The sequence below is a fragment of the Amycolatopsis pigmentata genome (assembly GCF_042684065.1).
GTDB lineage: Bacteria > Actinomycetota > Actinomycetes > Mycobacteriales > Pseudonocardiaceae > Amycolatopsis_E > Amycolatopsis_E pigmentata.
In genome coordinates this window covers 1-50,309 of sequence record NZ_JBHUKR010000001.1, presented here as the reverse complement: position 1 = coordinate 50,309, position 50,309 = coordinate 1, and the positions used below count along the sequence as shown (strand labels likewise).

Annotated in this window: 33 protein-coding genes; 21 read left to right on the top strand and 12 right to left on the bottom strand. The window is 69.2% G+C overall.

Features of this window, described 5'->3' with window-relative positions; genetic code table 11:
* Window positions 1–37 precede the first annotated feature (37 nt).
* The 3 genes from ACFSXZ_RS00165 to ACFSXZ_RS00155 all read left to right on the top strand — a co-directional run bounded on the left by ACFSXZ_RS00165 (window position 38) and on the right by ACFSXZ_RS00155 (window position 2,126).
* Window positions 38–319, top strand: coding sequence for a hypothetical protein (locus ACFSXZ_RS00165; RefSeq protein ID WP_378259903.1), 282 nt, complete (start codon window positions 38–40; stop codon window positions 317–319).
* 350 nt (window positions 320–669) lie between these two features.
* Entirely contained in the window at window positions 670–1,092 is a 423-nt protein-coding gene (locus tag ACFSXZ_RS00160) for a hypothetical protein (RefSeq protein ID WP_378259902.1), read from the top strand.
* Window positions 1,093–1,682: 590 nt separating this feature from the next.
* Window positions 1,683–2,126 carry a GyrI-like domain-containing protein gene (locus tag ACFSXZ_RS00155; protein ID WP_378259901.1) on the top strand — a complete coding sequence of 148 codons (444 nt, stop codon included), beginning with the start codon at window positions 1,683–1,685 and terminating at the stop codon, window positions 2,124–2,126.
* Between the two features lie 232 nt (window positions 2,127–2,358).
* Here the strand turns inward: ACFSXZ_RS00155 and ACFSXZ_RS00150 are convergent, their stop codons facing one another.
* Window positions 2,359–3,090, bottom strand: coding sequence for a TetR/AcrR family transcriptional regulator (locus ACFSXZ_RS00150; RefSeq protein ID WP_378259899.1), 732 nt, complete (start codon window positions 3,088–3,090; stop codon window positions 2,359–2,361).
* Window positions 3,091–3,183: 93 nt separating this feature from the next.
* Between ACFSXZ_RS00150 and ACFSXZ_RS00145 the strand changes: the two genes are divergently transcribed.
* From ACFSXZ_RS00145 to ACFSXZ_RS00135, 3 genes are all read left to right on the top strand, one after another.
* Window positions 3,184–4,230 carry an amidohydrolase family protein gene (locus ACFSXZ_RS00145; protein WP_378259897.1) on the top strand — a complete coding sequence of 349 codons (1,047 nt, stop codon included), beginning with the start codon at window positions 3,184–3,186 and terminating at the stop codon, window positions 4,228–4,230.
* A 640-nt stretch (window positions 4,231–4,870) separates the two neighbouring features.
* Window positions 4,871–5,590 carry an ABC transporter ATP-binding protein gene (locus tag ACFSXZ_RS00140; protein WP_378259895.1) on the top strand — a complete coding sequence of 240 codons (720 nt, stop codon included), beginning with the start codon at window positions 4,871–4,873 and terminating at the stop codon, window positions 5,588–5,590.
* A complete protein-coding gene (locus ACFSXZ_RS00135) occupies window positions 5,590–8,121 on the top strand; it encodes an ABC transporter permease (RefSeq protein ID WP_378260000.1) in 2,532 nt (843 codons plus the stop codon). Before ACFSXZ_RS00140 ends, ACFSXZ_RS00135 begins: the two co-directional genes overlap by 1 nt.
* An 88-nt stretch (window positions 8,122–8,209) precedes the next feature.
* Here ACFSXZ_RS00135 and ACFSXZ_RS00130 read toward each other — a convergent pair whose 3' ends face one another.
* Both ACFSXZ_RS00130 and ACFSXZ_RS00125 read right to left on the bottom strand, forming a co-directional pair.
* The gene (locus tag ACFSXZ_RS00130; RefSeq protein WP_378259893.1) at window positions 8,210–8,557 is read right to left on the bottom strand and encodes a hypothetical protein; all 348 of its coding nucleotides are present in this window, start codon (window positions 8,555–8,557) and stop codon (window positions 8,210–8,212) included.
* A 195-nt stretch (window positions 8,558–8,752) separates the two neighbouring features.
* The gene (locus tag ACFSXZ_RS00125) at window positions 8,753–10,033 is read right to left on the bottom strand and encodes a hypothetical protein (protein ID WP_378259891.1); all 1,281 of its coding nucleotides are present in this window, start codon (window positions 10,031–10,033) and stop codon (window positions 8,753–8,755) included.
* 140 nt (window positions 10,034–10,173) lie between these two features.
* On the opposite strand from ACFSXZ_RS00125, the gene ACFSXZ_RS00120 reads away from it, so the two are divergent.
* The 4 genes from ACFSXZ_RS00120 (at window position 10,174) to ACFSXZ_RS00105 (ending at window position 16,571) form a co-directional block, all read left to right on the top strand.
* Window positions 10,174–12,282 (top strand): fibronectin type III domain-containing protein, encoded by a 2,109-nt coding sequence (locus tag ACFSXZ_RS00120; protein ID WP_378259998.1) that lies wholly within the window; start codon window positions 10,174–10,176, stop codon window positions 12,280–12,282.
* On the top strand, window positions 12,279–13,232 hold the full coding sequence (locus ACFSXZ_RS00115; protein ID WP_378259889.1) for an AAA family ATPase: 954 nt from the start codon (window positions 12,279–12,281) through the stop codon (window positions 13,230–13,232). The genes ACFSXZ_RS00120 and ACFSXZ_RS00115 overlap by 4 nt, the downstream gene beginning before the upstream one ends.
* Before the next feature lie 23 nt (window positions 13,233–13,255).
* A complete protein-coding gene (locus ACFSXZ_RS00110) occupies window positions 13,256–14,353 on the top strand; it encodes a DUF58 domain-containing protein (RefSeq protein WP_449224263.1) in 1,098 nt (365 codons plus the stop codon).
* 73 nt (window positions 14,354–14,426) lie between these two features.
* Window positions 14,427–16,571, top strand: coding sequence for a transglutaminase TgpA family protein (locus ACFSXZ_RS00105; RefSeq protein ID WP_378259885.1), 2,145 nt, complete (start codon window positions 14,427–14,429; stop codon window positions 16,569–16,571).
* A gap of 23 nt (window positions 16,572–16,594) precedes the next feature.
* Here the strand turns inward: ACFSXZ_RS00105 and ACFSXZ_RS00100 are convergent, their stop codons facing one another.
* Entirely contained in the window at window positions 16,595–18,271 is a 1,677-nt protein-coding gene (locus tag ACFSXZ_RS00100; protein WP_378259883.1) for a serine/threonine-protein kinase, read from the bottom strand.
* 106 nt (window positions 18,272–18,377) lie between these two features.
* Between ACFSXZ_RS00100 and eccD the strand changes: the two genes are divergently transcribed.
* Together eccD and eccB are read left to right on the top strand one after the other, a co-directional pair.
* A complete protein-coding gene (gene eccD / locus ACFSXZ_RS00095) occupies window positions 18,378–19,751 on the top strand; it encodes a type VII secretion integral membrane protein EccD (RefSeq protein WP_378259881.1) in 1,374 nt (457 codons plus the stop codon).
* Window positions 19,752–19,755: 4 nt separating this feature from the next.
* A complete protein-coding gene (gene eccB, locus ACFSXZ_RS00090) occupies window positions 19,756–21,186 on the top strand; it encodes a type VII secretion protein EccB (protein ID WP_378259879.1) in 1,431 nt (476 codons plus the stop codon).
* Window positions 21,187–21,190: 4 nt separating this feature from the next.
* Here the strand turns inward: eccB and ACFSXZ_RS00085 are convergent, their stop codons facing one another.
* Genes ACFSXZ_RS00085 through ACFSXZ_RS00070 form a run of 4 tightly spaced genes read right to left on the bottom strand, consistent with a single transcriptional unit; the run spans window position 21,191 to window position 34,733 of the window.
* Window positions 21,191–22,969 (bottom strand): ADP-ribosylglycohydrolase family protein, encoded by a 1,779-nt coding sequence (locus ACFSXZ_RS00085; RefSeq protein ID WP_378259877.1) that lies wholly within the window; start codon window positions 22,967–22,969, stop codon window positions 21,191–21,193.
* Entirely contained in the window at window positions 22,969–34,017 is an 11,049-nt protein-coding gene (locus ACFSXZ_RS00080) for a WXG100-like domain-containing protein (RefSeq protein ID WP_378259875.1), read from the bottom strand. The genes ACFSXZ_RS00085 and ACFSXZ_RS00080 overlap by 1 nt, the downstream gene beginning before the upstream one ends.
* A gap of 9 nt (window positions 34,018–34,026) precedes the next feature.
* Window positions 34,027–34,380 carry a hypothetical protein gene (locus ACFSXZ_RS00075; RefSeq protein WP_378259873.1) on the bottom strand — a complete coding sequence of 118 codons (354 nt, stop codon included), beginning with the start codon at window positions 34,378–34,380 and terminating at the stop codon, window positions 34,027–34,029.
* Window positions 34,380–34,733: a YbaB/EbfC family nucleoid-associated protein gene (locus ACFSXZ_RS00070; protein WP_378259996.1), complete on the bottom strand. Its 354-nt coding sequence runs from the start codon at window positions 34,731–34,733 to the stop codon at window positions 34,380–34,382. Before ACFSXZ_RS00070 ends, ACFSXZ_RS00075 begins: the two co-directional genes overlap by 1 nt.
* A 112-nt stretch (window positions 34,734–34,845) precedes the next feature.
* Between ACFSXZ_RS00070 and mycP the strand changes: the two genes are divergently transcribed.
* Window positions 34,846–36,132, top strand: a complete 1,287-nt coding sequence (mycP, locus tag ACFSXZ_RS00065; protein WP_378259871.1) for a type VII secretion-associated serine protease mycosin — start codon at window positions 34,846–34,848, stop codon at window positions 36,130–36,132.
* A 111-nt stretch (window positions 36,133–36,243) separates the two neighbouring features.
* Here the strand turns inward: mycP and ACFSXZ_RS00060 are convergent, their stop codons facing one another.
* Together ACFSXZ_RS00060 and ACFSXZ_RS00055 are read right to left on the bottom strand one after the other, a co-directional pair.
* The gene (locus ACFSXZ_RS00060) at window positions 36,244–36,546 is read right to left on the bottom strand and encodes a hypothetical protein (RefSeq protein WP_378259869.1); all 303 of its coding nucleotides are present in this window, start codon (window positions 36,544–36,546) and stop codon (window positions 36,244–36,246) included.
* Window positions 36,547–36,579: 33 nt separating this feature from the next.
* Window positions 36,580–36,930 carry a WXG100 family type VII secretion target gene (locus ACFSXZ_RS00055; protein WP_378259867.1) on the bottom strand — a complete coding sequence of 117 codons (351 nt, stop codon included), beginning with the start codon at window positions 36,928–36,930 and terminating at the stop codon, window positions 36,580–36,582.
* A 133-nt stretch (window positions 36,931–37,063) separates the two neighbouring features.
* On the opposite strand from ACFSXZ_RS00055, the gene eccCa reads away from it, so the two are divergent.
* From eccCa to ACFSXZ_RS00025, 6 genes are all read left to right on the top strand, one after another.
* Window positions 37,064–41,029, top strand: a complete 3,966-nt coding sequence (eccCa, locus tag ACFSXZ_RS00050; protein WP_378259865.1) for a type VII secretion protein EccCa — start codon at window positions 37,064–37,066, stop codon at window positions 41,027–41,029.
* A gap of 83 nt (window positions 41,030–41,112) precedes the next feature.
* Complete coding sequence (locus ACFSXZ_RS00045) at window positions 41,113–41,496, top strand: hypothetical protein (RefSeq protein ID WP_378259863.1); 384 nt, start codon at window positions 41,113–41,115, stop codon at window positions 41,494–41,496.
* Window positions 41,497–41,506: 10 nt separating this feature from the next.
* A complete protein-coding gene (locus tag ACFSXZ_RS00040; protein WP_378259861.1) occupies window positions 41,507–42,868 on the top strand; it encodes a hypothetical protein in 1,362 nt (453 codons plus the stop codon).
* Between the two features lie 106 nt (window positions 42,869–42,974).
* Window positions 42,975–43,496, top strand: coding sequence for a hypothetical protein (locus ACFSXZ_RS00035; RefSeq protein WP_378259859.1), 522 nt, complete (start codon window positions 42,975–42,977; stop codon window positions 43,494–43,496).
* A complete protein-coding gene (locus tag ACFSXZ_RS00030; protein ID WP_378259857.1) occupies window positions 43,493–44,656 on the top strand; it encodes a hypothetical protein in 1,164 nt (387 codons plus the stop codon). Before ACFSXZ_RS00035 ends, ACFSXZ_RS00030 begins: the two co-directional genes overlap by 4 nt.
* 88 nt (window positions 44,657–44,744) lie before the next feature.
* Window positions 44,745–45,170: a hypothetical protein gene (locus ACFSXZ_RS00025; RefSeq protein ID WP_378259855.1), complete on the top strand. Its 426-nt coding sequence runs from the start codon at window positions 44,745–44,747 to the stop codon at window positions 45,168–45,170.
* Window positions 45,171–45,187: 17 nt separating this feature from the next.
* On the opposite strand, the gene ACFSXZ_RS00020 is transcribed toward ACFSXZ_RS00025, so the two are convergent.
* Window positions 45,188–46,477, bottom strand: a complete 1,290-nt coding sequence (locus ACFSXZ_RS00020) for a sensor histidine kinase (RefSeq protein ID WP_378259853.1) — start codon at window positions 46,475–46,477, stop codon at window positions 45,188–45,190.
* A gap of 34 nt (window positions 46,478–46,511) precedes the next feature.
* On the opposite strand from ACFSXZ_RS00020, the gene ACFSXZ_RS00015 reads away from it, so the two are divergent.
* Both ACFSXZ_RS00015 and ACFSXZ_RS00010 read left to right on the top strand, forming a co-directional pair.
* Window positions 46,512–47,855 carry a BTAD domain-containing putative transcriptional regulator gene (locus tag ACFSXZ_RS00015; RefSeq protein ID WP_378259851.1) on the top strand — a complete coding sequence of 448 codons (1,344 nt, stop codon included), beginning with the start codon at window positions 46,512–46,514 and terminating at the stop codon, window positions 47,853–47,855.
* The gene (locus ACFSXZ_RS00010; RefSeq protein WP_378259849.1) at window positions 47,855–49,513 is read left to right on the top strand and encodes a right-handed parallel beta-helix repeat-containing protein; all 1,659 of its coding nucleotides are present in this window, start codon (window positions 47,855–47,857) and stop codon (window positions 49,511–49,513) included. Before ACFSXZ_RS00015 ends, ACFSXZ_RS00010 begins: the two co-directional genes overlap by 1 nt.
* A gap of 32 nt (window positions 49,514–49,545) precedes the next feature.
* Here ACFSXZ_RS00010 and ACFSXZ_RS00005 read toward each other — a convergent pair whose 3' ends face one another.
* Window positions 49,546–50,208 carry a winged helix-turn-helix domain-containing protein gene (locus ACFSXZ_RS00005; RefSeq protein ID WP_378259847.1) on the bottom strand — a complete coding sequence of 221 codons (663 nt, stop codon included), beginning with the start codon at window positions 50,206–50,208 and terminating at the stop codon, window positions 49,546–49,548.
* Window positions 50,209–50,309: the final 101 nt, after the last annotated feature.

The following is a 50,309-nucleotide window of genomic DNA, read 5'->3' as shown; positions in this document are numbered from 1 at the left end:
ATTCCGCCTGTTCATGTGAGGTGGCGCTGTTCGCCGGGTGCTGGGTATCCGGGTAGCCCCGGCCGATGGCCCCTACGACGGTGACCTCGTCATCCGCCTCGCCCCTCCGGCCGATCCGCTCTCCCTGCTACCGCCCGAGCGCCTTGCGGACGTCGAGATGCTGCTGGCTTTTGACGGCTGGTGGCAGTGTGTTGGCCGGTGGTGTGGCGTGGACGACCGGTGGTCCCACATCGTCGCACCGAATACCGCCGCCGTGATGGACCTGCACGGCGACCTCCGCGCTCGGACTCAGCTTCTGCGCGAAAAGCCATCCGCGTAGTGAGCTTGCGCCCGACGCTGCCGCGTGGTCGCAGCGCCGTCATGCGGCAACGTCCGGAGTCGAGGCATTCCTGCGGTTGGCGTGCGCGATCATTCCGCTTCCGCGGACTGGTCAATCTCTCACTTTGCTAGGGGTTCGACGGACTTTGTGCCAGAGCCATTTTTTGCTGTCCGCCGACAGCACACCAAGGAGAAGGCGCCGCGCACCGGGCATGAGGTCAGCCCGCGGACGGTGCTGGGTGTGGCCGCACCACGGTCATGACCAGGCGATTCAATCGCCACCAATGAATCGCCAATGCGGAGGCGGGCATGCTTTGCCCGGTCATGCAAGACGCGATCCTGGGAGGACTCATGGGGCTCATTGCCCGGAGCATCGTGACCGCCGCGCTGGCCGCCGGCCTGTGCCTGTCGACCGCCGTGTCCGCGAACGCCTCGCCGGCCGCAACTCTTGAGTGTGGAACGATCCTCGGCTTCGGTGGTCCCTTCGGCACACAACCTGTCGGGGCGGTCTGTGTGTCGATCGGCAACGGACAGGTCAGTGGGTATGACGGCGTCTTCCCTGGTGGTACCACGGACCTATCGACCTGGATCACCCAGTGCAATGCAGCCCAAACGGTCTGCTCCATTGTGCCGGGCACGGAGGTCTTCTCCCCGATAACCCCAACGGTACCCACGACGCCCGGCGAGTTCTACGAGGCCTGCACGTCTTTCATCGTCACCAACGCTGGGAACCAAATCATCGCCGGTGGATGCAGCCCATTGGTCGCGGCCTGACTGACTTGGTTCACCGTGGGGCCGACCGCCACTGTAACCGATCTGGGGGGTGGCGATGGCCGATAACTAACAATTTCCCAAGAACGTTCCTGGCGGTTGTCAACCGTCACGCTCTAATTTCGGATGGCGCGCCAGTAAGAGCCCCGATCACAAAGTGAGGTAGGCTCAGATGCGTTTACATCTCGGTTCACGTCGTCGTCGCTTGGTCACGGTAGTGCTCGCCGCCCTCCTTGCGATGGCCGGTGCGATCAGCACCGCCCAATCCGCGAATGCGGCGGCGAACATCGACGAGTGGACGTGCAACAACACCGTTTCACAGGAATTCTCGGTGTGATCGAGGGCGATGGATGGCATATCCCGCGGGCAGTGACTGACCCCCGCGGGGCGGGGGCCTGGGGCAGCGACCCGGCCCCCGCGCGCTCAGGGTTGGCTGCCGGTGACTCGAGCCGATGGCGTTGCATGCGAGCGGATCCGGTAGGTCTTACCCTCTGTCCGCGAGGACCACGCGGGCCGCGATAGATCTCCCGGTGGTTGCGCGGTGCCGGAACGTAACCCTGGCGTTCTCTGTGGTGACCGGCGAGGATGCCCGGATGGATTACGAGGTGACTATCGCCGACGTTGTCGCGCGGCCCACCGCCGTCATCGCCGCGAGGACCACCTGGTCTGAGTTCCCGGCGGTATGGGGACAGCTTCTCGGCGAGGTGTGGGACTGTCTTCGCGCGGGCGGTATCTCCCAGGGTTGCCGCAACATCATGCTGTACCGGGACAACGTGCCCAACGTCGAGGTCGGCGTCCTGCTCGACCAACCGTGCCCGCTCACCGGACGCGTGGTCACCTCCGCGCTACCCGCAGGGTCCGCGGCGACAACCGTCCACTGTGGTCCCTTCGGGGAGGTGAGGTCGGCCCACGACGCCGTTCTCCAGTGGTGCACCCAGCACGGACACCGGCCGACCGGCACTCGCTGGGAGATTTACGGGCCGCACAACGACGATCCCGCCCAGCAATGGACCGAGGTGTACTGGCTGCTTTCGTGAGCGGCCCGAGGCGAACAACCGGCCACTCGCTTCGGCGTCATTCGACACTCGTGCTCGCCGGATTCCAACCGGCCACGCGAAAAATGCGGCACAATAATGGAACGTCGCCCACGGCCCGATCGGTCATTTACTGGCCGGGTGACTGCACTGTCATGCCGATGAGCGGAAGCCGCGGCCCGTGGTCGTCCGCCTGAGTTCCCCTGCCGGAGGTGCGTGGGCCGTGGAGGTCGGGTCAGCGGTCCTCGTGGTGGTCGGTGGTCAGGCGGTCGAGCCATTCGTCGAGCAGGTGTCGTTCTGCGCTGCTGAGCGTGGTCTGTTCGGGTAGAAGCGCACGCAGCGCCCGGGCGGCGCCGGCGGGGCCCGCGTCGCGTACGGCGGGTTCGTCGAGGGTGACGGCGGTGATCATCGCTTCGCGCAGGGTGGTCAGGAGGGCGGGGTCGCGTTGATCATTGGGGAGCGACAGCCAGGTGAGCACGGCTCCGCGGGCGGTCGCGTGGATGAGGGAGGCCGCGAGGTCCTCACCGACGCGCAGTCGGCCGCTGGTGGCGAGGCGATGGATGCGTTCGAGCAGGATCTTCATGCCCGCTCGGAAGGCGGCTGAGTCCGTGCCGCGCCTGGGTTCGCCGTACATCAGCGTGTATAGCTCGGGATTGGCGAGCCCGAACTCGACGGCGAGGTCCCAGCCCGCGCGCAGGTCCTCGACGGGATCCTCCGGACGGGCGTCGGCGTGTTTGGCCGCGAGGAAGGTGGCGTAGCCGTGCTCGGCCACGGCGTCGAGCAGCCCGTCCTTGTCGCCGAACAGGCGATAGATCGCCGGGGCCTGCACCCCGGCGGCGGCCGCGACCGCCCGGGTGGTGACTGCCTCGCGTCCCTCGTGCGCAAGGAGGTCCGCCGCCGCCTCGACGATTCGCTGCCGGGATACCGCACGCACCTCCACCTCTGCGTCCTCCGTGCCACCAACCATGTATCGAGGATAACGAAAAGTTGCTTCCATTGATGTTTCCGATGATACGGTGTGTTGGGTATCGTCGGAAACATCGGCTGGAGGAGTGCTGACATGTCCGAAAAGCTGCGCATCATCGCCCTTGAGGAACACGTGGTCCTGCCCGTCCTGCTCGACGCGTGGGCGAAGGCGGGGGTCCGGCCGCACGTCTACGGCGACGATCACCCAGTCACGCGACGGCTGTGCGATGTCGGCGACCGGCGCCTCGCCGACATGGACGAGCAGGGCATCGACGTCGCGGTGCTGTCCCTGACCACTCCCGGGGTGCAGAACCTCCCGGCGGCCGACGCCGTGCGCGTCGCGCGTGAGGCCAACGACGCGCTCGCCGAGATCGTCGCCGCCCATCCCTCGCGGTTCCAGGCATTCGCCGCCATCCCGACGTCTTCGCCCGAAGCCGCCGCCGAGGAGTTGGAGCGCGCGGTCACCCGCCTCGGTTTCCGCGGCGCGATGTTGTACGGCCGCACCGGCGACAAACTCGCCGACGCGCCGGAGTTCGACGACCTCTACGGAGCCGCCGAACGACTTCGCGTCCCGCTGCACTTTCACCCCCAGGCCCCAGTGAGGGCGATCCAGGAGGCGTACTACTCGGGCCTACCGAACGGCGTGGGGGCGGCACTGGCGACCGCCGGGCTTGGCTGGTACTACGACCTGGGTGTGCAGTATCTGCGGATGATCTTCTGCGGAGTGTTCGACCGCCATCCCGGACTGCGGGTGATCGCCGGGCATTGGGGCGAGGTCGTCCTGTTCTACCTCGACCACATCGGCTTCCTGCGGGAGATGGCCAAGCTGCAGCGGCCACTGGCCGACTACTTCCGGCAGAACTTCTGGGTGGCCGGCAGCGGCACGGTCAGCGAGCGCTACCTGCGCTGGACGGCCGAGGTCGTCGGGACCGACCGCATGCTCTACTCGACCGACTACCCATACACCTTCGGCACCCGCCCCGGCGGCTTCCCCTACCTGGACACCAGTCGCGGCGTCGCCCGATCCTTCCTCGAGAACGCGCCGTTCACCGAGCAAGAGAAGGCCGCCATCGGATCCGGCAACTGGGAACGGCTGACCGGCCACCTCACAGCCGGCCACCAGCCTCGCCAACCAGCATGACGCACACATAGCCACCGCCGGTGGCATCCCGGACTATCAGAACGCGGGACTGGACCAGCTTCGCGCTGCCGGAGGAACGCGATGCCTTGCCGCGTGCGGCAAGGTGTTGCATCTAATGCAATAAATCCCGGCGGCCACGGTGAGTCCGGAACAGTCGAACCCGCCGCTGGGTCAATATCGCCTGATGCTCCGCGGAATTCGCTACCCGGGGAGTCGGGCGGAGAGCCTTGTACCCACGCAATTCCCGCTGCCGGCTGTGCTCGAGCTTCGTATCTTCGCCCAAGTGCTGGCCCGCCACTCGGCGATCGCGTCTTCGTCCCGCTCGCAGCGCGGCACGCGGGCACCTGTGAGGTCCAGTCCATCCGATGCGGCAGGTAGGACGTGCCCCGCGGCGTGCGGGAGATATGAAAGGACCGGCCGATCAACTGGGTCACCCGGGCCAGGGCCGGCGCTGGTCCTCGTCTCGACCGTAAGCAGCCGGGTCGGCGGATTTGGTACATTTCTGGGAGTTGATGTTCGTTCGAGCCCGTCGGCAATAGCGTCCGCGTCGATGTGTTGATTTTTGGAACGGAGTAAGTTGATGGCCGAGGACCTGCTTTCGGGGTCGGATTCAACGGCTGTGTCCGCTGTCGGGACACAGATGGCCGTTTCGGCTCGGGATCTTGTGAAGGTCTACGGCAAGGGTGACGCCGTGGTGCGAGCTCTTGACGGGGTCACGGTGTCGTTCGCCGCGGGACAGTTCACCGCGATCATGGGGCCGTCGGGTTCGGGCAAGTCGACCCTGATGCACTGTCTTGCCGGTTTGGACACATTCGACTCCGGTTCTGTCCGCATTGGGCAAACGGACATCGCGCAGTTGTCGGACCGTGAGCTGACCACGCTGCGCCGGGACCGGGTCGGCTTCGTGTTCCAGGCGTTCAACTTGCTCCCCACCCTGAGCGCGGAGCAGAACATCCTGCTCGGATTGGAGCTGGCCGGGCGTAAGCCGGAAGGTTCCTGGTTTGACACCATCGTGGCTTCGCTCGGGCTGCGGAAGCGGTTGCGGCACAAGCCGAGTGAGCTGTCGGGCGGGCAGCAACAGCGGGTCGCGTGTGCGCGGGCGCTGGTGACGAAGCCTGATGTAATTTTCGCGGACGAGCCGACGGGTAACTTGGATTCTCGTTCTGGCGCTGAGGTTTTGGATTTCCTGCGGATGTCGGTGCGAGAGCTGGGACAGACGGTGATCATGGTGACGCACGACCCGGTTGCCGCGTCCTACGCCGATCACGTGGTGCTGTTGGCTGATGGTCGGCTCGCCGGTGAGGTCGCACGCCCGACCACGGACTCGGTGTTGGCCGCGCTGAAGACCCTGGGTGCGTGATGGTCAAAACTACTCTGGCGGGCATCAAGTCCCGTTTCGGTCGGCTGTTGCTGTCCTCGATCGCGATCATCATCGGGGTCGCTTTCGTCACGGGCACCCTGATCACGGGTAATGGTCTCGACCAGAGCATGCGCGAGAATTTCGCCCGTCAGACCAGGGGCGTCGACGTGCAGGTGAGTGCGGACGGCGTGGACGAAATCACCCCGGCCGTGCTCGACCAGATCCGCAAGGTACCCGGGGTCGCCGCGGCCGATGGCCGGACACAGACCAGGTTGCCGCTGATCAACAGCAAGGGCAAGGCCGTCGAGGTGACGGGGTACAGTCTGGAGGGCGACAGCCGGCTGCGCGAGTTCGACTTGCTGCAGGGGCGCTTTCCGGCCAAAGCCGACGAGATCGCCATCGACCCGTCCGCGAAGACCACCTTCAACCTCGCGGTCGGCCAGAAGATGTCGCTTCTGGGTAAGAACAACGAGCCCGTGCCGATGACCATTGTCGGCGTCTTCAGCCAGGGCACCAGTTCGGCGACCTTGTACGGGCAGTACGTAGTGCTCACCCCGGACGCGTTGCTGGCCTACGCCACCCAACCGGGGTTCTCCTCCGCGGTCGTGGCCGCGGACACCGGGGTCAACCAGGATGAGCTGGCCAAGCGGATCGCCGCCGCGGTGCCGCATACCAAGACCATGACCGGTGCCGAGTACACCAACGAGACGCTGATCTCCGCGGGCAAGGGCTCCGCCAGCGTCACGCAGTTCCTGTTGGTGTTCGCGTTGATTTCGCTGGTGGTGGCCGGGATGGTCATCTACAACACGTTCACGATTCTCATCGCGCAGCGGACCAGGGAACTCGCTCTGCTGCGGTGCGTCGGCGCGCATCGTGACCAAGTGTTTCGCAGCGTGCTGACCGAGGCGGTACTGATGGGTCTGTTCGCCTCCGCGATCGGCTTCGCCGCTGGAATCGGAACCTCGGCACTGCTGCAACGACTCGTGGCGAGTGTCGGCCCAGGTGCCGGCGGCTCCGCGGTCCGGGTCCCCATCACGCCGTCGGTGGTAGTCGCGTCGTTCGCTGTCGGTGTGGTGGTGACGGTGTTATCGGCGGTGGTGCCGGCCTGGCGGGCGACGCGGGTGGCTCCGTTGGCCGCTTTGCGCTCGTTGCCGGACGGTAAGAACGAGGTCGGGCGCACCGGCTTCCTGCGGATCGCGCTCGTGGTGCTCCTGGCTCTGATCGGCGCGGGTATCTGCGTGATCGGCATCCGCGGCAGTGGCAGCAACAACCCGGATTCGCTGGCCTTCATCGTGACGGGCCTCGGCACGATGGTGTTGTTGTCGGCGGTGATCGTGGCCGGGCCGCTGCTGGTCGGTCCGGCGAACCAGGTACTTGGCGTGATGCCACGGTGGGTGTTCGGCGTGCCGGCGAAGTTGGCCAGTGCCAACGCTGTCCGGAATCCGAAACGGACCGCGGCGACCACCGCGGCGTTGATGATCGGGGTGACCATCGTGACCATGATCACCGCGACCGCCACCAGCGCCAAGGAGACCGTCACTTCGAAGATCCAGGAGAGATACCCCGCCGACTACGCCATCGGCACGTCGACGGACGACCGCCTGCTGCCGGTCGCACTACCCCAACAGCTTCGCGCGTCACCGCAGATCGAGTCGGTGATCACGACCACGCGGACGCGGCTGACGGTCGGCTCCGACTCCGCGGACGTCACGGCGGTGGACACCGATGCGATCAACACGGCGCTGACCCCGAGCACGGTCAACGGTGACCTGAACCAGCTCACCACAACCGGCACCATCGCCATGCTCCGATCCACGGCTCAACACTTCAACGTCAAGCTCGGTGACCAGATCCCCGTCAGTTCCGACAGTGGCAAGCAGCTGCTTACCCTCGTGGCCACCTACGACATCGACGACCAGCACCCCGCTCCGCCGGTCGCGATGACCGGGGACACCCTGGCCAAGGTGGCGCCGGCGGTCACCGGGTACTCGCGGATTCTGGTCAAGGCCAAACCCGGGGTGAGCCCGCAGGACAGCCAGGCCGTCGTGGACAAGCTCACCGACCCGATTCCGGTTGCCAAGGTGGACAGCGTGGCCGCGAACAAGACCGAGGTGAGCTCCCAAGTCGACTCGATGCTGGGCATGATGTGGGCGCTGGTCGGTTTGGCCGTGGTGATCGCGTTGTTCGGTATCGCCAACACGTTGTCGTTGTCAGTGCTGGAGCGCACGCGGGAGTCCGCGCTGCTGCGGGCACTAGGACTGACCCGAGGGCAGTTGCGGTTGATGCTGCTGATCGAGGCGGCGCTGATGGGGATGTTGGGCGCGGTACTGGGTGTGGTGCTCGGCGGCGGGTTCGCCTACCTGGTGCTCCAGTCCATTAGCTCCAAGGACTTGCACATGAACGTGTCGTTGCCAGTAGGACAGCTCGTCGTGCTGGTAGTGGTCGCGGTCGTGGCCGCTTTGATCTCCGCCCTGCTGCCGGCACGCCGGGCCGCGCGTACTCCGATGGTGGCAGGGATGGCCGAAACGTAGTCCCTGAGCCACGATTCGTCCTCAGCCCGTCTGCCCGGCCAGCCCAACAGGCAGGCATCGCGGGCTGGGGCGGACCACTGTGAAGTTGTCAAACAATAAGAATCCATTGTGTTGTGTGGTATGGAGTGAGCTTGCCCGGGGATGGCGGACACGTCACGGTGGTCTGGTGACCACGGAAGGGTGTCTGGATGCCGAGGACCGGCGGAGGGGTTCTCATCGTCACCGCCCCTCCGGCGAAGAATTCCCGGTCCGAAGCGGGGAGACCAGGAGTACGGTCTCGCGCGAAGATCGCACCGACCCCAGCCAGCAGCAAGGCGACGGCGCCCGCTCCGCACAGGCTGAGCGCGAAATAGAAGAAGGGGTCTGTGCCTTTAGGCGCGGTCCGGCCGAGTCCGACAAGAACAATGATCGCGAGGAGGCTCACGCTCAACGCCATGCCGACGATCCTGCCCGCCCCGCGGAGGTCTGGTCTCACGATGTCACGTACCAATCGGATTTGGCTTGCATGGCGCCGACATCCTGGTTGCACCGCCCCAAATACCTTCACCGGACAGCGGCGCACTCATTGAGGACTGGATGTCCACCAATCTCTTGTCTCCCCTCCAGATCGAGCCGTCGAACTTGGACGTGTTCAACGGGGTTCCGGAACGCCGATGGGCAGGGTCGCGGCCAGGCCCCAGACGTGGCGGCCGTCGAGCCTTTCGGTGGCGAGGCCGTAGCGCTCGGCCAGCCGGGCAAGCGTTTGTGCGGCATGTTCCAGCACCGGCAAGTTCGTCGCCGCGACGCGCAGGGTCGCGTTCGTGCGGGTCGCGGTGACCGACCGGCTCGTGGTGACCGAGATCGTCACCGCCGCGTGTGGCGCCGCCGCGAGCAGGCCGCGCACCACCTGCGGCGCGCTCGCCGCGGAAAGGCGGGCCCAGCCGCCGAGCCGGAACGTCGCCTGCGCGATCGGCCCGCTGTGCCAGAGCCGCCACTCCTCCCTCACCCGGGCCCGGCCGGCGGTGACGTGCGCGAGCGAGGCGACCGTGCCACAGAACGCCCGCTCGTCCAACGCGATGGTGGACAAGCGGTCTCGACGGAGCCGCCGCCGCACGCGCCGCAACGCGTTGCCGAGTTCCCGTTGGAGGTCCGTGTCCTGATGCATCCCGATCGTGCGCAGAGCCTGCAGCGCGACCCACGCACGCGGCGTCTGCTGTCCGGGGCCGAGGTGGTGGATCACTTGCACGGCGAAGGCCAGGTCACGTTCGTCGGACGGCGGGAGCATCGCCTCGGCGGGCGGTAGCGGACCCGGTGTGGGTTCGAGGACCGCACTGACTCCCGCCGCGCGGCTGACCAGGAAAACCGGGTCGCCGTCAAGAACGTCTTCGGCCCCCTGTGCCTCCGGCGCGATCGACCGCAACAGCGCTCCGCCGGCGGCGCCCGGCAGGTCGTGATCATGTCGCCGCGACAGGTAACCGGACGAAACCAGCAGCCATTCGTAGACCCAGCGGCCACGAATTCGCGTCGCGGTGATCGCGACGACGACCAAAGCTCCAAACGCGACGAAACCGGTCGCGATCCACGAGTGGCCGATAGTGAGGACGAGCGCCAGTGCCGCGAGCTGCCAGCAGATGATCTGGACCACTCGGACGCCTGCCCGGCGCCGTTCCGGTGGCCGGGCAGGCGCCGGTTTCGCCGGATCGGCCGGCATTTCGCGCGGCGCGGTCGCCGGCCTGATGTCTGTCCACTGTGGACTGATTTGGGCCGCGGAGGCCGCCCGCAACGCGGCCACCGCGGCCGCGTGAGCCGCCTCACGCGAGCCCGCCGCGGCTGGGCTCGCTGTGCTGTAAGGAGTCGGCCGCGCGGCGGGAACCGCCTGTGGTGGTGCGGACAAGTGCGGCGGTGCCGCCTGGGGCGCGCCAAGATGAGTCACCGGAATCCCTCCTCGAGCCGTCCCCGTCCAGCTTGCCGGGGGAACCTGAGTTTTCGGTGACAACGTTTTCGGTGGCCGGTACGGACTTTCCGAAAATGTATCCGCCGTGTATCCGGTGCGGCTACGATCCGGACGTGACCATGGACTCGTCCGGTTCGAGACCGCGGCGCCTGCTCGGCACCGCGGTGCGCGGCCGTGCCGCGGTGGTCGTGTTGCTCGTGTCCTGCGTCGCGGTGGTGTGCATGGCCCTCACCGGCAACGTGCCGCTGCCGCCGGGCCTTCAGTTCATCCAGATCGGTCACTGGGTCTACAACACCGCGTCCCAGTCCGCCTACCATGTGGACGGTGCCACCGGTCAGGTGGACGCGCGGGCGAGCGTGCCCGGAGCCGCGCAGGGCAGCCAGGTGACGCAGGGAGATCGCTCCGGTTACGTCGTCGAACGGTCCAGGATCACTGAGTTCAGCAAGTCGACGCTCAGTGTGGAGAACAGCGCGGTGCCGCCGGCCACCGAGGAACCGGTCGTGCTGGAGGTCACCGGTGGGCCGTACCTCGTCTACCGCAATGCCGGGCAGATCGTCCGGCTGGGCGATTCGACGGCCGCCGTCGCGGCGGGCGGGCCGGTGTCCGATCCCGTCGCGACTTCCGATGGGACGGTGTGGATTCACCGCATCGACAATGGCGCGATCTGCGAGCTGCCGAAGGACGCGATCCTGCTGTCGTGTTCGGCGCGGTTGCCGCAGGGCCACGACGGAGCGCTGTCCCGTGTCGACGACCAGCCGGTCGTGATCGACACGACCGCACGCTCGTTGAGCCCCGTCGGCAAGGATGGGCTCGGCGACGCGGCCGACATCGGCGTCGAACTGCGCCCCACGGTCCAGATCGCGAACAGCACCGTCGACGGGCGGCTTGCCGTCGCCGATCCCGACCGGAGCCAGTTGCATCTCATCGACGCCTCCGGGCTGCTGAAGGACAGCCCGGTCGCCAAGCCCGTCTCGGTCGGCCTGCCCGCCGGGAGCCGGTTCGGGGGGCCGGTCGCCACGGCGCACACCGTGGTGCTGGTGGACCAGACCCGGAACGACGTGCTCACCTACGACAGCAGCGGCGCGCTGAAGAGCACGAAGAAGATTCCCGGCCCGGGTGGTGCGTCGAAGCCCGCCGCCGGTCAGGACGGGCGGATCTACGTCGACAACCCGGACGGCTCGCACGTACTGGTGGTCGACGGCAAGAACGGTTCCACCGCCGACGTGGATGTCGATGCGCAGTCCCATCGAACGCCGATCAGCGTGCCGAACCCGGGGCCGCAGCCGGAGATCCAGCAACAGGCGCCACCGCCCGCCGGCCCGCAGACCAACACCGCGTCCGCGACGGTGCCGGGCGCGCCGAGGGACGTCAGCGCGATCGTCGGCGGCGCCGGTTCGGTGAACGTGTCGTGGTCGGCCGCGCCGAGCAACGGAGCGCGAATCACCGGATACGTCGTCTCCTGGCCAGGTGGTTCGACCAGGGTCGAGGGATCGTCGGGGGGCACCACGGTGACCGGTCTGACCAGCGGAAGGTCCTACGTGATCAGCGTGGCCGCGGAGAACTCGGCGGGCCGCGGGCCCGCCGCCAGCGCCAGATCGGTCACGCTCGGCCAGGCCGCGGACGCGCCGGTCGTGACCGCGAACGCCAGTCAGGGCCAGGTGTCGGTGTCGTGGACGGCGCCCGCCCTGCACGGCGCGAACCTGGTGAACTACCAGGTGTCCGTTTCCGGTCAGGGCACTCGCTCGGTTTCCGGCACGTCCACCACGTTCACCGGGCTGACCGGCACCGTCACCGTGACCGTCCGCGCGATCACCAAGTACGACGCGGGCGCGCAGCTTACCGGCGCCCCCGGCACGCGGCAGGTCACGATCCCGGCCGGGCCGCCCACCGTGAAGATCGTCAAAGTGCACGGCCAATCGCAGGGCGGCAACCTGGTGGTCACCCTCGACGCCAACGCGAACGGCGCGGCCTCGACCTGCATGGCGACCTTCATCAGCGTCAACTCCGCCTGGGTGCCGTGCAACGGCACCACCACCATCACGTTCTCCAATGCGTTCTGGGCGGGTTCGGTGCCGGTCAAGGCGACCATCAAGAACTCGGAGGGCACCGGCACGGACAGCTGGTCGGGCGACCCGTCGGCGGGCTTCGTGTTCCTGCTCTTCCCGACCACGTTGCTGGCCGGTGCCCGCTCGAAACGTCTGTGGAAAAGCAAGAAAGGCGAGTCGTGACTCTGACGCCGAAAGCGGCCTACGACCTCATTGCCGACAACGTGCAGACCGTGCTGCGCGGCCAGGCGGACACCGTGCGGCTGGCCGTCGCGGCGCTGTTCGCCGAGGGGCACCTGCTGATCGAGGACGTGCCCGGGGTCGGGAAAACCACCCTGGCCCGGTGTATCGCGGCCAGTATCGGCGGCAAGTGGAGCCGGATCCAGTTCACACCGGACCTGCTGCCCGGCGACATCACCGGCGTGATGGTGTATCACCAGGCCGCCGAGCAGTTCCAGTTCCACCCGGGTGGGATCTTCGCGAACGTCGTGCTGGCCGACGAGATCAACCGGGGCACGCCCAAGACGCAGGCCGCGCTGCTGGAGGTGATGGCCGAGCACCGGGTGACGGTCGACTCGGTCAGCCAGGACGTGCCGCGGCCCTTTTTCGTTGTGGCGACGCAGAATCCGATCGAGATGGAGGGCACCTACCGGCTTCCGGAGGCACAGCTGGACCGCTTCCTGATGCGGCTTTCGGTCGGGTATCCCGAGCATGACGCCGAGGTGCTGGTGGTGATGGGCGACTGCGCCGGGATCACCCCGGACGAACTGCGGCCGGTGCTCGACATCGCGGCCGTGGAGCAGGTCATCGCCCAGGTACGCAAATCCCATCTGGGGCCGGAAATCGTGTCGTACGCGGTCCGGCTGGCCGCGGCGAGCCGGACGCATCCGGCGGTCCGGTACGGGGCGAGCCCCCGTGGCAGCATCGCGTTGATCCGCGCGGCGCAGGCGCTGGCCGCCACGCACGGGCGTGCGTTCGTGACGCCGGATGATGTGAAGGATGTGGCTCATCCGGTGCTCGGGCATCGTCTTGTGCTGACCCCCGAGGCGGAGCTGAACCAGCGGCAGGCCCGTGAGGTGGTGGACGAGCTGCTGGCCGACACCGCGGCGCCGATCGTCGCGAGTGGACGGTAGGCGTGCGGCTCACCCGCCGCGGCGTGACTGTTGTCGTCAGCGCGGTTTGTTGTTACCTGGCCGGGGAACTGGCCGGGTACATGCTTTTCCGGGCCGTCGCCGGGGTCGCCGTCGGGGCGGTGGTCGTGGCGGTGGTGGCGACGGTCGTCCGGCCGAAGGTGGAGATCGACCGGTCGGTGCGGCCGGACCGGATCGAGCGGGGCACCGCGGCACTCGCGACGTTGGTGGTGCGCAACGAAACGTCCCGGCGGCAGGGCGGTTTCACCGCGGATGACCGGGTGGGGGCGGAGACGCGCAAGGTCTGGGTGCGCCCGCTCGCGCCCGGCGCGGAGGCTACCTACCACTACGAGTTGCCGACGTTCCGGCGTGGGCGGCTTCAGGCAGGACCGTTGGTACTGAACCGTTTCGACCCCTTCGGCCTTGCCCGGGGCGACCGGACCGTGGGCAGTGTCGCCTTGCTGTGGGTGTATCCGCGACTGCATCCGGCGCGCCCGGTGCGTGCCGGACATCCGCGGCACCACCATGACGGGCCGGTCACCGATCCACCGTTGCGTGGTTCGGCGGACCTACGGGAAGTCCGCCAGTATGTGATCGGGGACGAGGTTCGGTATCTCCACTGGAAGGCGACGGCCCGGACCGGCCAGTTGATGGTGCGCGACTATGCCGATCCCGCGCAGCCTCGCTTCACGATGGTGCTCGATACCCGCCCTGGTGCGATGAGTGCGGCCGTGTTCGAGGAAGCCGTCGAGGTGGCGGCGTCGTTGTTGTACGCCTCGGCGATGGCGGGTCAGCATTGCCGCCTGATCACCCCGGCCGGCCTGGACACCCCGGTGGACAGCGGTTTGCGGGTGGTCCGAACGCTGCTCGACGAACTGTGTCTGGTGGCGCAGGACGCCGCCGACGACGCACCCTTGGTGCCCGTGGTCCAGGTGACCGCCGCCCGCCCGGGCGGGGTGCTGGCCATGATCACCGGCCCGGACGCCGAGGTGGGCGTGGCCGGCCGATGGCGCCCGGACATGGTCATCCGGTTGGGTGTGCCCCCATCGTCGGCGTTGGGGCGGATCGGTGCCCCGGATGCCGCCGGTGCGATGGCGGCGTGGAATGCCTTGGGGGCCAGGTGATCGGCGAACTTCGCCAGGTTGACACGCGACTGGGGGCCGTGGTCGCGGCGGCCGCGGTTGTGGGGGAGGCCGGATGAGCGACCGTTCGCCTAGCGCCGTGTCGCCGGCCGGTCCGAACCGCCCGGCGGTGGCCGGGCTGCTCGCCGCCATCGCCGTCGCGGGACTGCTCTTCGCCCCGGTGTTCGGCTTGGTGCCCCTTCTCGTCCCCGTCCTCGTGGCCGTACTCGCCGGATACGGCTGGACCGAGTTGTCCGCACGATGGCCGGGTCTGTCACCGTGGCGGCCGATTCTGGTGGCATTGACCGGTTTGCTCGGGCTGACCGAGGCGGTGTTGTTCCCGACCACGGTGGCCGGGTTGCCCACGGTGGCGACGCTGCGGGCACTGGAAAGCGGATTGACCGAGAGCTGGCTGCTCACCCTCCAGTCCACCCTGCCTGCCAGGCCGGAGGCCGAACAGCTGCTGTTCGTCCCGCTGGCGGTGCTACTCGGCGTAGTAATCGGCCTGGAACTGTTGCTGCGCTTGCGAAAACCGCTCATCTCGCTCCTGCCGAGTCTGGCCATCGCCGCTCTTTCCCAGGCATACCAAGCACTGTCCGGCGTCACCGCCCTCCTGGCCGCGGTCGCGTACCTGGCCCCGGCGGGCCTGCTGCTGTGGGCCGAGCGCACGATCCGGCCGTCCGTCCGGCCGCGGCGGCCGACCGGTGCCGGTGTCCTGCTCGCGGTGCTCACGGTGATCGCGGTCGTGGCCGGAGCCGGCGCGCTCGGCAGCCTCGACCCGGCCGGGCGTGAGCCCTACCGCCTGTCGGACAGCCACCCCGCGCCGCCACCGCAAGACCGGCTCACCAATCCGCTGGACGAGATCGGCGCGCGGTTGAGCGATCCTGGCGAAGAGGTGTTCCGCTACCGCAGCGACGCCGAGGTCGGCCGGTGGCGGCTGATCGCGCTGGCCGGATTCGACGGTGTGAACTGGACGGCGGACACGCGGTTGCGGCGCATGGGCACCCGGCTCGACGGTGTCGCGGGTGCCGCCGAGAGCACCGCGGACGTGCGGGTGCACGACCTGGCCGGGCCGTGGCTGCCGAGTCAGGCGAACCCGGTCGCCGTGGACGGCGTGGCCCCGCTGGTGGACCAGTTCGCGGGCACGCTGCTGATGGACCGGCCGGCGGCCCCGGGCTACCGGCTGACCTGGTCGGCGCCCGAGGTCGATCCCGCGCGGCTCGCCACCGCGCCGGTCGACACGCAGGCGGTCGGCGGGCTCGGAGATCTTGGTGTCGTGCCGGCGCGCATCAGCGCGCTGGCCGCCGACGCGCTGCACGGCCTGCGCCCGACTTTCCAGGCGGCGCTGCAACTCGAGCGGTACCTGAGCGAGCATTACCAGGTCGCGGTGGGAGATGACCTGCCGATCGGGCATGGATGGCCGCAGTTGCAAGAGTTTCTGCTGGACACGAAGCGCGGGACCAGTGAGCAGTTCGCAGCGGCGTACGTGGCGCTGGCGCGGATCGCCGGCATCCCGGCGCGGCTCGTGGTCGGCTACCATGGCTCGACCGAGGTCCAGGATGGCTACCACGTCGTTCGAAACCGGGATGTGGCCGCGTGGCCGGAGGTCGCGATCACGGGATTCGGCTGGGTGCCGTTGGACCCGATGCGGAACGCGGCACAGGCGGGTCAGGCGCAGTCAGGCCTCGCGAAGGCGGCCGCACAGGCTCGGGCGCAACTGCCGCCGGAGAACCAGCTACGTCCGCCTGCCGTGCCGCCGGACGGCCGGGATGACGCGGCCGGTGCGGCGACGAATGTGGGTTCGTGGCTCTGGTGGACGGCCGGTGCCGTGATCGCGGCGTTGATCGTGGCCAGGCTGGCGGGTGTTCCGCTGGCGAAGGCGGTCCGCGCGCGCCGTCGTCGAAGGCGGCACGGGGTGCTGGGCGCGTGGGCGGAGGTCCGGGACAGACTGCGCGCGCACGGTGTGCCGTACCGGATCGGCATGACGCCGCGGGACCTGGCGGATTCGGCTCACGCCATCCTGGGCGGGCGGATTCGGGAGCCGATGGGCCGGCTGGCGCAGACGCTGGATGCCGCGTTGTGGTCTGGTGCTCCGGTGCCCGACGGTGCGGCGGGGTATGCGTGGGAGGCGGTCCGGGCCGTGCGCCGGAGTCTCGCCGGGCGTCCGTTGGGCGCCCGGTTGCGGGCGGCGCTGGAGGCCCGGACCTTGCGGCGGCGCTGAATCCTTGCCCGGGCGGGTTCGGATCAGGGGTTGCAGCGGCTGCCGCGAATCGGGACCGGGTCGGTCGTGTAGATGTGCGCGCCGTCGGTGGCGCGGATCTGGAAGCAGTACCCGCGTGCCGGGTCGACGTTGACCGTCATGGTGTGGCGGCGGTTGGCGACCAACGTCATCGGGTCGAGTCGTTCGCCCGCGACGACCACGGTGAAGTCGAGGTCGCCGTCGGCGGTCCAGTTCAGCTGGATCCGCGTGCCCAGGTCGGTCGGCGGGGCCAGCACGAGATGCGCGTCCGCGGGCGTCGTCGATGCCGGGCCGGGCCAGGACGACACCGGCGCCTGCGGCATCGCCGCCGCGGGTACGCCTGGCCCGCCGGACGAGTCGTTCTGCGTGAGGATGATCGGCACGACGATGAGCCCCGCGATCGCGGCACCGAGACCCACCAGGATGGCGGGCCGCCGGCCGGTCCGTGCGTGTTTGTCCTTAGTGGACGATTCCGTCCCGCCGACGGAGTAGACGAGGGTGCGCCCGGAAGGCGCGGTGGCCGGGGTCGGCGTGATGATCGGGGCGGTCGTGGTGGCCACGGCGGGTATGGGTGCCGTCGGTGGCATCGGTTCCGTGGATCGGCTCGGTTGCGCCGGGATTTGCTGAGCTGGTTGGACCGATTGCCTGGGCTGAGCCGGCTGCTCGGGTGGGACTGGTTCCGTGGGGTCGACCGATCGCGCCGATCGCACTGGCTGTGCGGGCACGGTTTGTCGCGGGTGCTGGGCCGGCCAAGACCGCATCGCATGCCCTGACCACGGTCGCCCCGGCCACACTGGCCAAGGCTGCTGTCCCGGCCCCGCCGCGGCCCCCGGGCCGGCAGATCCCGCCACGGCCTGGCCGGCGAAGTCGTCGAACTCGACTTCTTCCCGGGACCCGGCACCGGTGACCATCCGGTACATCCGGCCCAGCGTCCTCGCCACGGCCGCCGCGTCCTGGGGGCGGTCCGCCGGGTCCTTGGCCAGCAATTGACTGACCATTTCGGACAGTCCGCTCGGGACGCCGGGCACCGCCAAGGCCGGTACCGGATCTCGCAGGACCTGAAGGATTCGCTCACCCGGCAGCCGGCCGGTTCGCTTCGGGAACGGGGGCGCGCCCGTCAACGCCGCATACAGGACCGCGCCAAGCCCGTACAAATCCGCCGCCTCGGACAACGTGTCATCGCGCAGCTTCTCCGGCGCCGCGTATTCCACGGCGTGCATCGGATCCGGCGGGAAACGTCGGCGCAGTGCCTGCCCGAAGTCACTCACGACCAGCTCGCCGGAGGCGCGATAAAGGACGTTGTGCGGTGTGACCCCACCATGCACCACGCCCGCCTCGTGCGCCCCGGCCAGTGCGGTCGCCACCGTCCAGCCGACAGCCAGCGCATACGCTGCCGGCATCGGCTTCCCCAGCAGCCCCGCCACCGACCCCCGGCACAGCTCCATCCGCACCGCGGACTGGCCTTCCGGGGCCTCGATCACCTCGTCGACCGCCAACACCGAACGTGGCGACCGCACCGTACCCAGCGCCTTCCGTTCCCGGGCCAGCGTAGTCGCGGTCTCGCGGTCGAACCCGCCCGGGAAGACCTTCACCGCGACCTCGGAGCCATTCACCCACCCTGAGTAGACCGTCGCGACCGGCCCCTCGCCGAGCAGCTTCAAGCCACTGCTCTCGATGCTCATGCCCCCATTCTCCAGCAGAACCGCCCGGCACACCCCAAGAACGTGCCGCACGGCAGGTTCCTGCCTCCAGGGCCCGGCGACCCGCCGCGGCGCCGAACCTGGTTCCATGCAGACAGTCGGCCTGATCAGGATCACGATCGCCGCTCCGAAGCGACGAATCGACATGGCATTGCCCGAGCACGCGAGCCTCGCCGAACTGCTGCCCGGCCTGCTGGCCCGCGCCGGTGAAGGCCTGGCGGACGAGGGCGTCCCCGGCGGCGGCTGGCAGTTGCGCCGGCCCGACGGGACCCCCTTCGACCTCGGCCGCACGCTCGCCGCGCACCGCGTCCGGGACGGTGAAATCCTCCACCTTGCCGGCGCACGCACCAACTGGCCCGAGCCCGAGTACGACGACATCGTCGACGCGATCGCCACCGGTGCCACCCACACCGGCCAGGCCTGGGGCCCGCGGCATACCCGGCTCGCGAGCCTGGCCGTCGGCGCCACGACGATCCTGCTCGGCTTGATCCCGATACCGTCCGCCGGGCCCCCGTGGCCCGCGGCGGCCTCGTGGGCGCTCGGCGTCGCCGGAATACTCCTGATCGCGGGGGTCGTGCTGGCTCGCGCGGTCGGCGACGCCGAAGCGGGCGCGGTCGTCGCCGCGCCCGCGTTGCCCTTCGCCTTCGCCGGCGGGGGTCTCGTGCTCGCCGGCGGCCACGCGCTGACCGACCTGTCGGCCGGGCACCTCATCCTCGCGGGCGTCGCGCTGTCGGCGGCCGCGCTGGTCGGCTATCTCGGCGTCGTCGCCGCGCAGACCCTGTTCGCCGGTGCCGCCACCGCGGGTCTGCTCGCCGTGCTCGGCGGAGTCCTCGCGGGGGCCGCGGGTCTGCCAGGCCATCAGGCCGCGGGAGTGGTTGCCGCAGCGGTGCTGGTGCTGTCCATCGGGTTCGCGCCGCTGGCGTTGCGGCTGGGCAGGGTGCCGATGCCGGTGCTGCCGCGCTCGACGAACGATCTGGTCCGGAACGATCCACAGCCACCGATCGACCGGGTCCACGCCGCGGTCGCCAGAGCGGACGGACTGCTCACCGGCATGCTCGCCGGGGCGTCCGCGGTCGTGATGTGCTCCGAGGTGCTGCTGACTCGTGACGGCGGTGGAGGCCCGATGACCCTCGTGGCGGTCCTCTCCGCCGGATTTCTCTTGAGGGCCAGGCTGTATCCGACGTTGCGGCAACGAATTCCGCTGCTCGTGGACGGCATCTTCGGTGCGGCCTGCCTGGTCGTGGGCATGGTCGGCGCGATGCCACTGGTGTCGGTGGGCGCGCTGCTGCTTGCCGTGGCGGCGGGCGTCATCGCGTCGGGAGTTCTGCTCGGCGGTCGCGCCGCGAACCCCTATCTCGGCCGGATCGCCGAGTACTCCGAGATTCTGCTGATGGCGGCGGTCGTCCCCGTGGCGTGCTGGGTGCTGGGTCTGTACGGCCTCGTGCGCGGGCTGGGGGGCTGAAGAGATGGCGTCGAAGCGTGACCAGCTCCAGGCGTACCAGTTCCTTGTCCAGCGCGCGATCTCGGCGTTGGTGACCAGGGAGACCGACCCGGAACAGCCACCGTTCCGGCGTCCGGCCGGCGCGGCGTTCGTCAGCATCGCGCTGGCCATCGTGTCGCTGGCGTGCGTCGGCGTGTACGGCATGATTGTGCCTGGCGGCAACAACTCCTGGCGTACGCAACCGGGAGTGATCGTCGAGAAGGAGACCGGAACCCAGTACGTCTACCTCAACGACAAGCTCTATCCGGTCACGAACTACGCTTCCGCCTTGCTGGTGCTCGGCGACTACCAGTCCACTGTGGAGGTTTCGCGGAACTCGCTCGCCGGGGTGCCGAGGGGGCCGCGAATCGGCATTCCGGACGCGCCGGACGCGTTGCCCGCGGCGGACAAGCTGCTGACCGGGTCGTGGTCGCTGTGCTCGATGCCCGCCAGTGACGAGTCGGGGACCGAGATCGAGCAGTCGGTGCTGATGTCGGGTGCGGAACCGGCGGGTGGCCGAGGTCTCGGCGACCAGGCGTTGCTGGTGGAGCTGGTGTCCAATGGGGACCGCTACGTGATCTGGCGCGGGTACCGGCACAAGATCAACGACTACGGCACGGTCGGAACCGGGCTCGCGTTGACCGCCGAACCGTGGGCACGGGTGGACCAGGCGTGGCTGGACGTGCTACCGGAGGGCGCCCCGATCGGGCCGGTCGCGGTGGCGCAGGCGGGGCAGCCGTCCGTGGCCGTGCCGGGGCGGACGGACATCCTGACCGGGTCGCTGCTGGTAGTCCAGACCTCAGGTGACGGGCAGCAGTATTACGTCGCCGAGCACGACGCGTTGCGGCCGATCACCGAGTTGCAGTACGAAATCCAGTTGGCGTACGCACAGGTCGCGCAGGCCGCGTATCCGGGCGGCGTGCCCAAGGCGGCTCGGCTGGCCCCCGTGCTGGCGGCGGCCGCCCGGCAACTCGATCCCGTCGCGGCCGCCGCGGACGCGGCGCCTTCGACCCGGCCATCGATCGTTCCGTTGGCGGACCGGGAAGTCACCGCGTGCGCGACCTTCGATCCGGGCAGCGCGACGCCCCGGCTCGTGCTCGGCGCGACGATGCCTCCGGCGGGCGCGTGGTCGACGACGACCGGGCGATCGGCCGTGGGAACCCCGCTGGCCGACCGGATCTACGTGCCGCCGGGGCGGGCCGCGCTGGTGTCTGCCCTGCCGTCGGCCGGGGCATCGTCCGGGACCTTGACGCTGGTGACCGACATGGGACGGCGTTATCCGCTGGCGTCGCCGGATGTGCTGAAGATGTTCGGGTACTCGGCCGCCACACCGGTTCGGTTGCCGGGCGGGCTGGTCGCACGGGTTCCGGAGGGTGCTGGGCTGGATCCGGCGGCCGCGCAGCGGGTGGTGTCCTGAAACTTCAGAGCACTTCCCTCGGGTACCGGCTTTCCCAGTCCTTGGCGTAGCGGTCGTCCTGTAGCGGCGGGTTGGCGGAGAAGTGCCGGAAACCGTCGTCGGCCACCGTCTTTACCAGGTCTCGGAGCTCCAGCCGCCGGAGCCACGCCGCGGGCAGGCCGGAGACTCCGCTACGGGCGCCCAGCACGGCTCCGGCGATGGCGCCCGTGATCGCGCTGTGGCCGGAGTGGATGACGGCGGAGTACAGAGTCCAATGTGGATCGTGGAACCGCCGGGTGACCGCGACCATGGCGCGCCCCAGTGCGTCCAGGGCGGTGCCGCCGGTGCCGATCGAGTCCAGTTCCTCGTGATCGGGACGGGTCAGGTCCAGCCTGGTGCGGGCGGCGTTGGCAAGCGCGCCGGCGACCCGGCCGGACACGGCTTCCGTGGCGAGCAGCCGCTGGATGTGGATATACGGGGGATACATCGAGCTTTCTCGCCGGAACAGGTGCGCGAACAAGATCGCCACTGCCGCGGTGGCATCGGCCGTGTCGCGATTCGCGCCCAGGCCCGCTGCCAGGAGCCTGCCGACCCGGGCGGCAGTGTCCGGAGTCGTGTCCGGGCCACCGCCGGAAAGGGCGGCCGCCAGGCCCGGGATCAGGAGGCTGACGTCGTCCGCCGACGGTGTCCACAGTGGAGGCCGTCCGCTCAGGTCCGCGACCTTGGCGAGCCAGCCTTCGTCACGATCTCGCCAGCGTCGCAGGGAGCGGACGCCGGTCGTCATCAGCGCCGAGGTCACCGGGGCGGGGAGCGCACGCAGCAGGCCCTCGGTATGGAACAGCAACTGCTCCGTCAACGGACCCGGCCTGCCGATCGTGAGGCCGCTGTCCAGGCGCTCCTCGATTTCCTTCGCACTCGAAGTATCCACCGCGCGCCCAAGAGCCTCGCCCATCGCGAAGCCTACGAAGGCTCCCGTGATCCGGTGCCACTCGAAGTCGACGCCGTCCGCGTCCCGGCGGAGCGACTTTCCGGGCGGGCGTTCCGGGGAGACTTCGACCACCGGGTCCGACGGACGGAAATCGGGCCACGACGCTCGTGCCGTGGCCAGTTCCCCGGCGCTGACCCGGTCCGACGGGAAGGAATCCGGGTTGATCAGCAGGCCGACGTCCGGGTTGAAGTCCATAAAGGACAGGACATCGGTGCGCAGCCATTTCGCCGTGCCTGCCGGCAGGCGGCGTCGTGAGCTGTAAACCACTCCCTCCGGCGACCGGTCTTCCGCGTCCAGTGGTAGGAGTACTTCCGCGGACAGCAAGCCGGCGAGGTAGGAAGAGCGGTCGTAGCGACCGGTTTTCAGGCAACTCAACAGGTAGTCGAGCGGCGTGTCGATGGCCGGGTAGCCCAGGCGTTCCGGGCCCGGCCGGTATTCCGGATTTGCCCGGATCTCTTCCGCCGACGTGCCGTCCACATACTTTTGCCATCCCATCACGGCCGTGATCGGGACTCCGAGATAGGCGACGCCACTGTTTTCGAACTCCGGCTCCAGGATTTCCCGCCAGTCCTCCTCGCCTGCCGCGGGTACCGGCACGCTCGGCCGCGTGCCGTCCGGGCTGAGATCCGGCCTGCGCAGGGCGCCGTCCTCGCGCACGATCAAGGCCGGCCTGGGTACCAGCGGGTCCTTCGGGGAGTCGTAGGGCACATACCATCCTTCGGGCACCCGCAGCACCTGCTCGTGGTCGACCAGGAACCCCTGCTCACCGGCCGGCAGCCACCGCTCGACCGCCGCGATCGCGTCCCGCGCTTCCATTATTTCTCCTTGCCCTGGCCCTCGTCGCCCGAGAAATGGGGGTTCCAGATGTGGGAAATCACCACGCCGGTCCGTCTGTCGATCACGAGGCAGTTCCTGATATAGCGGACGTCGATGCTGTGCACGAAGGCCACCTCCGCCTCGATGGGGTCACCCAGGCCCATGTTCGTCACGTCGACTCCGCCCGGGGCGTAGATCTCGTACACGTAGGAAACGCCGTCTCCCAGTTCGCGCATGGCCCTGGTGATCGCGTGCTGGAGGTCGCGGGTCGTCGCGACCAGTCCACCTCGGACATCGGAAAGATGTTGCGCCAGACCGATCCTCGTGCCCTGCCCGGTGAACCCCAGCTTGCCGTTGAAGATCGCCTCCGGAGGACGGTCGTCGTGCCGGAACAACGGGTCGCGGTCCGTACGCCACACCAGCGCGCGCCGGTTGTATCCCAGCATCAGAGCCTGCTCGACGTAAGCCCGGTCGACCCTGGTGCCCTCCCGGACGTGGCCGAGCGGGTCGTTCCAGTTTGTTCCGCCGGGCTCGGGGGCCTTGTCCTGCCAGGGCGTCGCGCGGGGGAACCGCGAGTCGCGGCCCCAGGGCGTGCCGCCCTGACCACGGTTCTCGTCCGGCCCTTGCGGGTGCGGTCCCTGACGCATTGGCGGCCGGAATGCGCGGCGCGGGCCTGGCAGCGAGATTCTCACCCCGCGCGCCTCGTCCACCCCGGCCACGAACGGGTCATGCGCCACGTCGCGTACACCCGGAGTCCGCACTGGTCCCGGTGACCGCCGGATCGCCGGTTCGGCGACCGGCGGCGGCTCCGGGGCGGAGTGCCTCCGCAGATCCACGCCGGGCGAAACCGGCTGCGAGGCGGGAGGTTCCGGCGGCTGGAACAGCATTCCCTTCGGCGGATCGTAGTCTCTCGGGGACCCGTACCACGGCAGGAAAGCGTCGGTGTAATGCAACACGGAAATCCGGACCCGGTGTTCCGGCAGGCGCATCAACCCGCCGCGCAACCGGTCGTAGAACGCGACGCCGTACCGCTCGTAGGCCACGTATCCCAGGTGGTGCTGTTCCACCCCGTCCGCCGTGCTGGTGACCACGTGCATGAGGGCCCGGGCGCCGACCTCCCGCTCGACCATCCTTCTGATGACCTGGTCGTACGAATCGGCGTAGTCGTCGAACCATTTACCGCCGAACCAGTAGGCCAGATACCGCTCGTCGACCGTGCCGTCGGCGCGCCAAGCCGTCCCGTAGACCCCGGGGTTCGGCCGGGCGTAGTCCGGATGCGTCTCCCGGAGGAACTTCGCCTGCGCGGCGCGGGACGCGGTCTCGGCGTCGATGGCGGGCCAGCTGTGCAGCCTGGTCGACTTCGCCAGCTTCGACCAGCCGCGGATCCCGAACACCGGGGGCCGCTGAACCGCCTGCGGCGGGTTCGCCTGGCCGCCTCGCGCTTCGGGCAACGGCGGCAAGGCCGGCATTCCCATCGACTTGAGGAAAGGTGATTGCCTCACCACGTCGTAGAAAGCACGTCCTCGCTCACCCTCGTAGACCGTCGTCCGTTCACGCTCCGGGAGCTGTGCCAGCCCGTCGGGTGGCGGCTCGATGTCCTTCATGGATTTGAGGGCAGCCAGATCGACCGGCAGTAGATAGATCTCCTCGGGATGATCCGGCAGTTTCGTCGCGTATTCCGACTGTGGGTCGACGAAAATCGGTATTCCCGTCTTCTCACTCACGACGACGGCGCTGACGTGCCGGACCTGTTGTCCCTGGCGCCCCCGTGAAATCACCGCCAGCACGGCCATCGCACCCCGCCGGCCGGCCATGGCGGCGATGACGCTGTCATAGCCGGAGTGGTTCTGCCAGACCCCGCCCAGATCTCGCCAGAGTTCCGTCAGGGTCGACCGTTCCGGCGTGGCCGACGTGTCCCAGCCGGCCTGCCGGTAGCAGAAGGCGCTTGTGGCGGGCACACAGTTCCACAGATATCCGTTGATCCCGGCCGTCAGCGAGCCGTGCTTCGGGTTGGTCGCGCGCAGCCGCGGGACCTCTTCTTCGAGGAAGGGGACGAGATAGGCCGGATCGGCGCTGCGGGCGGTGACGAAGTCCACGGTGGACAGTGGCGATTCGCCGGACGGGAGCACATCCGGATAGGCGGGGGCGGGCCAGCCTGCGAACGCGGCGTCGAGTCGCGCCTGCTCGAAGAGTTCCTTGCCGAACTTCTTCGCCTTGGTGAGACTGTCGGCGAGATAGCCGGACCCCAGCACGGTCGGCGACGGCTTCAGTTCTTCGGCGAGCTTGTCCATCTTCAGTTGTGCCGGAGTCCGGAAACTCAGGTCCGGGAGATCGGCACTGTCGTCATCGAGGCGGGTGAACCGCATCGGGTCGCTGGCGGCCTTGTATTCCTCGACGAGGTCGTTCAGTTCGCGAATCGCCTCCACCGCCAGCCGGGCGGCCCGGGGACGGCCCTGCTCGAAGGGCAGTAGCAGCCGCGCCAGCGCTCCGCCGATCCCTTCCACGGGTTGGTGCCGCAGGAGTGAGTTCACCTGCCGGCCGAGATGGCCCTCCCCGGCGATGTAGTACCACCGCAGCACCATCCTGACGTGATCGGCGAGTTGGTCGTCGGTCGACTGGATGGTCAACAGGCCGGCTATCCGGCCGATGAGCTGGCGGTCCCGATCGAAGCCGTGGTGCCATAACACGTCGTGGAGCCGTTGGTTGAGACCGCCTTCGTGCGTGTCCTCGTAGTGCCGCAGCGCGGCCTCGAGCTCCCGGACGACGGGGAGGTCCGCGGATTCGTGTTGCCAGAGCACCTTCCGGACCTGTTGCGCGAGGTCTCCTTCGCCGGTTCGCAGGTAATCGCTGATCAGCGTCGACAACTGGCCTGCGAAAACACCGTCGCCGTTACTTTCGTATTGCCGCATCAGGTTTTCCACTCGATCCGCGACGCGCGGCAGTTCGTCCTCGAGCAGCGTTCGACGGCGTTCCAGCGTCGGGCGGAAACCCCAGAGGTGCAGCTCGCTGCCGACGGCCTGACGCAAGGACTCCACCTGCGCCCGGACCCGCTGGGTCCACTCTCCGGACAGCAACTGCTCGTCGGTGAAGCTGACGGGCTCCAGTTCGGTCAAGGGGGTGACGGCGGGCAGCGTCGGCAGTTCGTTCGCAGTGACGAAACGGGAGATCCTCTCCGCCAGGCCCTCGGGCAGATTCTCGCCGTATTTCTCCCGATAGAAGCCCATGCCGGAGTCGAGTATCTGCTGGAGGACACGACGGTTTGCCGCGGCATGCCGGTCACCCTTGTCCTCGACGGGCGACGCGCTGCGATCGTCGACGAGAATTTCCCGGGTCCGGTGGAACGGTCTGCCGATCGCGGCGAGAACACCCGCCACCCCGGCCGCGATTCCGCCCAGCCAATAGTATTCCGGTAGGCCGATCGCCCAACTGGGCACCGTGGTGACGACGCCCGCGACCACCGATTTGACACTGAGGTATTTCCAGTAGGACCAGCGCGATGCCGACGCCTTCCGGGAAACCGCGTCCGGCAGCCGGGGCGGGTTGGCCCTGACGTTGTGGAACAACCGGTCCAGTTCCGGCGGCAGCGGCCCGAAGGGAGGGAACCCCGCGTTCGGTTCCGCGTTCTCGTTGGTGGCCACGATGCGCAGCGCTTGAACGATGATGTCGCGCAGTAACTGGTCCCGGTCCCGGGTCTTCCCCGGGAGCTGGGCCTCACGCTCGGCGCGGAGCTGCATGGCCAGTCGCCGGAGCTTGGCGTTCACCTCCCGCACCGCCAGCCGGTTTTCCGCCCAGGCCGAGGCGCTGCCCGCCAACGCCAGCCGCACCAGGTCGAAGGCCACCACCGTGGCGTGCAGGTTGAAATGGTCCAGTATCACCCTGACCGGCTTGAGTCCCGACGGTGACCTCGCCAGTTTGATCGGATCGGGGACGTAGGGCACATAACTGGAGGAAGCGGCGAGCCGTCCGAGAATCGGTTCTTTCACGTCGTAGTCCGCACCGGGGCGTTCGACCGCACCGGGTATCAGTTCGGTCATCGCGGTGTCCGGCCACGGGTCGTGTTCGAAGTGCCTTTCGATGACGGCGAACGCCTGCTCGATCTGGCGGTACAAGTCGGCGATCTCGTCGATGTCGTAGCTGTTGAGCTGCCGCCGGAGATCATCGTGTTGTTCCAGCTCAGCGCCCTTGCGCGACCGCCTGCTCATCCCTTCGGTCAGCGGCCGCAGGCTACCCGTGGCCAGGGCCACGAACAGCAGGCTCAGCGCGGACAGGGGAGCGATGCCCAGTGGCCAGCCCACCACGAGCGCGGCCGCCAGACCTGCCGCGGGCGGTACCGTGAACCGGCGGTACCGCGTCACCAGGCTCGGTGCGATGTCCGGCTGTTCGCCCTGTAGCTGGGCCTTCGTCGGCACGTCCGCGCCGTGCTCGGGCGGCTGGCCGAGCTGCTCCTGCCGCCACCTGTTGGCGGCGTCGGCCAGCGCCCGGCCCTTGTCGATCGCGGCGCGAATTTCCAGCCATTTCTTGGCTTTCGCCGCCTGGGCGTCGCTGGCGATGTCGTAGCCCCTGGCCATCGACGCGCCGGTCACGGTCGCCGCCAGGCCGTAGACGAGGTAGGCGATGCCGTTGCCGGGATGGTGGGCCGCGGCGCCGCCGATGGTGAGTGCGATACCCATCGCGAGCGTGGCCGGGTACTCGTTGAAAAGGGTGGTCGCGATGGTGAACCAGGACGGCAGATACGCGGTATCGGACCTGGTGACGGCGTATTTGTCGGTCACGGCCGCGGCGTAGGAATCGAGTGAGGCCACTCGGTAGGCGTACTCCGGCAGTTGCTTTTCCAGCCCGGCCTTTTCGAGGAGGCCGCGTAGCTGCGAGATCAGGTGCTGCCGCCGCAGTGGCCGCCGGCCTGGGGTCGCGGCGATGCGGTCGCCGAGTAGTTCGATCCTGGACTGGTGAGCGCGGTCGATCGGCCCCTGCGGCAGACTGTCCACATCGGTCTGCCGATGGAGCGTGTGTGCGTGGGGATCATCGGTCGCCGTGGTGAAATACCTCGTCCCGTAGGCGATCTGGGCGCCGAGGACTTCCTCGATGTCCCGTGGCCGCATCCGCGACGGGAGATAGCCGGACAAAAGCTGAGTGCCCGGATTGACCGAAACGCCCGTCGATTCGAGCGTGACGTCCGGTAACGCGTGGAACTTCGCGGTAAAAATCTTCGTGTCGCCTTGGAAGACGTCGTATCGGAGATCCGGACCGACAGGGACGAACTTCACCCCGGCCCGCGAGCCTGCCTTGTCGATGTGCTCACGCACCGCCGCTTCGACCGCCGAGGTGTGGTTGAAACGGCGTGCGGTGGTGACCATCGGAATGCGGTATTCGATTTCCGCCGCCGGATTCCGGATCGGCCATCGGGTGGGCCGGAAACCCGCGAGCGCTTTCGCGGGCCGGTACCGGTTCGCCGTGATCAGCGCACTGTCGGCGGCCGTCGCCGCGTCACGCGCTTCGGGTGGCAGATTCATCCGGATCCGGGTGCCGTACCCGGCGAGCGCGCGCATGCGGACGTCGCTGTGCGGCTGGTCCTCCGCGAGGCCGAGATACGACAGCAGCCGCTGCATGTGTTTGGTCAGCCGCCGCCGGTCGCGCCGGGGGGCCCGCTCGATTTCCCTGCCCAGCGCGACGATTTGGGCGACGTAGCCCAGGTCTGTCGGCGAGAGTTCGAGCGTGTCCCCGGGGAAGATGTCGTGGGCGAGGTGCTGCTCGTCGAAATTCGCCGGGGTGTTGCGGGCGTGGAGAGTCGCCATGGCGCGGCCGGCGGCTATCGCGTGCGCCATCGGGAGGACCGCGGTGTCCGGCAGCAGCCAGTCGGGCAGGCGGAGAACGACGTGCGGCACGGGAAGGTCCGCGCCGGCTTCGAGATAGACCTGGAAAGTGATGGGTTGCGCTTCGCCGTGGCCGAAATTCGGGACGTGGATGACCTGGAAGACGAACGGCACGCCGGTCCCGTCGAGGACCACCGCGTCGTCGGAGGGCAGCGGGAACGGGACCTTCTCGACGATGCGCACATCGGCCGCGGCTGCCGCCGCGGCCAGCACTGAACGAGCGATGTCCTCGGCGGTCTGCTTTTGGCGAGCGCCTCGGACGGTGCTGAGGTTGGTGTGGACCGCCAGGGAACCGATGAGCGGGGGTGTCGACTTCGCCAGCGAGCGCGGGCGGGGCAAGGACGGGGTTTCGAAGCCTGTCGCGGGTTGTTCCCCGGCGGTGTTCCGTTGCTCCGGTGGCTCGGTTTTCGCGGGCGGTAGGTGTTCCCGGTATACGGCCAGCGCCTTGTCGGCCGCCCAGTCGGCGAGTTCCCGCGCGGACGGTGGCTCGAACGGGCCCATCGCGTTCGCGGTCATTTTGGTCAGCAGGTTTTCTTTTGCCGCAAGCGTTTCGAAGCTCGGCTGCCCGTCGGTGCGGAGCACTGGTACCGCGTCGAAACCGGTGGCCAGCAATTGCCAGGACAGTCGCGTCAGCGACTCCCGGTCCCCGGATGTGCCTTCGCCGGTAAGGATGAGGAACCGCCGGTTTGTGTCGGTCGCGGGGATCGAGTCCTGGTAGCGCTGGATTTCGCCGAGGAACTCCTGGAGTTCACGGTTGTCCGGTCGTGCCACGACGATCCGGTACCCTGGACCTTTCGCGGCGGCACTGGAGACGGGGAACTCCAGCAGGTTTTCCGTCCGCCGGGGGGCGCCGAAACGCCCGGGGAGCCACAGGGAGCGCAGCGCGGTGTCGTCCAGCGCCAGCAAGGCCACCGCCGCGGCCGCGGCCACTTCCTCGTCGGGGCTGTCGAGCAGGCGCGTGAGCGTGTTCGTGTCGGCGGTGGAGAGCCGATCCGGTACCGCCAGGTGGCTTGCTGTCGCCAGCAGGCCCTTGACGTCTTCAAGGCGGCCGACCGCGGCCAGTGCGTTCACTTCTTCGCGAAGCTCGTCGTCCATGTGGAGCAGCGAGATCCGGGGCGTGGTGGCCGGGCGGTGCCGGGAGCGGTTGCTGTACAACACGGCCGCGGCGCCGGGCAACCGGGTGGCGAGTCCGGTCAGGTCGGGCTCGTCCGGCCCTTGCCATTCGCGACTGAATATTACGTAGGGCTTTTCGGCGTCGTTTCCTGCCAAATACTTCTGGGCGAGGCGCAGCGCCGCGCCCCTGCCCGCCTCGTCGGGGCGGTACATGGGAATGATCACGGCTGTTTTGACGCGGCCGCCGGGAAGTTCGAAGGTGAACTCGGCGACTCCGTCGATGGTCTTGCGCGGGGGGAGCTGGGTCCGGTCCCGGAAATTCGTCGCCTGAGGGAAGCCGAGTTCGACCTGCTGCTCGGTGCCGGCCTGGCCGAGCGCGATGATGAAACCTGTTTCGGGGTAGGCCGTGGACAGGTATTCATCGTTCTTTTGCCTTGCCACTTCATGGAGCAACGCGACCATTTCCGAGGACGGCAGATGCCGGCGATATTCCTCTCCGACCTGTTGGGGCAGCGAGGGCAGGAGCGCCGAGACGCGGTGGCGCATTTCGTCGGACAGCGGGAACTGTACGGGGGAACGGAAGAAATCGGCCAGGGCGCGCAGGGTCTTGATGTCGTCGGCGAGGTTGAGCAGCTTGAGGACGAGGTTGTTCGCGAAATACCACTCGGCGAGATCTCCGTAGCGTGGCTGGATTCCGGTGGACCCGTTGGGACCGAGGCTGCCGCGTTTCCGGGCTCGCGGTGCCTGACGGCCGTTGAGTTCGGCCAGGCGGTCGCTGATGGCCGGACGGTCTTCCTCGCGCTCGTCGGCGAGGAAGCGAAGTTTCTCGGCGAGGCTCGCGTACGGGGTGATGTACGTGTGGTCGCGAACTGTGCGGGCGCGGTCGAAGATCGCCTTGTCGGTAAGCCATTCGAGGATGCGGGTGGCGGTGACCCCGGTGACCAGGACGAGTGCCCAGAGGTCGGTGAGCTCGGCGTCGCTGAGCTGCGTGCGGACCGCGCCGGGCAGATCGAAGAGCGGGTTCTCGTCGGGGGCGGGTACCGGTGGCGTCGGCGGTTCCTGCCCGGGGTAGTCCTGCCGCATCGGAACGGTTTCGGTCCATTCGCGGACCGGCGGCTGGAGCGGCGCGTCGGCGGGGTAGCCGTGGTGGAGTGGGGTGACTACCGGCCCTTCGTGCCCGGGCCGGGGGTATTCGACCTCCGGTGTGGTGAGCGGACGTGGGACCTCGGGTGTGGTGTGCGGCGGGAGAATGAACGGCAGGCCGCGGCGCGGATCGTCGTCCGGCCAGGGAAAGTCCCCAGGCAACTGGCGAACCGGGGTGAAGGCGGAGGCCGGCGCAGGAGCCGCGCCGGGAGTGTCTGTTCGCGTCGGTGCCGGATCGCCGACGCGGGTCGGCGCGGGGTCTCCTACCCGGGCGGGCGGCGGGTCTCCCACGCGAGTCGGCGCCGGGTCTCCGACCCGGAGTGGCGCCGGATCGCCGACCGGCGTTCGTACCGGGTCGCCGACGCGAGGGGGACCGCTCAGCGCGGCGTGCGCCGCTGCTTGGCCGGTGATGGCCTGGGGCAGGCGTTCGGCCTGGCCGGGTTTCGCGGGCGGTGTCTCCGGTGTCCGGGGTTCGACTCGTGCGGCGGGCTGTGCCTCCGGTACTGCGGGTGACGCGATGGGAGGCGACGGCGTCGTGTTCTGACCGGGATTTTTCTTGGTGGAGCCTGGATCGGCGGTGGTCGGCCGGGTGGGCTCACGGTCCGCCAGAGCGGGGTTGTCGCTGGTGTCGCCCGCGTCGACGCGCCTGGCGGTTGCCTCCGGGGAGAGCGGAGGTTGCTGCTCGATCAGGGGGTCGAGCACGCGGATGGCGCGGCCGTCGGTGGTAAGGATGTGGGTGGCGCCCTGGTTGATGACCTCGAGGTCCGTCAGGTGTTGCCGGACCGCCTTGCCCTCGTCCTCCGGATCCAGCGACGCGACGGTCCCGCCGCGTCGCTGTTCGGCCGCGGCCGTTGACGGCCCCTGGGGTCCCGCCGGCCGATCCGGGGAGCCGACAGGGCCGCGTGGGGGGACGGTTTGGCCGCTGTTGCCGGGGACAGGGGACCGGCCGCCGCGGTGCGGCCCACCGCCCTGAGCAGGACCGCCCTGGGGACCATCATCACGTGGACCGCCATCGAGTGGGCCGCCACTGCGCGGACTGTCATTGCGTGGACCGCCGCCGCGTGGGCCGGTGTCGCGTGGACCGCCATCGCGTGGACCGCCATCGCGTGGGCCCCCATCCCGGGGACCGTCGTCGCGTGAGCCGTCACCGCGCGGACCGCCCGGTGAGTCGTCGTTCCGGGAGCCGCCGCGTGGGTTGCCGTCCTGGGGGCCGGGTGGGCCGGCGCTGTGGCCGGCCGAGGTGTCGCCTGGCTCAGGACCGCCGTTCGCGGCTGCCGGTTCGCCGCCTGCCGCCAGTGCCTGGCCCTTGGGGGATTCCTGGGCCTGGGGCTCTGTCGCGGTGGGGGCCGGCTTTTCCGGTGGCGAGGGCTCGCTCGTGCCCTTGCCGGGCTGCTCACCGTTTTTCACGGCGTCCGGTTTGGACTCCGCCGTGCCTGGCTTCGACGCTTGCGGCTGCGTGCTTGGCTTCGAGGTGTCCCCAGTGGACGCTTGCCGTGGCGGCTGCTCGCCACCCGTCGGCTTCGCCGTGGTGTGCGCCGAAGTCGAGTTTTCGGAAACTCCACTGTGGACAGATCCGTCGGCCGATGCCGGGGGAGTTGCCTGTTGCGCCATGGCCGGGGCGGTGCCGCCTGCCTGGTCGCTGGTGCCCGCGGCCACCTCGTGTCCGGGATCGGAGCCGGTCGCGGAGCCGGAATTCGCGCTGTCTGCGGGGTTTCCCAGATGCGTGGCGTCGGCGGCCCGCGTGCCTGTCTGGTCGGCGGCGGCGCCGTCCTGCTGACCGGCGAGCGGCGATCCCGCGCCGGTCTCCGCGTGTGCCCGCTCGGCGGACCCCGCGACACTTCCGGCGGAATCGGCCGATCCGGCGGGCCTTGCCGACTCGGCCGCGGTGTGAGGGTCACCGCCTGACGGGTGGGCGTCGCCGCCGGACGGCGGATTGCCGCCGCCGTGGGGTTTGATCAGGTCCGACAGAGTGTTCGGCGGCTTGCCGGAGAAGTGCGATGCCAGGTCGGCTCCACCATGGACGGCCGCCGCGCCGAGGCCGCCCGCGCCCGCTCCCGCGATCGCCCCGCCGACCGGGTCATCGCGGTCGACGATCGCACCGGTCACGGCGCCGGTGACGGTCATCCCGACCGTGTTGCCGATCTGGCCGGGCACCCGATCCGGTATCCGCGGGATGTTGCCGGCCACCCGCGTCACGTCTTCGGCGACCCACCGTCCGGCAGCCTGGTAGACGCTGTGTGCGACGGCGCCCGCGATGGCGCCGTTCCGCGCGGCATCTCCCACCTTGCCCCAGTCGAGGGGGCCATAACCCCGCAGGTTGCTCCATTCCTGACCGGCGAGATTGCCGAGGCCACCGGTAGCCGAGCCGACCGCCGCGCTCAGGCCGCCCTGCACCCCGAACCTGGCCAGGGCGCTCAACTCGTCGACCCATTTGGCGAACTGCGCCATTCTCGCCGCGATCATGAGACCGAAACGGGACGCGAAGAAGGCTTCGCCCGCGGGGCCCGCCAACGCGAAGGACAAGGCGAACAGCCCGACATTGATGGCGACGTCCGCGATGATCTCCCCCTTGATGTCGGAGATCTTTTTGGCGTAGTCGCGGCAAAATGCGGCCAGTTTGTGGGACTGATCGGCCAGCGCCTGGATTCCGCCGGTTCCGTCGGTTCCCCCGAGGAGGTTGTGGATGGATTCCCGGGCGGAGAGCCCGCCCAGATCCTGCCACGCGTGGCGAAGCTCGTTGAGCTGGGCGTTGCCGTCGTCGACCACCTTCTTCAGCGCGTTGCCGAGCGAATCCCAGGCGTCGGCCAGCTTCCCCGCATCCCCCTCGCTGTCCCGCGGCCAGACCGCGTCGATGCCCCAGATCTTCTTGACCCGGACGAAAAGCTCGTCGCCCGGCTCCGGAATATCGCCAGGGTCGGGCATGCCGTTGTCCTAGTCCCGCTGCGAAGGTCGCAGGCCGGCGGCGTTCTGCTCGTCCACCGACCGGTACCTCGTCACCTGCGCGTGACCGTCCTGCGCGTCCTGGCCGAGCATCCTGATTCTTTGCTGGACATAGCGAAAAGTCTCGGTCGCGCTCGGCTTGTAGGCGTTCCAGAAACTCTCGCCCGCCTTACCGTTTCCCAAGGTCATTTCCTGTTCGAGAACCTGGCGCACGGCGGGCAGTCCGTCGGTGAAAGTCTGGTGAATCGCGTCCAGTGCGTGAAAGACCCGCTCGGTCGCATCGGGATACATGTCCATGAGGCCGTCGGGGTTGTTGACGATGCCCTTTTCCTCCGGCGGTGCCATCAGCGATCCCTCCCCGCGACCTGCCGGTCGAGTTCGTGCAACAGCGGATCGGCCCGGAAATCGGCCGTGTCCGGCTGTGCCCCGGGCGGCAGGAATCGCGCCAGAATCCCGAAAGTCTCCTGCCTGGCGAGTTCCGCCGCTTCGTGCACCACCGCGGTGATCTCGGCCGCGAGCTGATCCGAATCGGGACTCCGGTAGATGCGCGCGGCCAGTCGCAGTGAGACGAGTTCGCCGGAACCGCCGACGACAGCCGTGATCAGCCCATCCTCGGACGAAGCCTCGGCCCGCACCTCGGCCGTCCGGGCCTGCGCGCTCCGGACGTCCTCCGCCATCTGCCGGTACTCGTCGTACATGTCCACGGCGTTCTCCCTTCTCGCCCAGCAAGTCTGCGGCCCGGACCGGTCCTGACGGCGGCGATGACCGGTAGCTGCCACCGCGCGACAACCCCGCGAAACCTGCCGCAGCATGGCGAGGGTGAAACGACACCGTCTGGTCTCGATCGCCGCCGTGGCCCTGCTCCTGTTCGCCGCGAGCGGCGGTGTCGCGCACGCGGCAACCCCGGCAGGCGCCTGCCGCGACGCCGTGCCCGCGCACGCGCGGATCGCGGCCCAGCCCTGGGCACAGCAGATGCTCGATCCCGACGCGGCCTGGCCGTACAGTCGCGGCGGCGGGGTGGTCGTCGCCGTCGTCGATTCCGGTGTGGACACCGACCATCCGCAGTTCAAACGGCCGGGCAAGGTGCTGGCCGGCCGCGACTTCGTGGCCGGCGCGAACCTGCCGGGCACCTTCGACTGCGACTCCCACGGCACCGCGGTGGCGAGCATCATCGCGGGCGATTCCCTGCCCGGGATAGGTTTCCACGGCATCGCCCCGGACGCGCGGATCCTGCCCGTGCGGGTCACCGAGCGGGACCTCGGAGACCAGGGGCAGACCCTGCGGATCAGCCCCCAGACGATCGGCGATGCCATCCGCTACGCGGTCGACCAGGGCGCCCGCGTGCTGAACCTGTCACTGGCCGGTACCGCCGACTTCCCCGCCATCCGGGACGCCGTCGCCTACGCCGTGGCCAGGGATGTCGTCGTCGTGGCCGCGGCGGGCAACGCGCAGCAGGACACCTCGACCGAGTTGCCCTCGTACCCGGCCGGTTACCCGGGAGTTCTGGGCGTCGGCGAGGTCGACATCGACGGAGCAAGGGCCCCCAACTCGCAGATCGGGCCCTACGTGGGCATTGTCGCACCGGGAGGCAAGGTGCTGGCCGCGACCAGAGTGGACGGTCACGCCTACGTCGAAGGAACCAGCTTCGCCACGCCTTTCGTCACCGGAACGGCCGCGCTGGTGCGAGCCGCGTGGCCACAACTGTCCGCGGCGGAGGTGATCCAGCGAATCAAGGCGACCGCGAGCCCGGCCCGCGGCGGCGAGGGCAGCGACTCCTACGGCGCGGGTCTGGTGAACCCGTATCGCGCGGTCACCGATGGAATGAACGTCGGCCCGCCGGCCGCGGTCCCGGAATTCCGGCCCGCACCGGTGGACCAAGCCGCGCTCGACCACGCGAAATGGCTGAACGACGTCGAAAACAACGCGGGCTGGCTGACCCTGGCTGTGCTCGGGGCCATCGTGCTGGCCGTATTGACCGTTCTTGCCCTGCGTCGCGGCCGTCGACGTGGCTGGGAACCCGGCCGGGCCCCGTCCCTGGCAGCGGAACCGGCCGTAAACGAGCCACCCGAACAGATTTTCCTCATCCCCAAATCCTGAGGGGCTGCCCGGCGAAGCGCGGACCGGCTGCGCGTGTTCCCTTACAGACGCTGACAGGCAAAAAAGCGCGCCCCGCACGAGTGCGGGGCGCGCCTTGACGCGACCGGCGAACTACGCGTGCCACATCGCCGCGCAGTTCTGCACGCAGTCCCGCGACCGGTCCAGCGCGTCCACGGTGGCCCCGCGGAACGCGGACACCTGGTCGTTCAACTCGCCCGACGCCTTGAAGTGCGTGCCGAGGCGCGCTTCCATCGACTCGCCGTCGACGCCCGTGAAGAACGCCGCGTGGGCGTCCTTCGCGTGCTGGTACACCTCGGCGTAAGCCCCGGAGTCGAGGCCGACGGTGTGGCCCATGGCGTCGATCTGGCCCTGCACAGGCTCGAAATGCATCAGGATCTGACCATCAGCGGACATGTCTTTCTCCCCTTATCTCTCGCTGGATGTTTCTCAGGTGTTGATCGCCGCGGAGATGGCCCCGCCGTCGACGTGGAAACCACCCGCGGCCCCGAGGACGCGGCCGTTGTCGGAATCGGTGTCGAAGTACTTGTTCGACGACGTCACCATGGTGTCGGCGAGGTTGTCACCGGTGGTGGTCAGCCGCCTGCTCTGGCCGAACCGTTCCGGCTCGATGCTCTGGAAGGTCTGGCCGGCCTGGCCTTTCCACATCGCCTCCAGAGCGGTGTTTCCGCCGTTGAGCCGGGCGTTCCGGCCCGCGACCTCTTCGTGGGACTGACGCCAGTTGTTGGCGGTGCGGCGCATCGCATCGACATCGCCGTGCATGCGGTCGTAACCCGACATAGAGCCCTCCATTCCGTTCCCGTGCGAAGCATTACCCTGCCGACGCTAGAGCGAGCGAACCCCCGGAACGGCCGCACGGCACGTTCCTGCCAAGGCCGCCACAGCGCGCCCACGCGGCTCCACGATGGGCACCATGGCGACTGTCCTGGTGAAGCGGCCGGCTCGTAAACCGGCGCCGGAAATGCCCGCGGGCGAGCTGATGCTGCAACCGCCGCCGGCCATTCCGGCGCCCCCGGGCAGGCAGTGGGCGCAGGTGTTCACCGTGCTGCCGATGCTGGCCATGATGGCGTCGATGCTGCTGCTGTATTCGGGCAGCATGGCCGGGTCCATCCGGTTCGTCATCTACGGTCTGATGGGCGTCGGCATGCTCGGCATGGTCATCACGGGTTTCCTGCAGAGTGGTGGCCCGAGCAAACGGGAAATGGGGCACGCCAGGCGAAAGTACCTGCGCCACCTGTCGCAGCACCGGGTCCGGCTGCGCCGTGCGGTGCGCCGCCAGCGCACCACAATGGACTACCTGCACCCGGAACCCGGGGTGCTGTGGTCGCTCGCCGCGAGCTACCGGCTGTGGGAGCGCCGCAAGGAGGACGGGGACTTCGCCGTCGCGCGCATCGGCCGCGGCCCGCAGAGCCCGGCGTTGAGCCTGGTCGCGCCGGACACATTGCCGTTGGAGGAGCTGGAACCGTTGTCCGCCTTGGCGTTGCGCCGGTTCCTCGTCACGCACAGCACCGTCGGCGATCTGCCGCTGGCCATCGCCGTCAACGGGTTCAGCCGGATCCATCTCGTCGGGGACCGTGCGGCGACGCTGGGCCTGTTGCGCGCGGTGCTTGCCCAGCTCGCCACCTTCCAGTCGCCCGACGACCTGCGCATCGCCGCCTGCACGAGCGAACATCGCCGTATCGACTGGGAATGGGTGAAATGGCTTCCGCACGCCCAGCACCCGGAGCGCTCGGACGCGCTCGGCCCGCTGCGGCTGGTCGCGCCGACCATCTCCGCGCTGGAGTCGATGCTGGAAGAGGAACTCCGTTCGCGGCCGAGGTTCGATCCCGATGACCAGGTCCGTGTTTCCGGCCCGCACCTGGTGGTCGTCCTGGACGGCGGTGTGGTCGCCGGGTCCGATCACCTGATGACCGGTGGGGGAGTCGAGGGCGTGACCGTCATCGATCTGACCACCACGCCACCGCGCACCCCGGACCGGTCCGCGGTCGTGCTCATGGTCGGCGAGGACGGCACGCTGACCAACCTGGGCGCCGACGGCGACGCGCCGCTCGGTCAGGCGGACTTCCTCGGTCTCCTCGCCGCGGAGGGCCTGGCCCGGCAGCTCGCGCCGCTGCGGCTGACCGCCGGGATCCGCGACGCGCCGATGAGCTCGGAGCTGGGCCTCGCGGATCTGCTGGAGCTGGGCGATCCCTACGACCTCGACCCGGACGACACGTGGGTGCCGCGGCCGAACCGTGACCGGCTCCGGATCCGGTTCGGCATCCAGTCCGACGGCACCCCCATCGACCTGGATCTCAAGGAATCCGCCCAGGACGGTATGGGGCCCCACGGTTTGCTGATCGGCGCCACCGGTTCCGGCAAATCGGAGCTGCTGCGGACGCTGGTGCTGGCGCTCGCGGTCACACACCCGCCCAGCTCGCTGAACTTCGCACTGATCGACTTCAAGGGAGGCGCGACCTTCACCCGGCTGGACAAGCTGCCGCACACCAGCGCGGTGATCACCAACCTGGCCGAGGAGCTGCATCTGGTCGACCGGATGACCGACGCGATCAACGGCGAGCTGATCCGGCGGCAGGAGCTGTTGCGGGCGGCCGGAAACTTCTCCTCCCTGCGCGACTACGAAAAGGCCCGCCAGGCCGGTGCGCCACTGCCCGAGGTGCCGACCCTGCTGGTCATCTGCGACGAGTTCTCCGAGTTGCTGTCCGCCAAACCGGACTTCATCGACATGTTCGTCCAAATCGGACGGTTGGGCCGGTCACTCGGCGTGCACCTGCTGCTCGCCTCGCAGCGGCTGGACGAGGGCAGGTTGCGCGGGCTGGAGGGCCACCTGTCGTACCGGATCGGTCTGCGGACCTTCTCCGAGATGGAAAGCCGCGCGGTGCTCGGCGTGCCCGACGCGTTCAAACTGCCCAGGGCACCGGGAAACGGCTTCCTCAAGGTCGGGACCGATCCCATGGTGCGGTTCCGCTCCGCCTACGTATCCGGTGTGCACCAGCGGATCGTCCCGGCCGGGGCGGCCGTCGCCTCCCAGGAGAACCTGGTACTCAACGAATACACGACCGCCTACCTGGCTCCCGCGCTCGATGCCGGCGACGCGGAACCCGAGCAGCGGGAGTCCGACTCCGTGGTGGGTGACACGCTGCTCGACATCATGGTCGACCGTTTGGTCGATCGCGGCACCCCGGCGCACCAGGTCTGGCTGCCGCCGCTGGACGAATCGCCGTCCCTGGACCGGCTCCTGCCCGAACTGGTCCGGCACCGTGAACGCGGACTGACCGCGAACTCCACCGAACTGGCCGGTTCGTTGCGCCCGGTGCTCGGAATCGTGGACCGGCCGTTCGAACAGCGGCGCGATCCGTTGACCCTGGACCTCTCCGGCGCGGCCGGGCACGTCGTGGTGGTCGGCGGTCCCCGCACCGGCAAGAGCACCACGTTGCGCACGCTCATCTCGAGCCTCGCGCTCACCCACACCCCGCGTGAGGTGCAGTTCTACTGCCTCGATTTCGGCGGCGGATCCCTGGCCCCGTTGGCGGGCCTGCCGCACGTCGCCGGGGTGTCCGGGCGTCTGGACACCGGGGCGGTCCGCCGTACGGTCGCCGAAGTGGCCACGATGCTCGAACAGCGTGAGCGCCGGTTCGCCGAGCACAAGATCGACAGCATGGCCACCTACCGGAAACTGAAGGCGGCGGGCGAGTTCGCCGATGATCCGCACGGCGACGTGTTCCTCGTCATCGACGGCTGGCTGACCCTGCGCAACGACTTCGACGTGCAGGAGGACCAGGTCAGCGACATCGCCGCGCGCGGACTCGCCTACGGCGTGCACGTGGTCGCGAGCTGTTCGCGGTCCTTCGACCTGCGGATGAACATCCGGGACCTGTTCACCAGCAGGATAGAGCTGAAGATCAGCGACCCCATCGACTCGCTCATCGACCGGCGCGCCGCCATGGGCGTGCCCGCGGAGAAGCCGGGGCGCGGGCTGTCGATGAGCAAGCACCAGATGCTGATCGCGCTGCCGCGTATCGACGGTGGTCAGGACACGGACGACCTGGCCACCGGGATCAACGGTATGGTCGGGAAAATCGCCGCGTCGTGGCCAGGCGACCATGCGCCTTCGGTGCGGTTGCTGCCCGGTTTGTTCCCGTATCACGAACTTCCGGCCAAGGACACGCTTTCCGGGCCGGACGCGGGGCTGTCCATCGGCATCCACGAACACGACCTGTCCCCGGTGCGGCTCAATTTCGCCACGGATCCCCATTTCTTCGCGCTGGCCGATACCGAGAGTGGCAAGACGTCCTTCCTGCGCGTGCTGGCGCGCCGGATCTGCGAGACCTACACGCCGGACCAGGCCAAGATAGTGCTCATCGACCACCGCAGGTCGCTGCTCGGCGAGGTCCCCGGCGAATACCTGATCGGCGCGGGTGGCAACGACGCCCACAGCATCGAGCTGATGAACGAGGTCGTCACCGCGATTTCCCAGCGCCTGCCCGGACCGGACGTCACGCCGGACCAGTTGCGTGCCCGGAGCTGGTGGCAGGGGCCGGAGATCTTCGTGCTCGTCGACGACTACGACATGGTGGCCACGCACAAGGACCACCCGCTCATGCCACTGTTCCCGCTGGCCGCGCAGGCCTCGGACATCGGCCTGCGCGTGGTGCTCGCCCGGCGATCCGGTGGCGCGGGCAAGGGGCTGTTCGAACCGGTGCTGGGCCGCCTGCGCGAGGTCGGCGCGAGCGGCCTGATGATGTCCGGCGACCGTGACGAGGGCCCGCTGCTGGGCGGAATGCGTGCGCAGGTGCTGCCGCCCGGCCGCGGCTGGCTGGTCGACCGGCGTGGCACCAGGAGCCTGGTACAGCTCGCGTGGCTGCCGCCGCGCGAGTGAGCCCGTGGCCGGTTCCTGTCGTCGCCCGCCACGCGGGCCCACGCCGTGTTTGAGTGGTCAGGACAACGAGTTGGGAGTAGCTGATGGCACCACCATCCAAAATGGACGGCATCCCCGGCTCGATGCTGCGGTTCGCCGAGCTCGCGGACCAGCTGGCGTGCGCCGAGGTGAAGCCCGAGGTGACCGGCCGGGGCAACAGCCATTGCGGCAGTGGGGTGAACGGGCACGACGACGCGATCGACGCCGACAACAAGACCACCACGCTGCTGTACGAGTTCATCACGCGGTTCAAGGAGACGGCGACCGCGCTGAGCACCTTCGCCCGCTACGCCGCCCACAACTACGACTTCACCGACCAGGTCAACAAGGCCGCGTTCGACGCGTTCACCAAGACCGAGTTCGACAAGATGAAAGGCGATGGCCTGCCCGACGTCCTGCCCGCGCTGAGTTCCCCGGAAAGCCGGTAGGGAAGCGGACATGGCCGACTATGGGAAGCTTTCCGTTGAGGATCTCCGCGCGATGATGGTGGAGGAAGCGGACCGGCACGCGCCGATGCTCGACTCCGCGGCCGCGATGTGGAAGTCCGGCCGGGGCTGGCTGAGCTCGCAGGCTCACACGCTGAAGGCGATGCAGCGTGACCTCGCCGACGCCTGGGGCGACGTCGCGGGCACCCTGTTCGGCGAGACGATCACCAAGATCATCAGTATCACGGTGTCGTGGACCGACGAAGGCATGACCTCTCCGGGGTCGGGTGCCCCCGCGGCTACCGGGACCACCACGGACGACCTTCACGCCGGGATCACTTCGCTGGCCCAGGGAATCCGCAACGTGCGCCACGCGGCGGACAGCGAGGTGGAAAGGCTTCCCGCCAACGCGTCCGACAAGGACCGGGCCGACGCACGAGATGCGGTCGCGTCCAAAATGAACTCGCTGATTCCCTATTACGACAACGTTGCCCTGCACATGCGCATGGCCATCGGGCGGCCGCTGAAAGAAGTGCCACTGGTCGCCCTGCCGTCGTCCAGAACGGACGGCCCGCCTCCCACTGCCGCCCCGAAGTCCAGTGGGGGTGGCGACCCGCGTTCGGCCGACCCGAGGGACGCCCCGGGCACCGGGGACCCCGCCAGCGCGCAGGATCCCAAAGGCAAGAACGGCTCCGAGGAATCGCCGCTGGAGACCGCGAAGAACGCGGTCGACGTGGCGAGCAAAGTGGTCGACCTGGCCAAGAAGACGGTCTCCGGGGCGAGTTCGATACCTGATCCGGCGAGCCTGGCCGGGAGCGCGTTCCATCCGTCGGATTTGCTCTCCGGTAGGGATCCTTCGCCGAATTCCACGCCGGATCCGGGTTTGCCGGGTCTGGCTTCGGCCGGCGGCGGCTCGGGTGGTGGTTCGGTGGGTGGCCCGATGGGTGCCGTGTCCGGTTTGGACAGTTTCTCGTCCGGTAGTGTTCCCACCTCGGCTTCCGGTACTGGGAGCAGCGTCATACCAGCAGCGGCGGGGGCGTCCACTACGGCGAGAAGTACCGGCGTAGGCGGGATTCCGCCGATGTATCCACCGCAGACGGGGGCCGGGCGCGGGTCTTCCGGTGGTGTCCGGTCAGGGGAGGCGGAACAGGTCAATGCCGTGAAGTCCCGTAAGCCCGATGACAAGGCAGGCGTGGTGTTGCCCGGTCGGGACGGTCAGGGCAGGGAAGGGCGGAGCCGCAGGGGCAAGACCGCGCGTCAAGTCTTGCCGCGGGCGCCGAAACCAAGGCCGGTCAGCGTAAGTGAGCCCGTGCTCGACGAAGAACTGTGGCGCGTCAACGCCACCGAACCCGGTTACCGATCCGACCGGAACTAGGCGGATACGGTTCGTGGCCGAGAAGCTTGCGGACACCCGTTTCCGCTGTCGGCCGCGGCCGGATCTGCGACGAACAGCACAGCACCGCACCTAAGGAGGGGGCGTTATGTCCGCGTCGTTCATCGACGGAAATCCCGAATCCATGGCCACCTGTTCTTCGCGGACGCAGGCGCCCCCGCGGCCGCCGTCACTGAGCGGCAAACTGGCCGCGCCGGTCAGCCTCGGCGGCACGGTGGAGGGGATCCTGTACGGCGTGCTGGACAAGGCCGTCAGCGGCTTGATCTCGGCGTTCATCGCGAACGCCAGCGAAGACATGACGACGATCTCGGCGAAGGTCAAGGCCGCCGCCGCGCGGTACAAGGCCACGGACCTGATCAACGGTATCGAGTTGGGCACCTCCACGGTGAAGCTGGCGGAGAAGAGCATCGGGCTGGCGAAGACGTTGTCCGGCAGCGGTTCCAGCGGCTCCGGTGGTTCGGGCGGCTCCGGCGGCTCGGGCGGCTCCGGTGGCGCCACCAGCGGGAGCACCGGCACGGCGTCCGGCGCGACCCCGAACTGCACGGCAACGGCCGGAGGGCATTCCGCGGCCGCCCCGCAGCCGATCGTCCACAAAGGAGTAAAGGCGTGATTCCCTACAACCTGCTGCCGATCGAGGCACATGTGTGGATGATCCAGGCCGAGCAGGCCCGGATTCCGGTGCTGCTCAGCGCGGCCCAGATGTTCCATGAGGCGCACGCCTGGACCCAGGAGGCGGCCACCCAACTCCAGACCCAGGCGGGCAACCTGAGCCCGGACTGGAAGGACATGGCCGCGGATTCGTTCCAGGCCAAGACCGGCCGGTCCATCGCCGACCTGAAGATGTGGGGCGATCGGATCGCGGGCTCCCGGGTGACCTCGCAGCTCACCACGCTGGCCGGGACGCTGCCCGAGGCGCTGGCCACCGTGCTCGGGCTGTACGGGGAATACCAGGCGTTGACGTCGAACATCTTCACCGCGGGAGCCGCGTTCCCGGTTTGGCAGGCATCCGCGACCCGGATGAACAAGCTGGCGGCGCAGTACGAGACCACCATGCTGGCCGTGTGTGGGGCGGCCGGGGTGACGAACCCGGGCGACCTGATCCCGAACTTCACCATTTCCTCGGCCGACGCGGTGAAGAGCGCGAACGCGGCGGTGGATTTCCTGACCGAGGTGCAGAGTCTGGCTCAGTCGGTGGGCGGCGGCAGCGGGGGCCTGGGGAGTTCGGCGAACCTGAGCGGGCTGAACCTGCCGTCACCGGTCGGCTTCAACCCGCAGGACTGGGCGGCGTGGCAAGGCCCGTCGCTGGCCGGGTTGGACGCGAACTCGCTGACGGCTGGTGCCTCGGGCGGTGTACCGGGCCTGCCTTCGGCGGGTTCGGCTCCGGGGGCGAGCCTGCCGTCGGGCGCGGTTGGCTTGGTGGGTGGCGGCCTCGGCGGTATCCCGGGCCTGGGCGGTGCCTCGGCGAGGCGGACCACGTCGTCGGAGCCGGAGATCCGGCCGGGCGCGGCGTCGTCGAAGACCTCGGGAGGCGGCGCGGTGCCCCCGATGATGCCGGGAAGCGCGGGGACCGGTGGCGCGGGAACCCTGCGTCCGGGCGCGGCGGAGGACTCGAACGGCCGGTCCGAGGGCGGCCGCCGCCACGCGACGGCGATCGACGGCGTCACGGCAGGACTCCGCGGCCGGGCCGGGGCCACCGACGGCTTCGCCCTGCCCCGCGGGCGGCGAGGCGAATCGGACACGGGCACGGTGGAGCTCATCGAAGCCACGTGATCGCCTCGGTGGAAGCGGTTTCCCCGGTGTGATCCTCGACGCCGGGGAAACCGCTCCGCCCGGCTGAACGACTCCCTACCCTGGGAGGGTGATCGGCAAGCGGCGGTGGCCCTACCTGACCGGCGCGGCCGTGGTGCTGGCCGCCGTCGTGGTGTTCCTTCTGGTCCAGCCCGGGCAGCCGGATCTGGTGCCGGTCACGCCGGTCACCACGGGCGCGCCGACCATCGCCGGGCAGCTCACCATGGCCCAGTCGGGCCCGACGGAGACGGCGCGCGTCACGATCAGCGCGGACCGGCCGGTCACGTTGCGCGCGCTCACCGTCAAGGTCCGCGACGAGGCCGGGATCTACCACGACTTCCCCGCCCAGGAGAACGTCGGCCTCGCCACGACGCCGCGGGAACTCGTCTTCAACCGCGCCCGGCTCGATGCCGGGGTCTACACCTACTACCTGGCCTACCAGCTCGACGCGGACTGGGTCAGCCTCCCGCCCTGGCAGACCATCGCCGTCGGCTGAACCCCTGGGATGAAGTGTCACGCCCAAGAGTTGGAAGCGCTTACCTGCCGAGGCGCGCTCAGCGGCAACCGCAGCTCGAAGATCGCCCCGCCTTCATCCGCGTTGTAGACCGACAGGGTGCCGCCGTGGGCCTGGGCCACCCAGCGAACGATCGACAGCCCCAGGCCCGATGATCCACCGGTACTGCTGAACCGGTCGAACGTCTCGGCCGCCGCCTCCGGGTCGATGCCGGGACCGTGGTCGGCCACCGTCACCGCGCCACCGGCGACCGTGATGTGCACGATCGCCTGCGCGCCCGGCTGCCGCCCGTATTTCACCGCGTTGTCCAGCAGGTTCCCGATCGCGCGCTGGACCAGTGCCGGGTCGGCGTCCACCGTGGTCGGGGCCGTCGTCAGGGTGATGTCCGCGTCCCTGGTCCGCGCCTCCTCGACCACCGCGGCCACCAGCTGGTCCAGGAACACCGGCTGGATCGACAACTGCTCGACACCCGCCGCGAGCCGGGCCCGCACCAGCAGGTCGTCGATGATCCCGCCCATCCGCGCGGCCAGCCGGACCGTGCGGGGCAGCAGCTCCGCGGACAGCTCCGGGTTGTTCTGCGCCGCCTCGGCCAGCGCGCGCAGCGCGGCGACCGGCGTCCGCAGGTCGTGCGCCGTCTCGGCGAGCAGCACCTCCTGCTGCTCCAGCGCCGCCGCGGCCGGGCGGATCGACCGGCCGGACAGCACGTGGCCCGCGAACCCGAGCACGGTGATCAGGATGACGCTGCCGCCGGTCACCCACAGCACCAGTTCGGTGTGCTGCTGCCGCTGCGGCCCGGTGTCGGCGACCGCGACCACAGCCCCGAGGTACTTCCCGCCGCGGTTCAGCAGAGGCTCCGCGAACACCCGGACGAGTGAGCCGTCGGTGCCCCGTTGGTAGCCGGAGAACGACTTACCGGTCTGCACCGCGCTCGCCGCGAGCCCGTTGAGCACGCCGGTGTCCATCGGCACGCAGATCCGCCGGGACAAATGCGCCTGAAACGCCGGCGCGGCACCGGGCATGATCGCGAACTGCGGGCAGCCGGAATCCAGCACGTCGGTGTTGACCAGGCTGAAGTCGATCGTCTTGTCGAAGCCGACCAGCCTGCTCACCGACGACGTGACCCGGTTCAGGTCGCCGTCGATCCGCGCCTCGCCCTCCTTGCCGTCCTTGTCGATGACGAACCACGCGAGCGGTACGAGCGCCAGCGCGCTCATCGCCGTGAACAGCGCGGTCAGCCCCCAGCGCAGGCCGCGCAACCGGTCGGCCGACGAGCGGCTCGTGCTTGTCATCGAATCCTCATGTGTGCCGACGGAAGGTAGGCGCATGCAGTTTTACGTACTCGGCCCGATCGAGGTGCGCACACCGCACGGAGCACTCCTCGAGACAAGGGCCACGAAGCCCGCCGCGCTGCTGGCCGTATTGCTCCTGCACGCTAACGCCTGGGTGAGCATAGATCAGCTGATCGACGGAATCTGGCATGAACAGGCCGTCCCCGCCTCCGCCGTGCGCAACCTGCGCAGTTATGTCTGCCGGCTCCGCCGCGAGCTCGGCGACCGGCTGGAAGGCGGCCCCGGCGGCTACCGGATCCGGGTGCTGCCCGGCGAACTGGACACCGACCGGCTCGAGACGCTCGCCTCGTCCGCCAGGGCGGCGATGGCCGAGGGCGCCCACGCGGTCGCCGCCGAAAAACTGTCGGCCGCGCTGGCACTGTGGCGTGGCAAATCGTTCGACGGGTTCACCTTCGCCGCCGCCACCGCGTCCACTTTGGACGAAAGACGGTGCGAGCTGACCTGCCTGCTGGCCGAGGCCCACCTCGCGCTCGGTCGGGTCGCCGAGGCGATCGCCCCGCTGCGCGACCTCACCGAGCACGACCCGCTCAGCGAACGCGCTTGGGCACGGCTCGTCCGCGCCCTGCACCAAGCCGGTAAACCGGCCGAGGCGCTCGCCGCCTATGACCGGGCCAAGGCCCTGCTACTCCGCGAACTCGACGTCGAGCCAGGCCCGGAACTCGTCGCGGCGCAACGGAAAGTGCTCGGTAATCGGGCACTCGGCCTGGTGCCCGGCAGCGGCACCGGGATCGACGCGCTGCTGGTCTCGGCCGCTCGCGAGGTCCTGGTCATGAGCGCCGGTGCGAACTCATGGCCGCTGGAGGCGATCCGCCGTATCGGCCGCGGGAACCTCCGGCACGGCGTGCGGTACCGGGTGTTGTGCCCGGACGCCGTCCGCCTGTCCGGCGCGCTGAACAGCCTGTCGCTGGCCGGGGCGGACGTACGGACCGACGCGGAGGTTCCCATGGAGGCGCTCGTGATCGACGGGACGGCCGTCGTCCTGCCGGCGGACGGCTCCACGGGCGCGACGATCTTCCGCTCGCCCGGTGTCGTCACCGCGACGGCGGGCCTGTTCGAGCGGGTCTGGCAGGCCGCCGTCCCGCTGATCCCGGCGGAGCTGCCCCCGGCCGAGGAGGTGCTGACCCACCGCGAGCGCGATCTGCTGGCCCTGCTCTGCTCCGGCAGCACGGACGAGTCGGCCGCGGCCAAGCTCGGCATCTCGGTCCGCACCGTCCGGCGGATGGTCGCCGACATCATGAACCGCCTCGGCGCCCGGAGCCGGTTCCAGGCCGGCGTCAAGGCGGTCGACCGGGGCTGGCTGATGGAGAAGGCGAGCTGATGGACACCTCCGTATCCGGCCGGACGCTGCTGGTCGCGGACCGGCCCGGCGCCTATCCGACGATCGGGCACGCGCTCGCCGACGCGGGCGACGGCACGGTCGTCACCATCGCCGACGGCACCTACCGCGAGACCCTGGAACTCACGGCGCTGCGAGTGACGCTGGCCGCGGCGGGCGGCGCGAAGGTCGTCATCGACGGCAGCGGCGCGGACCGGCCCGTCCTCCACACCGACAAGGGATCCCTTACCCTGCAAGGAATCGTGGTCCGCGCGGGCGACGCCGCCGCGATCGCGGTCGACGAGGCGGCGTTCACCGCGCGAGGCTGCACGATCACCGGCGGCCGTGGGCCCGCGATCGGCATCCGTGGTTCGTCGGCGTTCGAGGTGACGGGCTGCACGATCACCGCGGCCGAACAGGGCGTGTCCGTCGAAGGCGCGGGCGGGCTGCTGGAGGACACCGTGATCGAGGACGTGACCGGCGACGGCATCGTCGTCGGAATGGGTGCGGACCCGGTCATCCGGAACTGCACCGTGACCGGCTGCGGATTGCGCGGAATCTACGTTTACCAGTACGGACGGCCGGTCATCGAGGGCTGCGACATCTCGCACACCGGCCGCGAAGGAATCGCCGTGGCGCACCACAGCGCGCCGGTGCTGCGGCACTGTTCGGTGCGGGACGCAAGGGGTGTCGGCATCGCGTTCGCGTCCGGCTGTGAGGGCACAGTCCAAGCGTGCCAGGTGGACAACACGGCCGAACCGGGCATCGCGCTGGCGGACGGAGCGACGCCGACGGTGATCGCCGACGCCGGCCCGGTCGGCGCGACCGGACGCGGTGGACAGGAACTGGACGAACTGCTCGCCGAACTCGACGCCATGATCGGCCTCCCCGGGGTCAAAGCCGACGTGCGCGCGTTGATCGACGAGCTGCAGGTGAACGAGTGGCGCCGCAACGCCGGGCTGCCGGTCGGTGCGGCGAGTCACCACCTGATCTTCATCGGCGCGCCCGGCACCGGAAAGACCACCGTGGCACGGATTTACGGCAGGCTGTTGCGCGCACTGGGAGTGCTGCCGCGCGGCCAGTTCCGCGAGGTGTCGCGGCGGGACCTGGTCGGCCAGTTCATCGGCCATACCGTCGAGAAGACGGCGAAGTTGTTCGAGGAGGCGCTCGGCGGGGTGCTGTTCATCGACGAGGCGTACACCCTTTTCCGCGAAGGCACCTCGGATGGTGACTTCGGCAAGGAAGCGATCGACACCCTGGTGAAACTGATGGAGGATCACCGCGACGAGATCGCGGTGATCGTGGCCGGGTACACGGAGGAGATGAGCAGGTTCCTGTCCGCGAATCCCGGGCTCACCTCCCGGTTCGGCAAGCGGGTCGAGTTCGAGGACTACAGCCCGGCCGAGCTCGCGGGCATCATCCGCCGGATGGTCGCGGCGGAGTCCTACGAGCTGGAGCACTCCGCCGACGACGAGTTGATGGCCTACTTCGGGCGTATCGCGGGAGAAGCGGACTTCGGCAACGCCCGGGACGCGCGCCGGCTGTTCGAAGGCTTGCGGCAGGCACAGTCCCAGCGGCTGCGCAAACTCGGCCGGATCCCGGCTGTCGACGAGCTGCGCGCCCTGCACCTCGCCGACGTGCGGACGGCGATATGCCGCTGACCGGGACGCACCCGTGCGTTCGTGCCGGCCGGTCAGCCGGGCGGGACGAGCCGGTAGCCGACGCCACGCACGGTGTCCACGACGGGCGGCGGGCCGAGCTTGCGGCGGAGCTGCGCCATGACGACTTCGAGGACGTTCGCGGTGGGCGGCACCACCTCGTCCCAGCCCGCCGCGATCAGGTCCCCGCGCCGCACTTCCTTGCCCGCGGCGGCCATGAGTCGTTCGAGCACGGTGAACTCCTTGGCGGTCAGGGTGAGCAGCGTGCCGCCACGCCGGACCTGGTGGCTTCCGGTGTCCAGTTCGATGTCGTGCCAGCGCAGCACCGGTGGCGCCGCCGTCCGGTCGCGCCGGCACAGGCTGCGCACGCGCATGATCAGTTCACCCATCGCGAACGGTTTGGCGAGGTAGTCATCACCCCATTCCAGCCCGTCGACGCGGTCGGCCAGCCTGTCGCGCGCCGTCAGGAACAGCACGGGGACCAGCCAGCCGGACCGGCGCAGGCCCTCGACGTAGCGGAGCGCGTCACCGGAGGGCAGCATCCGGTCGAACACCGCGCAGTCGTAGGAGTTGACGAACCGGGCCTCGTCGGCCTCCGGTAGGTCCGAGGCGACGTCGACGGCGAAACCCGCGCCGCGCAACGACACTTCCAGGGCAAGTCTCAGATTCTCGTCGTCCTCGGTGATCAGCACTCGCACCGCGCCACGGTAGCGCCTGACCGGGACGCGTTAGGGTCGGACGGCTTAGTACTGCAACGGCACTCGCTTGCTCCGTAGTGGATCATGGCGTCGTGGTGGTT

Coding starts and splice junctions, on each gene's coding strand:
- ACFSXZ_RS00020 (WP_378259853.1), bottom strand. CDS start 46,477: ATGACAAGCACGAGCCGCTCGTCGGCCGACCGGTTGCGCGGCCTGCGC.
- ACFSXZ_RS00155 (WP_378259901.1), top strand. CDS start 1,683: ATGGATTACGAGGTGACTATCGCCGACGTTGTCGCGCGGCCCACCGCC.
- ACFSXZ_RS00060 (WP_378259869.1), bottom strand. CDS start 36,546: ATGTCCGCTGATGGTCAGATCCTGATGCATTTCGAGCCTGTGCAGGGC.
- ACFSXZ_RS00045 (WP_378259863.1), top strand. CDS start 41,113: ATGGCACCACCATCCAAAATGGACGGCATCCCCGGCTCGATGCTGCGG.
- eccB (WP_378259879.1), top strand. CDS start 19,756: ATGGCGTCGAAGCGTGACCAGCTCCAGGCGTACCAGTTCCTTGTCCAG.
- ACFSXZ_RS00140 (WP_378259895.1), top strand. CDS start 4,871: ATGGCCGTTTCGGCTCGGGATCTTGTGAAGGTCTACGGCAAGGGTGAC.
- ACFSXZ_RS00040 (WP_378259861.1), top strand. CDS start 41,507: ATGGCCGACTATGGGAAGCTTTCCGTTGAGGATCTCCGCGCGATGATG.
- ACFSXZ_RS00120 (WP_378259998.1), top strand. CDS start 10,174: ATGGACTCGTCCGGTTCGAGACCGCGGCGCCTGCTCGGCACCGCGGTG.
- eccD (WP_378259881.1), top strand. CDS start 18,378: ATGCAGACAGTCGGCCTGATCAGGATCACGATCGCCGCTCCGAAGCGA.
- ACFSXZ_RS00085 (WP_378259877.1), bottom strand. CDS start 22,969: ATGGAAGCGCGGGACGCGATCGCGGCGGTCGAGCGGTGGCTGCCGGCC.
- ACFSXZ_RS00070 (WP_378259996.1), bottom strand. CDS start 34,733: ATGTACGACGAGTACCGGCAGATGGCGGAGGACGTCCGGAGCGCGCAG.
- eccCa (WP_378259865.1), top strand. CDS start 37,064: ATGGCGACTGTCCTGGTGAAGCGGCCGGCTCGTAAACCGGCGCCGGAA.
- ACFSXZ_RS00100 (WP_378259883.1), bottom strand. CDS start 18,271: ATGAGCATCGAGAGCAGTGGCTTGAAGCTGCTCGGCGAGGGGCCGGTC.
- ACFSXZ_RS00160 (WP_378259902.1), top strand. CDS start 670: ATGGGGCTCATTGCCCGGAGCATCGTGACCGCCGCGCTGGCCGCCGGC.
- ACFSXZ_RS00035 (WP_378259859.1), top strand. CDS start 42,975: ATGTCCGCGTCGTTCATCGACGGAAATCCCGAATCCATGGCCACCTGT.
- ACFSXZ_RS00010 (WP_378259849.1), top strand. CDS start 47,855: ATGGACACCTCCGTATCCGGCCGGACGCTGCTGGTCGCGGACCGGCCC.
- ACFSXZ_RS00080 (WP_378259875.1), bottom strand. CDS start 34,017: ATGCCCGACCCTGGCGATATTCCGGAGCCGGGCGACGAGCTTTTCGTC.
- ACFSXZ_RS00130 (WP_378259893.1), bottom strand. CDS start 8,557: ATGGCGTTGAGCGTGAGCCTCCTCGCGATCATTGTTCTTGTCGGACTC.
- mycP (WP_378259871.1), top strand. CDS start 34,846: ATGGCGAGGGTGAAACGACACCGTCTGGTCTCGATCGCCGCCGTGGCC.
- ACFSXZ_RS00135 (WP_378260000.1), top strand. CDS start 5,590: ATGGTCAAAACTACTCTGGCGGGCATCAAGTCCCGTTTCGGTCGGCTG.
- ACFSXZ_RS00150 (WP_378259899.1), bottom strand. CDS start 3,090: ATGGTTGGTGGCACGGAGGACGCAGAGGTGGAGGTGCGTGCGGTATCC.
- ACFSXZ_RS00105 (WP_378259885.1), top strand. CDS start 14,427: ATGAGCGACCGTTCGCCTAGCGCCGTGTCGCCGGCCGGTCCGAACCGC.
- ACFSXZ_RS00145 (WP_378259897.1), top strand. CDS start 3,184: ATGTCCGAAAAGCTGCGCATCATCGCCCTTGAGGAACACGTGGTCCTG.
- ACFSXZ_RS00015 (WP_378259851.1), top strand. CDS start 46,512: ATGCAGTTTTACGTACTCGGCCCGATCGAGGTGCGCACACCGCACGGA.
- ACFSXZ_RS00055 (WP_378259867.1), bottom strand. CDS start 36,930: ATGTCGGGTTACGACCGCATGCACGGCGATGTCGATGCGATGCGCCGC.
- ACFSXZ_RS00075 (WP_378259873.1), bottom strand. CDS start 34,380: ATGGCACCGCCGGAGGAAAAGGGCATCGTCAACAACCCCGACGGCCTC.